Source organism: Pseudomonas sp. GM84, assembly GCF_000282535.1.
Lineage (GTDB): Bacteria > Pseudomonadota > Gammaproteobacteria > Pseudomonadales > Pseudomonadaceae > Aquipseudomonas.
In genome coordinates, this window is record NZ_AKJC01000092.1 from 1 (window position 1) to 55,867 (window position 55,867).

Annotated in this window: 55 protein-coding genes and 2 pseudogenes (1 of these 57 cut by a window edge); 26 read left to right on the forward strand and 31 right to left on the reverse strand. The window is 63.4% G+C overall.

Going from position 1 to position 55,867, the window contains the following annotated elements; translation table 11 throughout:
* Positions 1-89: 89 nt before the first annotated feature.
* Together PMI38_RS07660 and PMI38_RS07665 are read right to left on the reverse strand one after the other, a co-directional pair.
* A complete protein-coding gene (locus PMI38_RS07660) occupies positions 90-1,355 on the reverse strand; it encodes a CynX/NimT family MFS transporter (RefSeq protein ID WP_008092421.1) in 1,266 nt (421 codons plus the stop codon).
* Positions 1,356-1,368: 13 nt separating this feature from the next.
* The gene (locus PMI38_RS07665; protein WP_008092423.1) at positions 1,369-2,019 is read right to left on the reverse strand and encodes a FadR/GntR family transcriptional regulator; all 651 of its coding nucleotides are present in this window, start codon (positions 2,017-2,019) and stop codon (positions 1,369-1,371) included.
* 140 nt (positions 2,020-2,159) lie between these two features.
* Here PMI38_RS07665 and PMI38_RS07670 point away from each other — a divergent pair.
* Positions 2,160-3,107 (forward strand): annotated as a pseudogene (locus tag PMI38_RS07670) (alkaline phosphatase family protein); the annotation flags it as partial.
* A 71-nt stretch (positions 3,108-3,178) separates the two neighbouring features.
* Here PMI38_RS07670 and hisC read toward each other — a convergent pair.
* The 11 genes from hisC to PMI38_RS27065 all read right to left on the reverse strand — a co-directional run bounded on the left by hisC (position 3,179) and on the right by PMI38_RS27065 (position 11,417).
* Positions 3,179-4,225: a histidinol-phosphate transaminase gene (hisC, locus tag PMI38_RS07675; RefSeq protein WP_008092428.1), complete on the reverse strand. Its 1,047-nt coding sequence runs from the start codon at positions 4,223-4,225 to the stop codon at positions 3,179-3,181.
* Between the two features lie 2 nt (positions 4,226-4,227).
* Positions 4,228-5,553, reverse strand: coding sequence for a histidinol dehydrogenase (gene hisD / locus PMI38_RS07680; RefSeq protein WP_008092429.1), 1,326 nt, complete (start codon positions 5,551-5,553; stop codon positions 4,228-4,230).
* A gap of 126 nt (positions 5,554-5,679) precedes the next feature.
* Positions 5,680-6,315 (reverse strand): ATP phosphoribosyltransferase, encoded by a 636-nt coding sequence (gene hisG, locus PMI38_RS07685; RefSeq protein ID WP_008092430.1) that lies wholly within the window; start codon positions 6,313-6,315, stop codon positions 5,680-5,682.
* 170 nt (positions 6,316-6,485) lie between these two features.
* Entirely contained in the window at positions 6,486-7,751 is a 1,266-nt protein-coding gene (gene murA / locus PMI38_RS07690; RefSeq protein WP_008092432.1) for a UDP-N-acetylglucosamine 1-carboxyvinyltransferase, read from the reverse strand.
* Between the two features lie 23 nt (positions 7,752-7,774).
* A complete protein-coding gene (locus PMI38_RS07695) occupies positions 7,775-8,014 on the reverse strand; it encodes a BolA family protein (RefSeq protein ID WP_003255121.1) in 240 nt (79 codons plus the stop codon).
* Between the two features lie 119 nt (positions 8,015-8,133).
* Positions 8,134-8,436, reverse strand: coding sequence for an STAS domain-containing protein (locus tag PMI38_RS07700; protein ID WP_008092454.1), 303 nt, complete (start codon positions 8,434-8,436; stop codon positions 8,134-8,136).
* Positions 8,433-9,080, reverse strand: coding sequence for an MlaC/ttg2D family ABC transporter substrate-binding protein (locus PMI38_RS07705; RefSeq protein ID WP_008092455.1), 648 nt, complete (start codon positions 9,078-9,080; stop codon positions 8,433-8,435). Before PMI38_RS07705 ends, PMI38_RS07700 begins: the two co-directional genes overlap by 4 nt.
* A 9-nt stretch (positions 9,081-9,089) precedes the next feature.
* A complete protein-coding gene (mlaD, locus tag PMI38_RS07710; RefSeq protein ID WP_008092458.1) occupies positions 9,090-9,575 on the reverse strand; it encodes an outer membrane lipid asymmetry maintenance protein MlaD in 486 nt (161 codons plus the stop codon).
* On the reverse strand, positions 9,575-10,372 hold the full coding sequence (gene mlaE, locus PMI38_RS07715) for a lipid asymmetry maintenance ABC transporter permease subunit MlaE (protein WP_008092460.1): 798 nt from the start codon (positions 10,370-10,372) through the stop codon (positions 9,575-9,577). The genes mlaD and mlaE overlap by 1 nt, the downstream gene beginning before the upstream one ends.
* A complete protein-coding gene (locus PMI38_RS07720) occupies positions 10,372-11,181 on the reverse strand; it encodes an ATP-binding cassette domain-containing protein (RefSeq protein WP_008092462.1) in 810 nt (269 codons plus the stop codon). Before PMI38_RS07720 ends, mlaE begins: the two co-directional genes overlap by 1 nt.
* Positions 11,182-11,273: 92 nt before the next feature.
* The gene (locus tag PMI38_RS27065; protein WP_157214857.1) at positions 11,274-11,417 is read right to left on the reverse strand and encodes a hypothetical protein; all 144 of its coding nucleotides are present in this window, start codon (positions 11,415-11,417) and stop codon (positions 11,274-11,276) included.
* A gap of 11 nt (positions 11,418-11,428) precedes the next feature.
* Here PMI38_RS27065 and PMI38_RS07725 point away from each other — a divergent pair, with 11 nt between their 5' ends.
* The 10 genes from PMI38_RS07725 (at position 11,429) to PMI38_RS07770 (ending at position 18,441) form a co-directional block, all read left to right on the forward strand.
* Entirely contained in the window at positions 11,429-12,403 is a 975-nt protein-coding gene (locus PMI38_RS07725; RefSeq protein WP_008092464.1) for a KpsF/GutQ family sugar-phosphate isomerase, read from the forward strand.
* 13 nt (positions 12,404-12,416) lie between these two features.
* A complete protein-coding gene (locus tag PMI38_RS07730) occupies positions 12,417-12,941 on the forward strand; it encodes a KdsC family phosphatase (RefSeq protein WP_008092466.1) in 525 nt (174 codons plus the stop codon).
* Positions 12,942-12,949: 8 nt separating this feature from the next.
* Positions 12,950-13,522 carry an LPS export ABC transporter periplasmic protein LptC gene (gene lptC, locus PMI38_RS07735; RefSeq protein ID WP_008092468.1) on the forward strand — a complete coding sequence of 191 codons (573 nt, stop codon included), beginning with the start codon at positions 12,950-12,952 and terminating at the stop codon, positions 13,520-13,522.
* A complete protein-coding gene (gene lptA, locus PMI38_RS07740) occupies positions 13,509-14,033 on the forward strand; it encodes a lipopolysaccharide transport periplasmic protein LptA (RefSeq protein WP_008092470.1) in 525 nt (174 codons plus the stop codon). Before lptC ends, lptA begins: the two co-directional genes overlap by 14 nt.
* Positions 14,034-14,759 (forward strand): LPS export ABC transporter ATP-binding protein, encoded by a 726-nt coding sequence (lptB, locus tag PMI38_RS07745; protein ID WP_008092472.1) that lies wholly within the window; start codon positions 14,034-14,036, stop codon positions 14,757-14,759.
* A 174-nt stretch (positions 14,760-14,933) separates the two neighbouring features.
* Positions 14,934-16,427 carry an RNA polymerase factor sigma-54 gene (locus PMI38_RS07750; protein WP_043273222.1) on the forward strand — a complete coding sequence of 498 codons (1,494 nt, stop codon included), beginning with the start codon at positions 14,934-14,936 and terminating at the stop codon, positions 16,425-16,427.
* Positions 16,428-16,505: 78 nt separating this feature from the next.
* The gene (gene hpf, locus PMI38_RS07755; RefSeq protein WP_003255135.1) at positions 16,506-16,814 is read left to right on the forward strand and encodes a ribosome hibernation-promoting factor, HPF/YfiA family; all 309 of its coding nucleotides are present in this window, start codon (positions 16,506-16,508) and stop codon (positions 16,812-16,814) included.
* A gap of 12 nt (positions 16,815-16,826) precedes the next feature.
* On the forward strand, positions 16,827-17,291 hold the full coding sequence (ptsN, locus tag PMI38_RS07760) for a PTS IIA-like nitrogen regulatory protein PtsN (protein WP_008092481.1): 465 nt from the start codon (positions 16,827-16,829) through the stop codon (positions 17,289-17,291).
* 2 nt (positions 17,292-17,293) lie between these two features.
* Complete coding sequence (gene rapZ / locus PMI38_RS07765) at positions 17,294-18,148, forward strand: RNase adapter RapZ (protein WP_008092483.1); 855 nt, start codon at positions 17,294-17,296, stop codon at positions 18,146-18,148.
* A gap of 20 nt (positions 18,149-18,168) precedes the next feature.
* Complete coding sequence (locus tag PMI38_RS07770; protein WP_008092485.1) at positions 18,169-18,441, forward strand: HPr family phosphocarrier protein; 273 nt, start codon at positions 18,169-18,171, stop codon at positions 18,439-18,441.
* Between the two features lie 148 nt (positions 18,442-18,589).
* On the opposite strand, the gene PMI38_RS07775 is transcribed toward PMI38_RS07770, so the two are convergent.
* The 6 genes from PMI38_RS07775 to pmbA all read right to left on the reverse strand — a co-directional run bounded on the left by PMI38_RS07775 (position 18,590) and on the right by pmbA (position 23,956).
* A complete protein-coding gene (locus tag PMI38_RS07775) occupies positions 18,590-19,483 on the reverse strand; it encodes a ZIP family metal transporter (protein WP_008092487.1) in 894 nt (297 codons plus the stop codon).
* 11 nt (positions 19,484-19,494) lie between these two features.
* Complete coding sequence (locus PMI38_RS07780; RefSeq protein WP_008092490.1) at positions 19,495-20,106, reverse strand: superoxide dismutase; 612 nt, start codon at positions 20,104-20,106, stop codon at positions 19,495-19,497.
* A gap of 1 nt (position 20,107) precedes the next feature.
* The gene (locus PMI38_RS07785; RefSeq protein ID WP_008092492.1) at positions 20,108-20,569 is read right to left on the reverse strand and encodes a hypothetical protein; all 462 of its coding nucleotides are present in this window, start codon (positions 20,567-20,569) and stop codon (positions 20,108-20,110) included.
* Between the two features lie 27 nt (positions 20,570-20,596).
* Entirely contained in the window at positions 20,597-21,973 is a 1,377-nt protein-coding gene (locus PMI38_RS07790; RefSeq protein ID WP_008092494.1) for a class II fumarate hydratase, read from the reverse strand.
* Positions 21,966-22,367: a hypothetical protein gene (locus PMI38_RS07795; protein ID WP_008092496.1), complete on the reverse strand. Its 402-nt coding sequence runs from the start codon at positions 22,365-22,367 to the stop codon at positions 21,966-21,968. The genes PMI38_RS07790 and PMI38_RS07795 overlap by 8 nt, the downstream gene beginning before the upstream one ends.
* Before the next feature lie 242 nt (positions 22,368-22,609).
* A complete protein-coding gene (pmbA, locus tag PMI38_RS07800; RefSeq protein ID WP_008092498.1) occupies positions 22,610-23,956 on the reverse strand; it encodes a metalloprotease PmbA in 1,347 nt (448 codons plus the stop codon).
* 108 nt (positions 23,957-24,064) lie between these two features.
* Between pmbA and yjgA the strand changes: the two genes are divergently transcribed.
* Positions 24,065-24,586, forward strand: a complete 522-nt coding sequence (gene yjgA, locus PMI38_RS07805) for a ribosome biogenesis factor YjgA (RefSeq protein WP_008092499.1) — start codon at positions 24,065-24,067, stop codon at positions 24,584-24,586.
* A gap of 41 nt (positions 24,587-24,627) precedes the next feature.
* Here yjgA and tldD read toward each other — a convergent pair whose 3' ends face one another.
* The 8 genes and pseudogenes from tldD to mreB all read right to left on the reverse strand — a co-directional run bounded on the left by tldD (position 24,628) and on the right by mreB (position 35,709).
* Entirely contained in the window at positions 24,628-26,067 is a 1,440-nt protein-coding gene (tldD, locus tag PMI38_RS07810) for a metalloprotease TldD (RefSeq protein WP_008092500.1), read from the reverse strand.
* 2 nt (positions 26,068-26,069) lie between these two features.
* The gene (locus tag PMI38_RS07815; protein ID WP_008092501.1) at positions 26,070-26,921 is read right to left on the reverse strand and encodes a carbon-nitrogen hydrolase family protein; all 852 of its coding nucleotides are present in this window, start codon (positions 26,919-26,921) and stop codon (positions 26,070-26,072) included.
* A gap of 14 nt (positions 26,922-26,935) precedes the next feature.
* Positions 26,936-30,751: a YhdP family protein gene (locus PMI38_RS07820; protein ID WP_043273224.1), complete on the reverse strand. Its 3,816-nt coding sequence runs from the start codon at positions 30,749-30,751 to the stop codon at positions 26,936-26,938.
* An 82-nt stretch (positions 30,752-30,833) separates the two neighbouring features.
* The gene (gene rng / locus PMI38_RS07825) at positions 30,834-32,291 is read right to left on the reverse strand and encodes a ribonuclease G (protein WP_008092503.1); all 1,458 of its coding nucleotides are present in this window, start codon (positions 32,289-32,291) and stop codon (positions 30,834-30,836) included.
* Positions 32,292-32,345: 54 nt separating this feature from the next.
* A pseudogene (locus PMI38_RS07830) lies at positions 32,346-32,956 on the reverse strand (Maf family protein).
* Positions 32,957-32,989: 33 nt separating this feature from the next.
* On the reverse strand, positions 32,990-33,478 hold the full coding sequence (mreD, locus tag PMI38_RS07835) for a rod shape-determining protein MreD (RefSeq protein ID WP_008092508.1): 489 nt from the start codon (positions 33,476-33,478) through the stop codon (positions 32,990-32,992).
* Positions 33,478-34,509 carry a rod shape-determining protein MreC gene (mreC, locus tag PMI38_RS07840; protein WP_081502516.1) on the reverse strand — a complete coding sequence of 344 codons (1,032 nt, stop codon included), beginning with the start codon at positions 34,507-34,509 and terminating at the stop codon, positions 33,478-33,480. The genes mreD and mreC overlap by 1 nt, the downstream gene beginning before the upstream one ends.
* Positions 34,510-34,671: 162 nt before the next feature.
* On the reverse strand, positions 34,672-35,709 hold the full coding sequence (gene mreB, locus PMI38_RS07845) for a rod shape-determining protein MreB (protein WP_003255163.1): 1,038 nt from the start codon (positions 35,707-35,709) through the stop codon (positions 34,672-34,674).
* A 204-nt stretch (positions 35,710-35,913) separates the two neighbouring features.
* Between mreB and gatC the strand changes: the two genes are divergently transcribed.
* The 6 genes from gatC (at position 35,914) to PMI38_RS07875 (ending at position 41,127) form a co-directional block, all read left to right on the forward strand.
* A complete protein-coding gene (gatC, locus tag PMI38_RS07850) occupies positions 35,914-36,201 on the forward strand; it encodes an Asp-tRNA(Asn)/Glu-tRNA(Gln) amidotransferase subunit GatC (RefSeq protein WP_008092515.1) in 288 nt (95 codons plus the stop codon).
* Positions 36,202-36,216: 15 nt separating this feature from the next.
* Positions 36,217-37,668 carry an Asp-tRNA(Asn)/Glu-tRNA(Gln) amidotransferase subunit GatA gene (gene gatA, locus PMI38_RS07855; RefSeq protein ID WP_008092517.1) on the forward strand — a complete coding sequence of 484 codons (1,452 nt, stop codon included), beginning with the start codon at positions 36,217-36,219 and terminating at the stop codon, positions 37,666-37,668.
* Between the two features lie 11 nt (positions 37,669-37,679).
* Positions 37,680-39,125, forward strand: a complete 1,446-nt coding sequence (gatB, locus tag PMI38_RS07860) for an Asp-tRNA(Asn)/Glu-tRNA(Gln) amidotransferase subunit GatB (RefSeq protein ID WP_008092518.1) — start codon at positions 37,680-37,682, stop codon at positions 39,123-39,125.
* Positions 39,126-39,256: 131 nt separating this feature from the next.
* Positions 39,257-39,631 carry a septal ring lytic transglycosylase RlpA family protein gene (locus tag PMI38_RS07865; protein ID WP_008092519.1) on the forward strand — a complete coding sequence of 125 codons (375 nt, stop codon included), beginning with the start codon at positions 39,257-39,259 and terminating at the stop codon, positions 39,629-39,631.
* Between the two features lie 61 nt (positions 39,632-39,692).
* Positions 39,693-40,736: a calcium/sodium antiporter gene (locus PMI38_RS07870; RefSeq protein WP_050548577.1), complete on the forward strand. Its 1,044-nt coding sequence runs from the start codon at positions 39,693-39,695 to the stop codon at positions 40,734-40,736.
* 10 nt (positions 40,737-40,746) lie between these two features.
* Positions 40,747-41,127: a carboxymuconolactone decarboxylase family protein gene (locus PMI38_RS07875; protein WP_008092523.1), complete on the forward strand. Its 381-nt coding sequence runs from the start codon at positions 40,747-40,749 to the stop codon at positions 41,125-41,127.
* Here the strand turns inward: PMI38_RS07875 and PMI38_RS07880 are convergent.
* From PMI38_RS07880 to PMI38_RS07895, 4 genes are all read right to left on the reverse strand, one after another.
* Complete coding sequence (locus tag PMI38_RS07880) at positions 41,082-42,443, reverse strand: amino acid permease (protein ID WP_008092525.1); 1,362 nt, start codon at positions 42,441-42,443, stop codon at positions 41,082-41,084. The genes PMI38_RS07875 and PMI38_RS07880 overlap by 46 nt on opposite strands.
* A gap of 55 nt (positions 42,444-42,498) precedes the next feature.
* Positions 42,499-43,440 (reverse strand): AEC family transporter, encoded by a 942-nt coding sequence (locus PMI38_RS07885; protein WP_008092527.1) that lies wholly within the window; start codon positions 43,438-43,440, stop codon positions 42,499-42,501.
* 209 nt (positions 43,441-43,649) lie between these two features.
* Positions 43,650-44,210 carry a response regulator transcription factor gene (locus PMI38_RS07890; RefSeq protein ID WP_008092529.1) on the reverse strand — a complete coding sequence of 187 codons (561 nt, stop codon included), beginning with the start codon at positions 44,208-44,210 and terminating at the stop codon, positions 43,650-43,652.
* The gene (locus tag PMI38_RS07895) at positions 44,210-45,466 is read right to left on the reverse strand and encodes an ATP-binding protein (protein WP_008092531.1); all 1,257 of its coding nucleotides are present in this window, start codon (positions 45,464-45,466) and stop codon (positions 44,210-44,212) included. The genes PMI38_RS07890 and PMI38_RS07895 overlap by 1 nt, the downstream gene beginning before the upstream one ends.
* A gap of 202 nt (positions 45,467-45,668) precedes the next feature.
* On the opposite strand from PMI38_RS07895, the gene PMI38_RS07900 reads away from it, so the two are divergent.
* From PMI38_RS07900 to PMI38_RS07935, 8 genes are all read left to right on the forward strand, one after another.
* The gene (locus PMI38_RS07900) at positions 45,669-46,385 is read left to right on the forward strand and encodes an SIMPL domain-containing protein (protein WP_008092533.1); all 717 of its coding nucleotides are present in this window, start codon (positions 45,669-45,671) and stop codon (positions 46,383-46,385) included.
* 385 nt (positions 46,386-46,770) lie between these two features.
* A complete protein-coding gene (locus PMI38_RS07905; protein WP_008092535.1) occupies positions 46,771-48,396 on the forward strand; it encodes an ABC transporter substrate-binding protein in 1,626 nt (541 codons plus the stop codon).
* 126 nt (positions 48,397-48,522) lie between these two features.
* Positions 48,523-50,115: an ABC transporter substrate-binding protein gene (locus PMI38_RS07910; protein WP_008092537.1), complete on the forward strand. Its 1,593-nt coding sequence runs from the start codon at positions 48,523-48,525 to the stop codon at positions 50,113-50,115.
* A 234-nt stretch (positions 50,116-50,349) separates the two neighbouring features.
* Entirely contained in the window at positions 50,350-51,729 is a 1,380-nt protein-coding gene (locus tag PMI38_RS07915) for an OprD family porin (protein WP_008092538.1), read from the forward strand.
* 73 nt (positions 51,730-51,802) lie between these two features.
* Positions 51,803-53,398 carry an ABC transporter substrate-binding protein gene (locus PMI38_RS07920; RefSeq protein ID WP_008092540.1) on the forward strand — a complete coding sequence of 532 codons (1,596 nt, stop codon included), beginning with the start codon at positions 51,803-51,805 and terminating at the stop codon, positions 53,396-53,398.
* A 76-nt stretch (positions 53,399-53,474) separates the two neighbouring features.
* Positions 53,475-54,485 (forward strand): ABC transporter permease subunit, encoded by a 1,011-nt coding sequence (locus tag PMI38_RS07925; protein ID WP_008092542.1) that lies wholly within the window; start codon positions 53,475-53,477, stop codon positions 54,483-54,485.
* Positions 54,486-54,495: 10 nt separating this feature from the next.
* On the forward strand, positions 54,496-55,422 hold the full coding sequence (locus PMI38_RS07930; protein WP_008092544.1) for an ABC transporter permease subunit: 927 nt from the start codon (positions 54,496-54,498) through the stop codon (positions 55,420-55,422).
* A 10-nt stretch (positions 55,423-55,432) separates the two neighbouring features.
* On the forward strand, positions 55,433-55,867 hold the beginning of the coding sequence (locus PMI38_RS07935) for an ABC transporter ATP-binding protein (RefSeq protein WP_008092546.1). 534 nt of this gene lie beyond the right edge of the window; 435 of the gene's 969 nt are visible here — the first part of the coding sequence; it begins with the start codon at positions 55,433-55,435; its stop codon lies beyond the right edge, outside the window.

Sequence of the window (55,867 nt, forward strand, 5' to 3'; positions counted from 1 at the left end):
AAGCCGGCTCCCACAGGGACACCACCGGTCTTGAGACCTGCGCTGTACCTGTGGTGCCGGCGATAGGGCCGCAAATGCCCAAATCATCCTCAGAGTTTTTCGCAAGTCACCTGCACATGCAGCGCCCGCCCAGCCCCAAGCCCGAACACGATGGCCCCCACCCCCAGCACAGCGAAAATCCACCCCACCGCGTCCCAGCCGCCGGTCAAGTCATGCACCAGCCCCACCGCGAACGGCCCCATGGACGCCAGCGTATAGCCCACCCCTTGAGCCATGCTCGACAGGTTCGCCGCCACATGGGCGTCCTTCGAACGCAACACGATCAGCGTCAAAGCCAGGGCGAAGGTCCCGCCCTGCCCCAACCCCAGCAGTACCGCCCAGCCCCAGAGCCCTTCGATGGGTGCATACAGGCAACCGAACAGGCCCGCCAGGGTGACCAGCATCACGATCACGATAGCCAGACGCTGGTCCTTGCCCCGCGTCGCCAGCCACGGCGCACTCAGCGAGCTGATCAGCTGCACGATCACCGAGCCGGACAGCACCAGCCCGGCCTCGGTCGGGTTCAGGCCGCGGCCGATGAGGATCGATGGCAACCAGCCAAAGACGATATAGGCCAATGACGACTGCAAGCCCATGTACAGGGTGACTTGCCAGGCCAGCGGATCACGCCACAGCCCGCGCACCCGATAGGCCACCTTGTGCAGGCCATGGCCCTGGCGCGCCTGAGGCAGCCAGACCAGCATCGCCAGCAGCGCCGGTAGCATCCAGAAACCCAGGCCAAGTGCCCAGCTGTCGTCGAAATGCGTGCTCAGCGGCACCGTGGCGCCAGCGGCCATGGCCGCGCCCAGGCACAGGGCCATGGTATAGACCCCGGTCAAGGTCCCGGCATGCTGCGGGAAATCGCGCTTGACGATACCCGGCAACAACACGCCGATGATGCCGATGCTGGCACCAGCCATCAGGCTACCCACGAACACCCCGACCGCACCCAGCGCACTGCGCACCAGGATGCCCAGGGCCAGGGTCAACAAGATGCCGAGGATCACCCGCTCGCTGCCAAAGCGCCGCGCCAGGACCGGCGCCAGCGGTGCGAACAGCCCCAGGCAGAGCACCGGCAGGGTTGTCAGCAGGCCGGCTTGCGAAGCGCTCAAGCCCAAGCCCTCGGACACCTGGCCGAGAACAGGCGCCATGCTCGACAGCGCTGGACGCAGGTTCAGTGCCACCAGCACCAGCCCCAGCAGCAATAGCCAGGGCCGGCGCAGCACAACAGCCTGTTGCTGCACTTGCTCATCGTCGGCTTCGGCATCGATCAGCAGTTCATCGAGCTCTCGCTCGCGGGTCATTGGTTCAGCCATGGCCTTCTCGTGGTCAGGATTCTATGAGCGTGCGGCTCAGGCGCTTGGCCAGCTCCGCATCGCGTTGTTCGATGGCGGCGAGGATCTGCCCATGCAGGTCGAAAGTCGCCTGGCAGCGTGGCACGGTGGCCATGTTGCGCTGCAGCGCCGCGCTCACGACGCCCGAGAAATACCGGTACAGCTCGCTCAGCGCCGGGTTGTGCGCGGCATCGATCAAGCGCTGGTGAAACACCAGATCGCAGCTGACATAGGCATTGACGTCGCCATGAAAGTGCCCCGCGCTGGCCTGCAGGGCTTCGCGCAAGCCTCGCAAGTCCTCGTCGGTGCGTCGCAGCGCCGCCAGGCCAATGGCTTCGCTTTCCAGAATGTGCCGGGTTTCCCGCGCCTGCTCGGGCGTACAGCGGGACATGGCCAGCACGGCTTGCAACGGGTCCTGGCAGGTACGCAGGTAACTGCCGTCACCCTGACGGATTTCCACCAGGCCGCTGAATGCCAACACGCGCATGGCTTCGCGCACGGTATTGCGGCTGATGCCCATTTCAACCGCCAGCACAGGCTCGGTCGGCAATCGCTCGCCTACTTGCCAGTCACCCTGAAGGATGCGTTCGCGCATGCGTTCGACGGCCAGTTCGACCAAGGAACGCCGGGGCAATTCGCTGCTCATGATACTCAACCAATCATCCGATGAATTCGAGAAGCTTACTGAAACACTCTAGAGACTTCAATGCAACTGGCATTTCCATCAGTTGCGGCTGCTACGTTTTGTTGTAACCCTCGCGGCTAAAGATTCAGGGAGACATCGCCATGCAGATGACCAGCTTGCTGTTGGTGGCTTGCCTATTGCTCGCAGCTTGCGGTGCGGAGCCGGCGGCCAAGCACCCCAAGACGCTGCTGATCGGTATCGATGGCGTTCAGCTTCAACAATACGAAGCACTGGGTAACGACACTCAGCTCAAGCGGCGCCTGCATTACACCCTGGCCTATACCGGCGGCATCACTGGGCAAGCCAGTGAGCAGGCGACGCTCAGCGGCCCCGGCTGGATGACCTTGCTCACCGGCGTTTGGGCGAACAAGCATGGCGTCACCGCCAACAACGAGTCACAGCGACTCAACCCTGCATATCCCAGCCTGTTCAAACGGCTGCGCCAGGCGCTGCCCAATGCCTATCTGGCCAGCGTGGTGAACTGGTCACCCATCAATACGGCATTCTTGCTTGAGGATGCCCGGGACAACGATGTGCGCGAAAGCGGTTTGAGCGATGAACAGGTGACCGTGCGGGCACTGCAAATCCTCGACAGCCAAGCGGCGGACTTTACCTTCATCCATCTCGATGAACCCGATCAGGTTGGCCACAGCAGCGGCTTCGGCGCGGGTTATCAATTCGCCCTGCGCGAGGCTGACGACCGGCTTGGGCGCCTGCTGGACAAGGTCGAGGCACGTGCCTACAAGCAGCCCCAGGAAGATTGGCTGGTGATCGTCAGCACAGACCATGGTCGCGACTACCGCGGCAAAGACCATGGCGGCGCCACGGAGCAGGAAAAGACCGTATTCATTGCCAGCAACAAGGCACTGAACGCTGGGTTGAGCCCTCCCCGCAAAGGGGAAGACAACCCAGGTTTCAACGGTCTGTACCGGCATGCCGCGCAAACGTCGGTTGCACCGACCGTGCTGCGCCATATGGGGATTGAGTTGCTGCCTGAATGGGAACTCGACGGCACGCCGATAGTGGATGAAACCAGCGCACACAACGCAGGTTTGAAGGTGAACGGCAGCGCCGGAATCAGCCACTGAGCATCGGGGCCGCCGAGCGGCCCCGATGACAATCAGGCCAACGCGTCGATCAACGCCTGGTTCATTTCCGGCGTTCCGATGGTGATGCGCAGGAACTGGGCAATGCGCTGCTGCTTGAAGTGGCGCACGATCACCCCCTGTTCACGCAGGCGCGCAGCCAACTGCGCCGCATCCTGCTGCGGATGACGGGCGAAGATGAAGTTGGCGGCCGACGGCAGCACCTCGAAGCCCTTGGCCGTCAGCTGCTCGACGAGCACCTCGCGGCTCTCGATCACCTGGCGGCAAGTCGATTCGAAATAGGCCTGGTCTTCGAAGGCCGCAGCGGCGCCAACGATCGCCATACGGTCCAGCGGGTAGGAGTTGAAGCTGTTCTTGATCCGCTCCAGCGCCTCGATCAGGTCTGGGTGGCCGACCGCCAGGCCAACGCGCAAACCGGCCAGCGAACGCGATTTCGACAGGGTCTGGGTAACCAGCAGGTTGTCGTAGCGCCCTACCAGGCTGATGGCCGTCTCGCCGCCAAAGTCGATGTAGGCTTCGTCCACCACCACCACCGAGTCACGGTTGGCCTGCAGCATCTGCTCGATCGCCTGCAACGGCAACAGGCAACCTGTCGGCGCGTTGGGGTTGGGGAAGATGATGCCGGCGTTGGGCTTGCTGTAGTCCTGCACACGGATCTGAAACTGCTCGTCCAGCGGCACCTGTTCGAACGGGATGCCGTACAGGCCACAGTACACCGGGTAGAAGCTGTAGCTGACATCCGGGAACAGCAGCGGGCCGCCGTGCTGGAACAGGCCGTGGAAGATGTGCGCCAGCACCTCGTCCGAACCGTTGCCGACGAAAACCTGCGCGGGCGTTACATCGTAGTACTCGGCCACTGCCTGCTTGAGCCGGTCGCTGTTCGGGTCCGGGTACAGGCGCAGGTTGTCGTTGAGTTCGCCACGCATGGCTTCCAGCGCCTTGGGCGACGGGCCATAGGGGTTCTCGTTGGTGTTCAGCTTGACCAGCCGGGCCAGCTTGGGCTGCTCGCCCGGTACGTAAGGCACCAGGTCCTTGACGAAGGGGCTCCAGAATCGACTCATGCTCAGTTCCCCTTGTCTTGGGTCAGGATACGGTATTCGGCGCTACGGGCGTGGGCAGTCAGCGATTCGCCGCGAGCCAGTACCGAAGCGGTGTGGCCCAGCTCGGATGCGCCCTGCTCGGAGCAGAAGATGATCGACGAACGCTTCTGGAAGTCGTAGACGCCCAGCGGCGACGAGAAACGCGCAGTGCCGGACGTCGGCAGCACGTGGTTGGGGCCGGCGCAGTAGTCGCCCAGCGCTTCGCTGGTGTGGCGGCCCATGAAGATCGCGCCGGCATGGCGGATCTGCGGCAGCCAGGCCTGCGGGTCGGCAACCGACAGCTCCAGGTGCTCGGGAGCGATACGGTTCGCCACCTCGATGGCCTGCTGCATGTCGCGTACCTGAATCAGCGCACCGCGGCCGTTGACGGATTTCTCGATGATCTCGGCGCGCTCCATGGTCGGCAGCAACTTGTCGATGCTGGCGGCAACGCGGTCGAGGAATGCAGCATCAGGGCTGACCAGAATGGCCTGGGCATCTTCATCGTGCTCGGCCTGGGAGAACAGGTCCATGGCGATCCAGTCCGGGTCGGTCTGGCCATCGCACACCACGAGGATTTCCGAAGGGCCGGCGATCATGTCGATACCGACCTGGCCGAACACATGGCGCTTGGCGGTGGCCACGTAGATGTTGCCCGGGCCGACGATCTTGTCCACCTGCGGTACGCTTTCGGTGCCGTAGGCCAGCGCCGCCACTGCCTGGGCACCACCGACGGTGAACACGCGGTCGACACCGGCGATGCAGGCTGCGGCCAGCACCAGCTCGTTGATCTCGCCACGCGGGGTCGGCACCACCATCACCACTTCGGTGACGCCAGCGACCTTGGCCGGAATGGCGTTCATCAGCACCGACGACGGGTACGACGCCTTGCCGCCCGGTACGTACAGGCCGGCACGGTCCAACGGGGTGACTTTCTGGCCCAGCACAGTGCCGTCGGCCTCGGTGTACTGCCAGGAGTCCTGCTTCTGCCGCTCGTGGTACATACGCACACGGTCAGCAGCCTTCTCCAGCGCTTCACGCTGGGTTGGCGTTATTCGAGTCAGGGCCAGTTCCAGGCGCGCGCGACCCAGGATCAGGTCGTCGATGGATTTCGCATCGACACCATCGAAACGCTGGGTGAACTCCACCAGCGCCGCATCGCCACGCTCGCGCACGGCCTTGATGATGTCGAGCACGCGCTGGTTGACCGCGTCATCGGACACACTTTCCCAGCTCAGCAGATGATCCAGATGTCGGGCGAAATCCGGATCAGCAGCGTTGAGACGGGCAATTGCAGTGGACACGGTCATGGCGAGGGCCTCGATTATTAGCGAATGCTCAGGCGCCCTAAGCTACCAGTCCATCCGCGCGGGCACCCGAGAAAAATGGCTATGACGCGGATAGACGGGCGCGACAGCGAAGGCCGCGCGCAGAAGTCAGCCGCGGTGTCGCGATTCGACCGCTTTACGCAGGGTGTCGATCAGGCTCTGGATGCGGGCGTGCTGCATCTTCATGGAGGCCTTGTTGACCACCAGGCGCGAGCTGATCGTGGCGATCATGTCCTGGGGCTCCAGGCCGTTGGCGCGCAGGGTGTTGCCGGTGTCGACCACGTCGATGATCTTGTCGGCGAGGTTGATCAGCGGTGCCAGCTCCATCGAGCCGTAGAGCTTGATGATGTCGACCTGGCGGCCCTGCTCGGCATAGTAACGCTTGGCTACGTTGACGAACTTGGTGGCCACGCGCAGGCGACCCTTGGGCTCCGGTGCACCGACCACGCCAGCGGTCATCAGTTTGCAGCGGGCGATCTGCAGGTCCAGCGGCTCGTACAAGCCCTGGCCGCCGTACTCCATCAGCACGTCCTTGCCCGCCACACCGAGGTCGGCGGCGCCATGCTCGACATAGGTCGGCACATCGGTGGCGCGCACGATCAGCAGGCGCACGTCTTCCTGCGTGGTGGGGATGATCAGCTTGCGGCTCTTGTCCGGATTCTCGGTCGGCACGATACCGGCCTCGGCCAGCAACGGCAGGGTATCGTCGAGGATGCGGCCTTTGGAAAGCGCGATGGTCAACATTGGAACGTCGGTCCTTAAGCGGCTACTGCCAGCCGGGCCTGAGCCCGGCCGCATTCAATTCGTGGTGGGAGCGGGCTTGCCCCGCGAACACCGGCAAAGCCGGTGCCATGCGCAGCGGTGGATGCTTCGCGGGGCAAGCCCGCTCCCACACCCTGCTCCCAGGCAGATGACTAGCCCGGTACGCGACGGATCTTCGCGCCCAGCATCTGCAGTTTTTCTTCGATGCACTCGTAGCCACGGTCGATGTGGTAGATGCGATCGATGAGGGTGTCGCCTTCGGCGACCAGCGCCGACAGCACCAGGCTGGCGGAAGCACGCAGGTCGGTGGCCATCACCGGAGCGCCCTTGAGCGTCGGTACACCCGTAACGATGGCGGTGTTGCCCTCGACCTGGATCTGCGCGCCCATGCGGTGCATTTCGTACACGTGCATGAAACGGTTCTCGAAGATCGTCTCGATGACCGCACCGGTGCCTTCGGCAATGGCGTTGAGCGAAATGAACTGCGCCTGCATGTCGGTCGGGAACGCCGGGTATGGAGCGGTACGCAGGTTGACGGCTTTCGGCCGCTTGCCATGCATGTCCAGCTCGATCCAGTCTTCACCGGTGGTGATGTCGGCACCCGCTTCCTTGAGCTTCTCCAGCACCGCCTCGAGGATGGTCGGATCAGTGTCCTTGACCTTGACGCGACCACCGGTCACGGCAGCGGCAACCAGGTAGGTACCGGTCTCGATACGGTCAGGCATGACGCGGTAGTTGGCCGAGTCCAGGCGCTCGACGCCATCGATGGTGATGGTGTCGGTGCCAGCGCCCTGAACCTTGCCGCCCATGGCGTTGATGAAGTTGGCCAGGTCGACCACTTCCGGCTCGCGCGCGGCGTTTTGCAGGACGCTGCGGCCCTTGGCCAGGGCAGCGGCCATCATGATGTTCTCGGTACCGGTCACGCTGACGGTATCGAAGAAGAAGTGCGCGCCACGCAGGCCGCCTTCAGGCGCCTCGGCCTTGATATAGCCGCCTTCCACTTCGATCTTCGCACCCATGGCCTCAAGGCCGCGGATGTGCAGGTCGACTGGACGCGAACCGATGGCGCAGCCACCCGGCAGGGCAACTTCGGCCTTGCCGAAGCGCGCGACCATGGGGCCAAGCACCAGGATCGAGGCGCGCATGGTCTTGACCAGCTCGTAAGGCGCGACCAGGGTCTTGATGGTGCGCGGATCGATCTCCACTGCCAGCTTTTCGTCGATCACAGGCTCGATGCCCATACGCCCGAACAGCTCGATCATGGTGGTGATGTCATGCAGGTGTGGCAGGTTGCCCACGGTGACCGGGCCATCGGCCAGCAGGGTCGCCGCCAGAATCGGCAGGGCCGCGTTCTTCGCGCCCGAAATGCGGATCTCGCCATCGAGGCGAGCACCGCCAGTAATAATCAGTTTGTCCATTGGAGTCTCGCCGCCAAGTTGGCTCAGGTGCGCTCAGCCCAGGCTGCGCTGCTGAAAAATTTCATGGTTACCGCATGGATGCTGCCATTGGCGATCCAGGGATTCAGGTGAGCATAGATCGCCTGCTGGCGCTTGACCGGGCTCAGGCCAGCCAACTCGTCGCTGATCACGTTCAACTGAAAGTTGCAGCCTTCGCCTTCAACTTCGACCCGGGATCCCGGCAATTTCTCTTCAAGGAAGCTCTTAACTTCTACGGCCTGCATGCTCAACCTCAATCGGCGCCCGATGCGCACGGGTCGGCCATCATACAAAAAAGCCCCTCGCCTGCGAAGCCCACTGAGTGAGCGCGCTGACCGAGGGGCCTTCCATCAGTGACGAGCCATCAGCTCGCCAGTACTTCATCGAGGTCATAGACCTCGGCAATTTCCCGCATGTCTTCAGGCATGCCGCGTACTTCGCAAGCCTTGCCAGCAGCCTGGGCGTCACGCATGAACGCCAGCAGCAACGACAGGCCGACGCTGGACGACTTCTCGACCGACGAACAGTCAAGCACCAGCTGCGTCTCGCGGGCTGCGGCGATCAGCGCCTTGCCCTGCTTGCGCAAGGCCGGGCCGCTGCGGTAGTCCAGCACGCCGGCCAGGCGCAGCACGCCCGGCTCGACCATGCTCACGCCGGCCTCGCTCATTTCACTTCCTTGTCAGGAGAGGTTTCGGCGGCTTGCTTGGCCTTGGCCACTTCGCCGGCCCAGCCGTCGATGGTCTTGTCCAGGTTGTTGCCGTTGCGCTGCATGGCGTCGGCGAATTGGTCACGGAACAGCTTGCCGACGTTGATACCGTTGACGATGACGTTACGGACCTTCCACTCGCCGCCGAGGTTCTCGAGGGTGTATTGCACCGGGTACACGGCACCGTTGTTGCCGGTGACCTTCATGCCGACGCTGGCGCGCTTGCCGTCATCAGCCTTGGCCGGATCGACGACGATGCCCTGGTTGTTGTACTCGAGCAGGGCGTTGCCATAGAACTGCATCAGGCTGCGTTTGAAGTTTTCCTGGAAGCGCTGCAACTGCTCAGGGGTGGCCTTGCGCGAGTACTTGACGGTCATGATGCTCTTGGAAATGCCATCGGCATCGACCACCGGGCCCAGGATGCGATTGAGCGCATCGTAGAACGCCTGCGGGTTGCTCTTGTACTGCTCCTTGTTGGCCTTGAGATCGCCCAGCAGTTCATTGGTAGTGCTCTGCACCACCTCATGGGGCGTTTGCGCTGCCAGGGTCAGCAGAGGGAAAGCTGCCAGCAGGACCAGCAAGCCACGTCGCAAGATCGAAATCATGGAAACTCCTTAATTAGCCGGTTGCGCTTCTTTCGGTTCCTTGCCAACGGAGTTGAGCAGGAACTTGCCAATCAGATCTTCCAGCACCAGGGCCGACTGGGTGTCATGGATGGTTGCACCTTCCTTGAGCACTTCTTCTTCGCCGCCGACGCTGATGCCGATGTATTTTTCGCCAAGCAAACCGGCGGTCAGGATCGAGGCAGTGGAGTCGGTCGGCAGGTTGTCGACCGTTTTGTCCAGCTGCAGCGTCACCCGACCGGTGTAGGAATCACGGTCCAGATCGATGGCGGTGACCTTGCCGATCGTCACGCCGGCCATGGTCACTTTAGCTCTGACCGTCAAACCGGCGATATTGTCGAAGTACGCATAAACTTTATAGGTATCGCTGCTCGGGCTGGCCGACAGCCCGCTGACACGCAGGGCCAGCAGCAGCAACGCCAGGATCCCGGCCAGCAGGAACAGGCCGACACCGATTTCCAGGGTGCGGTTTTGCATCAGAAATCTCCAAACATCAAGGCGGTCAGAATAAAGTCCAGACCCAGTACTGCCAATGAGGCATAGACCACGGTCTTGGTGGTGGCACGGCTGATCCCTTCTGAGGTGGGCTCACAGTCGTACCCCTGGAATACGGCGATCCAGGTCGTGACGAAGGCGAACACCAGGCTCTTGGCCAGCCCGTTGAGCACGTCGTCGGTAAAGGAAACACTGTTCTGCATGTTGGCCCAGAACGAGCCTTCGTAGACGCCCAGCCAGTCCACCGCGACCCACGAACCACCCCAGATGCCAACCACGCTGAAGATCAGCGCCAGCAACGGCAAGGAAATGAAGCCGGCCCACAAGCGCGGTGCGACGATGTACTTGAGCGGGTCGACGCCGATCATCTCAAGGCTCGACAGCTGCTCGGTGGACTTCATGTTGCCGATCTCGGCCGTCAGTGCCGAACCTGCCCGGCCGGCGAACAGCAGCGCGGTGACCACTGGCCCCAGTTCGCGCAGCAGGGTCAGGGCGACCATCTGCCCGACCGCCTGCTCGGAACCGTATTTGGTGAGGATACTGTAGCCCTGCAGGGCCAGCACCATACCGATGAACACACCGGACACGACCACGATCGCCAGCGACAGCACGCCCACCGAATACAACTGCTTGGTCAGCAGCTGGAAACCGCCGCCGATGCCGCCACGGCCGACCAGCGCATGGAACAGGAACAGGCAGGAGCGCCCGAGCACCGCCAGCACATCGATGGCCGAGCGGCCCAGCAGGCGAATTCGTTCCAGTAAGGATTTTCTACGCATCAACGCGCCCCCAGCAGATCGGCGCGGTAGTCTGGCGCAGGAAAATGGAACGGCACCGGGCCATCCGGATCGCCTTTCATGAACTGGCGAATGCGTGGATTATCCGACCCCATCAGCTCATCAGGGGTCCCTTGGCCCAGCACCTGCCCATCACCGACCACGTAGATGTAGTCGGCAATGCTGGCAGTTTCGGCCAGGTCATGGGACACCACGATACTGGTAATTCCCAGGGCATCGTTGAGCAGGCGGATCAGGCGCACCAGCACCCCCATCGCGATCGGATCCTGGCCGACGAACGGTTCGTCGTACATGAGGATCTGTGGATCGAGCGCAATTGCCCTGGCCAGTGCCACCCGGCGCTTCATCCCACCGGACAATTCGTCGGGCATCAGGTCGATGGCACCGCGCAGGCCCACGGCCTGCAGCTTCATCAGGACGATGTCACGGATCATCTCGTCCGACAGCTGCGTATGCACACGCAACGGGAAGGCGACGTTCTCGAACACATCGAGGTCAGTGAACAGCGCGCCGCTCTGGAACAGCACACCCATCTGTTTGCGCGCGTCGAACAGGTCGCTGCGTGACAGGCTCGGCAGGTTCTGCCCGGCCACCCACACTTCGCCGCTTGCCGGGCGCAGTTGCGCGCCCATCAGGCGCAGCAGCGTGGTCTTGCCGCAACCCGACGGCCCCATGATGCCCGTGACCTTGCCACGCGGGATGCGTATGTCGACATTGCTGAAAATGCTGCGCGAACCGCGCTTGAAGGTGACACCCTTCAACTCGACCGCGTAGGCGCTATCCACACTCATCTAGACTCCTTGCTAGTGCAGCCTCGTCCTAATGGACGCCGGCCCCCATCAGGAAGGCACACGCGCCCCCTGGCAGGCCGAATAGCGGCGAACTATAGCACCGCTGACAGGGCGGCCCCAAGGCCATGGAACGAGTCGTTCAGGCCAATGACAGCTTTGCCGACATTTCCGATGGCAATCGAAAGGATGAGGCTTTCTTCCATTGCGGCTATAATCGCCGCCTTTTCATCAGGCATCGTTTTTCAACATGAGCCAATCCAGCGAGTTGATCCAATCCGCACAGCGAACACTGCGCCTTGAACTCGAGGCCGTAGAAGGCCTGATGGCCCGTATCGACGCCAACTTCGTCAAGGCTTGCGAACTGATCCTGACGAGCAAGGGCCGCGTCGTGGTGGTCGGCATGGGCAAGTCTGGGCATATCGGCAACAAGATCGCCGCGACCCTGGCCAGCACCGGGACACCCGCATTCTTCGTGCACCCGGCCGAAGCCAGCCATGGCGACATGGGCATGATCACTCGCGACGATGTCATTCTCGCCCTTTCCAACTCGGGCAGTACTGCCGAGATCGTCACCCTGTTGCCGTTGATCAAGCGCCTGGGCATCCAGCTGATCAGCCTGACCGGCAATCCGGATTCGCCTTTGGCCCAGGCCGCCGAGGTCAACCTCGACGCCCGTGTCGCCCAGGAGGCCTGCCCGCTGAACCTGGCGCCCACCTCGTCCACCACCGCGGCACTGGTGCTGGGCGACGCGCTGGCCATCGCGCTGCTCGAAGCGCGCGGCTTCACTGCCGAGGACTTCGCCTTCTCGCACCCAGGCGGAGCCTTGGGCCGACGCCTGTTGCTCAAGGTCGAGAACGTCATGCACGCGGGCGACGAGCTGCCACAAGTGCAACGCGGCACGCTGCTCAAGGACGCGCTCCTGGAAATGTCCCGCAAGGGCCTGGGCATGACCGTGATCCTGGAACCGGATGGCAAGCTGGCCGGGATCTTCACCGACGGCGACTTGCGCCGCAGCCTGGATCGCAGCATCGACGTTCACACCACCTTGATCGACCAGGTGATGACCGTGCACGGCAAGACCGCACGCGCCGAAATGCTCGCGGCCGAGGCGCTCAAGATCATGGAAGACAACAAGATCAACGCCCTGGTAGTCGTCGACAAGGACGACCGTCCTACCGGCGCCCTGAACATGCACGACCTGCTGCGCGCAGGCGTGATGTAAAGGAGAACCCGCAATGACCCAGGATCTGCTGCAACGCGGCAAAGCCATCAAGCTCGCCGTATTCGATGTCGACGGCGTGCTCACCGACGGACGGCTGTACTTTCTCGAGGACGGCAGCGAGTTCAAGACCTTCAATACCCTCGATGGCCACGGCATCAAGATGCTCATGGCCGCGGGCGTAACCACGGCCATCATCAGCGGACGCAAGACCCCGGTCGTCGAGCGTCGAGCGAAAAACCTCGGCATCCCGCACCTGTTCCAGGGCCGCGAGGACAAATTGGTAGTGCTCGACGGCCTGCTCGCCGAACTGGGCCTAAGCTATGAACAGGTTGCCTATCTGGGCGATGACCTGCCAGACCTGCCGGTGATTCGCCGGGTGGGCCTGGGCATGGCGGTGGCCAATGCCGCGCCATTCGTTCGCCAGCACGCCCACGGCGTGACCCAGGCGCGCGGCGGCGAAGGTGCCGCCCGCGAGTTCTGCGAACTGATCATGCAGGCCCAGGGCACCCTGGACGCTGCCAATGCCAATTACCTTTAAGGCCGAACATGCTCAGCAAGAAAGCCCGCAATATTGTGCTGCTCGCGCTGATCGCTGCCCTGCTGGTGGCGATCGGGTACTGGAATGTCAGCCCTGAAAGCTTCCTCGACAAGCCCGTGGCGCAAGTTGATGAAAGCGCCATCGACTATTACGCGATCAACGCCCACAGCCTGCAGTTTCTTCCCGATGGCAAGCTGCAATACGAGATGACCGCCGACAAAGTCGAACACCTCAAGGCCAGCGAAGTCACACTGGTGACCACGCCCGACCTGCACATGTACCGGGGCACCGAGTACCCGTGGCACGTGCAGAGCGTTCGCGCCGAGGTCAATCCCGACGGCAGCGAAGTCGAACTGATCGACAAGGTGCGTGTCGCACGCACTGACGAAAAACAGCGCGAAACCATCATTACCAGCTCGCGCATGACCGTATTCCCACAGAAGCAATATGCGCAGACCGAGCAAGCCGTTAGAATCGACGGCGCCGGTGGTACGACCACGGGCAAGGGAATGAAAGCGTATTTGAAAGAAGGCAGGATGGACCTGCTCTCTAACGTAAGAGGACAGTATGAGGCTCGTTAAAACCCTCCCCCTTTTGCTCAGCCTGAGCGCAGCACTGGGAAGCGCGAGCGCCTTCGCCCTGCCGACCGACCGTGACCAGCCTATCCGCATCCAGGCCGACAACGCGCACCTGGACGACAAGCAAGGCGTGGCCACCTACACCGGTGACGTGATCATCACCCAAGGCTCGATGATGATCAAAGGCAACACCGTGACCATGACCCGCGCCGCCAACGGCGACATCGACGTGGTGACCTCGGTGGGCAACCTGGCCTACTTCGAGCAACAGCAGAGCACCGCCAAGCCTGACAAGATGAAGGGCTGGGCCGTGACCATCCAGTACCAGGCACAGAAAGACACGGTGATCCTCACCGACCGTGCCAAGGTCGAGAACGAAGGCAACACCACCGAAGGCGAGAAGATCGTCTACAACACCAAGTCCCAGGTTGCGACCGCCGGTCGCGGTGGCAACGTGACTCAACCACGTCAGCGCATCGACATGGTGATCCAGCCGAAGAAGAAGGCCGAGTAAATGGCAACCCTCAAAGCCCAGCACCTGGCCAAGAGCTACAAGAGCCGGCAAGTCGTGCGCGACGTCAGCCTGTCGATCGACAGCGGGCAGATCGTCGGTCTGCTCGGCCCCAACGGCGCCGGCAAGACCACCTGCTTCTACATGATCGTCGGCCTGGTCCAGGCCGATCAGGGCCGGGTTCTGATCGACAATCTCGATGTCAGCCACCAGCCGATGCACGGCCGTGCCCGCGCCGGTATCGGCTATCTGCCGCAGGAAGCTTCGATCTTCCGCAAACTGTCGGTGGCCGACAACATCATGGCGATCCTCGAAACGCGCAAGGACATCGACCGTGACGGCCGGCGCAAGGAGCTGGAAAGCCTGCTGCAGGAGTTCCATATCAGCCATATCCGCGACAACCTCGGCATGAGCCTGTCCGGCGGTGAACGCCGCCGCGTCGAGATTGCCCGCGCGCTGGCGACCGCACCGAAGTTCATCCTGCTGGACGAACCCTTTGCCGGCGTCGACCCGATTTCCGTTGGCGACATCAAGCAGATCATCTACCACCTCAAGGCCAAGGGCATCGGTGTACTGATCACCGACCACAACGTCCGCGAGACCCTGGACATCTGTGAAACCGCCTACATCGTCAACGATGGCCAACTGATCGCCGAGGGCGATGCCGAGACCATCCTGGCCAACGACCTGGTCAAGGAAGTTTACCTGGGTCACGAGTTCCGACTCTGAGCCCAGATGTGCCTGGAGCACTGGCAAACCGCTCCTGACGGGGCTTAAGTTGTTACAGCGCTCTAGGCAAACGCTACAATTTAAGGCATAAAACTTGCTTGAATTAGGCGCTCCGGCGCCCTCATGTAGTGGATGGCGCATGCGCGCCGGCGAACAAGGTATTTAGCCCCAGCCATGAAACCATCGCTCGTCCTAAAAATGGGCCAGCAACTGACGATGACTCCTCAGTTGCAACAGGCCATCCGCCTACTCCAGCTTTCCACCCTGGACCTGCAGCAGGAAATCCAGGAAGCGCTGGAGTCCAATCCGATGCTCGAACGCCAGGAAGACGGCGAAGACTTCGACAACAGCGACCCGATGGCGGACAACGCCGAAAACAAGCCGGTCGCCGAAGTCCAGGACAACAGCTTCCAGGAAAGCACCAGCAGTGCCGAAAGCCTGGAGGACGGTGAGTGGAACGAGCGAATCCCCAACGAGCTTCCGGTCGATACCGCCTGGGAAGACATCTACCAGACCAGCGCCAGCAGCCTGCCGAGCAACGATGACGACGAGTGGGACTTCACCACCCGCACATCGGCCGGCGAGAGCCTGCAGAGCCACCTGCTGTGGCAACTGAACCTGGCACCGATGTCCGATACCGATCGCCTGATCGCCGTCACCCTGATCGACAGCATCAACGGCCAGGGCTACCTGGAAGACACGCTCGAAGAGATTTGCGCAGGCTTCGACCCGGAACTGGATATCGAGCTCGACGAGATCGAAGCCGTGCTGCACCGCATCCAGCAGTTCGAACCTGCCGGCGTCGGCGCCCGCTGCCTCGGCGAATGCCTGCTGCTGCAGCTGCGCCAACTACCCTCCAGCACACCCTGGATGAGCGAAGCCCAGCGCCTGGTCAGCGACTTCATCGACCTGCTCGGCAGCCGCGACTACAGCCAGCTGATGCGCCGCATGAAGCTCAAGGAAGACGAGCTGCGTCAGGTGATCGAGCTGGTGCAGAGCCTCAACCCGCGCCCTGGTTCGCAGATCGAGTCCAGCGAACCTGAATACGTGGTGCCCGATGTGATCGTGCGCAAGGACAGCGAGCGCTGGCTGGTCGAGCTGAACCAGGAAGCGATCCCGCGCCTGCGGGTCAACCCGCAGTATGCCGGCTTCGTCCGCCGCGCCGACACCAGCGCCGACAACACCTTCATGCGCAACCAGCTTCAGGAGGCACGCTGGTTCATCAAGAGCCTGCAGAGCCGCAATGAAACACTGATGAAGGTCGCCACCCAGATCGTCGAGCACCAGCGTGGCTTCCTCGACCACGGTGACGAAGCGATGAAGCCGCTGGTACTGCACGATATCGCCGAAGCGGTAGGCATGCACGAGTCGACCATTTCGCGGGTCACCACGCAGAAATACATGCACACGCCCCGCGGCATCTACGAACTGAAATACTTTTTCTCCAGCCACGTCAGCACCGCCGAAGGCGGAGAATGCTCGTCCACGGCGATCCGCGCGATCATCAAGAAACTGGTTGCGGCGGAAAATCAGAAAAAGCCATTGAGTGACAGCAAGATCGCTGGTTTACTGGAGGCACAAGGCATCCAGGTAGCCCGTCGCACCGTCGCCAAGTACCGCGAGTCCCTCGGCATCGCACCGTCGAGCGAGCGCAAGCGACTGATGTAGCCCCTGGGTGTGCCACAGCGTTTGTGGGGCAGGTGCAATACCTGCCTCTTTATGCACGGGCAACAAAGGAGAAGCTGTATGCAAGTCAATATCAGTGGACAGCATGTAGAAGTCACCCAGCCGCTACGCGATTACGTGCTGGAAAAGCTCGCCAGGGTGGAGAGTCACTTCGACAAGATCACCAACGTGCAGGTCATCATGAAAGTCGAGAAGCTGCAGCAGAAGGTCGAAGCGACCCTGCAGATTCCCGGCGGCGAAGTGGTTGCCAACGCAGAACACGAAGACATGTATGCAGCGATCGACGCCTTGGCCGACAAGCTCGACCGCCAACTGAAAAAACACAAGGAAAAACAGCAAAGCTTGCTGCAAGGTGCAGCCGCCCGCTGATCCCCCTCATCCATGATCCGACTTGAAACCATCCTGACCCCCGGCCGTTCCCTGGTGAACGTGCCGGGCGGCAGCAAGAAGCGCGCCCTTGAAAAGGTCGCCAACCTGATTGCCGAACAAGTACCCGAGCTGGAGATGCAAGACGTCTTCGAAAAGCTGATCGCGCGGGAAAAACTCGGCTCCACTGGCTTCGGCAATGGAATCGCCATTCCCCACTGCCGGCTTGAAGGGTGTTCTTCACCCGTCAGCGCCCTGCTGCACCTGGATGCTCCGATCGACTATGACGCCATCGATGGCGCGCCGGTCGATCTGTTGTTCGTACTGCTGGTGCCGGAGGCTGCTACTGATGCCCATCTGGAACTGCTGCGCCAGATCGCCAGCATGCTCGACCGCAAGGAAGTTCGCGAGCGCCTGCGTGCCGCCCACAGCAGCGAGGCCCTGTTCCAGGTTGTCCTGGACGCACAGAACGAGCACTGAACATGCGCCTGATCATCGTCAGCGGCCGGTCCGGCTCCGGCAAGAGTACCGCCCTCGATGTGCTGGAAGACAACGGCTTTTACGTCATCGACAACCTGCCGGCCGGCTTGCTGCCGCAACTGGCGGAGAATGCGTTGATCAACACCGAGCTGCTGCAACCGAAAGTGGCCGTCTCGATCGATGCGCGCAACCTGCCCAGCCATCTGTCACGCTTCCCCGAGCTGCTTGCCGAAGCCCGCGGCCGCCATATCCAGTGTGATGTGCTGTTTCTCGATGCCGACGAAGAGACGCTGCTCAAGCGCTTCTCCGAAACACGCCGGCGCCACCCGTTGACCAACGCCGACCGCTCGCTGGCCGAGGCGATCCGCGTGGAAAGCGAGCTGCTGGGACCGATCTCCGATCTTGCCGACCTGAAGATCGACACCACCAGCCTCAACCTCTATCAACTGCGCGACACGATCAAGCTGCGCCTGCTCAATCAACCCGAGCCAGGCACCGCTTTCCTGGTCGAGTCGTTCGGTTTCAAGCGCGGCATGCCGGTCGATGCCGACCTGGTGTTCGATGTACGCTGCCTGCCGAACCCGTACTGGAAGCCCGAGCTGCGCGAGCACTCCGGCCTCGAACAGCCGGTCATCGACTACCTCGCCGCTCAGCCGGACGTCGAGGAAATGTTCAACGACATTTCCAGCTACCTGCTCAAATGGCTGCCACGCTTCGCTGCCAGCAACCGCGCTTATGTCACCATCGCCATTGGCTGCACTGGCGGTCACCACCGTTCGGTCTATATCACCGAACGCCTTGGCAAGTTGCTGCAGCAGTCTCTGAAAAACGTCCAGGTCCGCCACCGCGACCTCTAGCCCACAGGATCCGCCCCACGATGCCCGCCCGCGAAATCACCATCATCAACAAGCTGGGGCTGCATGCCCGGGCGGCAGCCAAGTTCGTTGGCGTGGCCGGGCGCTTCCCTTGCCAGGTGCGGGTGGGGCGTGCGCCAGACAAGCTGGTGGACGGCAAGAGCATCATGGCCGTGATGATGCTGGCGGCGGGCAAAGGCACCCAGGTGCACCTGCATACCGAAGGGGAGCAGGACAACGAAGCGCTGGAAGCGCTGGTGGCGTTGATCAACAACTATTTCGACGAAGGCGAGTAACTCGCTCGCATCCTGGCTGACTGCTCTGGCTCTATCGCCGGCAAGCCGGCTCCCACAGGTTCAGCGCGACCTTCAAGCTTTGCGCAATTCCTGTGGGAGCCGGCTTGTCGTGGCGACGAACCGCGTCGATAGGGCCAGTAGATCCAATTCAAGACATCGCCGTATCCATCACCATCATCAGGCAGAAGCCGATGCACAGCCCCAGGCTGGCCAGCCGGTGATGCCCATTGCTGCGTGACTCGGGGATGATCTCCTGGGTCACCACCAACAGCATCGCCCCCGCTGCACAAGCCAGGCCAAGCGGCAGCAGCAACTCGGCGACATTCACCAGCCAGGCACACAGCACCGCCGCCAACGGCTCCACCAGGCCAGACGCGGCCCCGATCAAAAACGCCTTGAACCGCGGCATGCCCGCCCCCGCCAGCACCAGCGCAATCACCAGTCCCTCGGGCACATCCTGCAAGGCAATGCCCATCGCCAGACTGTCGGCATCGGCCATGCCACCACCGGCCGATACGCCGATGGCCATGCCTTCGGGAATGTTGTGGGCAATGATGGCGATCACGAACAGCCAGATCCGCGCCGCAATCACGGGTTGCCGATCGTTACCGACCAGCGCCTCGGGCGATGCACCCGACACCTTCAAATCGACGGCGAACAGGCACAACGCCCCGAACAGCAAGCCGAAGCTGATCAAGCCACCAGCGCCCCATGGGCTGAAACCGATTGACCGGGCAGCATCGAGCCCCGGAATGATCAAGGAAAACGCGGTGGCCGCCAGCATCACGCCGGCACCGAAACCCAACAAGGTATCGGCCAGGGCCACCGGCATGTTGCGAATCACCAACACCGGTACCGCACCCAGCGCCGTACCCAGCGCACACAGTGCGCCGCCCTCGAGGGCGCGCAGCATGCGCGGCTCCAGGTCCAGCCAGGCAATACCCCGCGCCACCAGCAGGGCCGTGCCGACCAATAGCAGCAGCGTGCCTATTGCCAACCGGAACAGGCGCACACTACCGACAGACATCACCTCCGAGCGCATACCGGATCGACTCACTTCAGGGTTTCGAGGTAACGACGTTCCACTTCCGCCCAATCGATGACGTTGTAGAAGGCCCCGATGTATTCCGGGCGACGGTTCTGATACTTCAGGTAGTAGGCATGCTCCCAGACATCAAGGCCAAGAATCGGCGTATTACCGTGCATCAAGGGGCTGTCCTGGTTGCCGCTGCTTTCCACCACCAGCGAGTTTTGCGGCGTGACGCTCAGCCAGGCCCAACCACTGCCGAACCGAGTCAGGGCGGCCTTGGTGAAGGCATCCTTGAACGCTTCAAAACCACCCAGCTCGGCCTCGATGGCCTTGGCCAGCTGCCCCTGCGGCTGGCCGCCACCCTGCGGTGACATGATGGTCCAGAACAGCGAATGGTTGGCATGGCCGCCACCATGGTTGATCACCGCGCCTTGCAGCTTTTCCGGCAATTGCTTGACCGCACCGACCAGCTTCTCCACCGGCCACTCGGCCCATTCGGTCCCTTCGACGGCCGCGTTCAGGCCGTTGACGTAGGTCTGGTGATGCTTGGTGTGGTGGATCTCCATGGTCTGGGTATCGATGTGCGGTTCCAGCGCGTTGTAGGCATAGGGCAACGCAGGCAAGGTATAGGGCATGTCAATGGATTCCGTAGACGGGGGTTCGGGGGGCCGCTTCACCCCGGGAGGCCAGTTCGCTGGCCCCCGGGGCTTGGCGGTTGAGCAAGCGCTCGGTACGCGGGTACTGGCCGTACTCGGCAATGAAACCGAGCAACTCGGTGTAGGTGCGCCCGCTGTGGCGCAACGCCGCATCACGCAGCGCCTGCGACAGACGCGGCTCCTGGCTGGCCTGCAGCAAACGCTGATGCGCGGCGCACAGGTAGTCGGCGCTTTCATGCGGCTGGTTCAGGCGCAGGTGCAGGTCGGCCAGGTTGTGGTGGGCGATGACGAAGGCCGCCACCGCTTCGTCGACGTCATGCCAGCGCTCGAACAGCACCTGAGCCAAGGCCAGGGCTTGCAGGTAATGTTCCCGGGCGTCCACCAGCTCGCCCTGTTCGAACAGGCGGTTGGCAGCTTGCGTGGTGCGTTTCCAGTGCTGCATGACGTATCTCCTGGGCGCTGACGCGGGTCAGATGCCGCCAGCGGTGAGTTTTTCCGGGTTCAGCAGCGCTTCGAGCTGGTCGCGGGACAGGTCGGTGTGCTCCAGCGCCACGTCGATGATCGGACGGCCCTGCTGGTAGGCGGTCTTGGCGATCTCGGCGGCCTTGAGGTAACCAATGATCGGGTTCAGTGCAGTGACCAGGATCGGGTTGCGCGCCAGGGCTTCCTTGAGCTTGCCCTCGTTGACCTTGAAGCTGGCGATGGCCTTGTCGGCCAGCAGTCGGCTGGCATTGGCCATCAGCTCGATGCTCTCCAGCAGGTTGCGGGCGATGACCGGCAGCATCACGTTGAGCTCGAAGTTGCCCGACTGGCCGGCGATCGCGATGGTCGCGTCGTTGCCGATCACCTGGGCGGCAACCATGGCAGTGGCCTCCGGGATCACCGGGTTGACCTTGCCCGGCATGATCGAAGAGCCCGGCTGCAAGCCTTGCAGTTCGATTTCGCCGAGGCCGGCCAGCGGGCCGGAGTTCATCCAGCGCAAGTCGTTGGCGATTTTCATCAGTGCCACGGCGGTGGTCTTGAGCTGGCCGGACAACGCCACGGCAGTGTCCTGTGAGCCGATCAGGGCGAACAGGTTCTGGCCGGGGGTGAACTCGACCTGGGTCAATGCGCTGAGCTGACGCGCGAAGCCGGCAGCGAATTGCGGGTGGGCGTTGATGCCGGTGCCTACGGCGGTGCCACCCTGGGCCAGGGCCTGCAGGCTCGGCAGCGTGGCTTCGAGGTGCGACTTGGCGCCGTTGATCTGCGCTGCCCAACCATCGAGGACCTGGCTCATGCGCACCGGCATCGCATCCATCAGATGGGTGCGGCCGGTTTTCACGTACTGATGCACCTGCGCCGACTTGCTTTCAATCACCTGCACCAGATGGCGTAGCGCCGGCAGCAATTGCTCATGCAGGGCCAGCGCGGCACTGACGTGAATGGTGGTGGGGATGATGTCGTTGCTGCTCTGCCCACAGTTGACGTGGTCGTTGGCGTTTACCGGCTCGCCGAGTACGCGGCTTGCCAGCGTGGCAATCACCTCGTTGGCGTTCATGTTGGAACTGGTGCCGGAGCCGGTCTGGAACACATCCACCGGAAAGTGCTGGATGAAGCCTTCCGCCAACAGCTGCTCGACTGCCTTGACGATAGCCTGGCCCTGCCCTGCCGAGATCTGCTCCAGTTCGATGTTTGCCTTGACTGCCGCAGACTTGGCCAGCAGCAAGGCGCGAATGAACTGGGCTGGCATGCGCTGCCCGCTGATCGGGAAGTTGTCGACCGCGCGCTGGGTCTGGGCGCCGTACAGGGCCTGGGCCGGCACCTGCAGTTCGCCCATGCTGTCACGCTCGATACGGGTATCACTCATCATCAAATCCTTGCATCAGTTCATCGGGAGAAATCGACGGCAGCAACCGGCAATTGGCCAGTTGCAGTGCATAGGGCTGCCAGCGCTGGTTCTGTTCGCGACGATCGAGATTGCGCAGGTCGAGCAATGGGCGCCAGGCCTGGTCGAGGCACAGGCAGCGCCAATGCCACGGCAGCATGCGGTCGCTGGCGGTATCCAGGAGCAGGCGCAAAGAGGTCAACGCCACTGTCCATGGCGAGGTTTCGGTGCAGCACACCAGATAGCGGCCTTCGGCCAGGTAGTGCTCGATCAGGCGTGGCTCGTCGGGTTCGAGCGCACAGCGGATGCGCCGGCTGAGCCAGCGCCAGTTTTCCAGGTAGGGCAGTTCGCGCAGGACGGGTTTCATGAACATCATCGCCGGGGTTACTGGATAATGATATTCATTATTAAGTGATAAATAGAATCACTTCAAGTGAATGCGACGAAAGTAAAAACCCGGCGCGGGGGCCGGGTTCTGGGAATCAGCTTGCGTTTGCTGCGCTGTACCGGCCTCTTCGCGGGACAAGCCCGCTCCCACAGGCTCTCCGCAGCCCTAAGCTGCAGTGAAACCCTGTGGGAGCGGGCTTGTCCCGCGAAGAGGCCGGTACAGGCGAAGAATCAGCTGCCGGCGACCGTCATCCGCTCGATCAGCACCGACCCTGTGTGAATATTGCTGCGGGTCTCAAGATCGCTACCAATGGCGACAATTTGCTGGAACATGTCCTTCATGTTGCCGGCAATGGTCACTTCCTGAACGGCATGCTGGATCTCGCCATTCTCCACCCAGAAGCCCGCCGCACCACGGGAGTAGTCCCCGGTCACCATGTTCAGGCCATGGCCCATCAACTCGGTCACCAGCAGACCACGCCCCATGCGGCGGATCAGCGCCGCCTGGTCTTCCACACCATGGGTGACATAAAGGTTGTGCACACCGCCGGCATTCGCCGTGCTCGGCAGCCCCAGCTTGCGCCCGGAATAGGTGCCCAGCAGGTAGGACACCAGCTCGCCTTTGTCGACGAACGGCTTGGCATAGGTTGCCAGGCCATCGCCATCGAACGCAGCGCTGCCCAGCGCTCGAGGAATATGCGGACGTTCATCGAGGGTCAGCCAGCTGGGGAACAGGCGTTGCCCCATGGCGCCGTCGAGGAACGACGACTTGCGGTACAGGTTGCCGCCGGAAATGGCCGACAGGAAGCTGCCGAACAGGCCACCGGCCAGCTCGGCGGAAAACAGCACCGGCACCTCGCAGGTGGGTACCGGGCGTGCACCGAGGCGGCTGGCGGCGCGTTGCGCGGCGCGCAGGCCGATGCTGCGTGGGTCGGCCAGCAGGTTGCCCTGGCGATTCACGTCGTACCAGTAGTCCCGCTGCATCTGCCCATCGCCCTCGGCGATCATCACGCAGCTCAGGCTGTGCCGGGTGGAGGCATAACCGCCGATGAAACCATGGCTGTTGCCGTATACCCGGCAGCCTTGGTGGGTGTTCAAGGTCGTGCCATCGGCATTGAGAATACGCGGATCGGCGTCGAACGCCGCTGCCTCGCAGGTCAATGCCATTTCAATCGCCTGCTCCGGCTCGATATCCCAGTCATGGTAAAGGTCGAGGTCGGGAATCTCGCGGGCCATCAGCGCGGCATCGGCCAGGCCAGAGCATTCATCCTCCGACGTATGCTTGGCAATGGCGAGGGCGGCAGCAACGGTTTCGCGGATCGCATCCGGGCCACTGGCCGAGGTGCTGGCCGAGCCCTTGCGCTGACCGACATAGAGGGTGATACCAAAGCCCTGGTCGCGATTGAACTCGACCGTCTCGACTTCACGCTGGCGCACCGTGGTGGACAGGCCCTGCTCCAGCGACACCGCCACCTCACAGGCGCTGGCACCTTGCCGGCGCGCCTCGGCGATGATCGCTTCGACCTGCTCCTGCAACGCTGGCAGGTCCTTGGGGCCTACGCTCTGGACTGCACTCATGGTTTTCTCCACTCAAATTCTGCGTTCGGCGAGGGTCATTCTACGACCGGGCCGGACAAGCGGCCCCCGACTGGTTATCATGGCGGCGATTTCTAGCGGACTGCCACCATGGTTGATTCATACGACGACGCCTTCGACGGCGAAAAAAGCAAAACCCAGATCAAGCGCGAGCTGCATGCGCTGGTCGAACTCGGCGAGCGCCTGACCACGGTCAAGGCCGATACCCTGGCGCGCCTGCCGCTGACCGACGAGTTGCGCAAGGCCTTGGCCGAAGCCTGCAAGCACACCGCCCATGGCGCGCGCAAACGCCACATGTCGTTCGTCGGCAAGCTGATGCGCGACCAGGACCTGGACGCGATCCACGCGGTGCTCGACCAGATCGACAGCTCCAGCCGCCAGTACAACGAGCGCTTCCACGGTCTGGAGCGCTGGCGCGACCGCCTGATCGACGGCAACGACGAAGACCTCGAGCGCTTCGTCAACGAGTACCCCGACACCGACCGCCAGCAACTGCGTTCGCTGATTCGCCATGCCCAGCACGAAAAAGCGCGGAACAAACCGCCCGCTGCTGCCCGCAAGGTGTTCAAGTACATCCGCGACCTCGACGAAATTCAGCGCGGCCTGCGCTGAAGACAGTCGCCTGGGGCTGCCATGCAGCCCCAGTGCAGCCATCACGCGCCGGTACCACCGACGGTGATCGCATCCAACTTCAAGGTCGGCTGTCCAACCCCTACCGGTACCGACTGCCCATCCTTGCCACACGTGCCCACACCACTGTCCAGCGCCAGGTCGTTGCCGACCATCGATACCCGGCTCATGGCTTCAGGGCCGTTGCCGATCAACGTCGCGCCTTTGACCGGAGCGGTGATCTTGCCGTCCTCGATCAAGTACGCTTCGCTGGTGGAAAACACGAACTTGCCGCTGGTGATGTCCACCTGACCACCCCCGAGGTTGGCGCAGTAGATGCCTTTCTTCACCGAAGCGATGATTTCCTGCGGGTCGCTTTCACCCGCGCGCATATAGGTGTTGGTCATGCGCGGCATCGGCAGGTGTGCATAGGATTCGCGGCGACCGTTGCCGGTCACGGCCATGCCCATCAGGCGGGCATTGAGCTTGTCTTGCATATAGCCCTTGAGAATGCCGTTCTCGATCAGCGTGGTGCATTCGGTCGGGGTACCTTCATCGTCCACGCTGAGTGAGCCGCGGCGGCCTGCGAGGGTGCCATCGTCGACGATGGTGCACAGGCTCGATGCCACCTTCTCGCCCAGCCGGCCACTGAACGCCGAGCTGCCCTTGCGGTTGAAGTCGCCTTCCAGGCCATGGCCGACCGCCTCGTGCAGCAACACCCCGGACCAGCCGGGACCGAGCACGACCGGCAAGGTGCCCGCCGGAGCCGGGATCGCTTCCAGGTTCACCAACGCCTGGCGCAACGCTTCGCGGGCATAGCCCATGACCTTTTCTTCGGTGAAGAAACGGTAGTCGGTACGCCCGCCGCCGCCCTGTCCACCACGCTCGCGGCGGCCATTCTGTTCGACGATGACGCTGACGTTGAAGCGCACCAGCGGCCGCACATCGGCGGCCAGGCTACCATCGGCGGCAGCCACCAGAATGCGCTCCCAGACCCCTGCCATGCTCACGGTGACCTGCTGAATACGCGGGTCCAGCGCACGGGTGGCGGCATCGACGCGCTTGAGCAGCTCGACCTTCTCGGCACGGCTGAGCACATCCAGCGGGTTATCGGGCGCATACAAGGCCGCCACGTCCTGGCTGCGGAAGGCCTGCACCGTGCCATTCTGGCCGGCCCGGGAAATCGAACGCGCAGCGCGCGCCGCCGAGGTCAGCGCTTCGAGGTTGATCGCGTTGCTGTAGGCAAAGCCGGTCTTCTCGCCAGACTGGGCGCGCACGCCCACGCCTTGGTCGAGGTTGAAGCTGCCTTCCTTGACGATGCCGTCTTCCAGCGCCCAGGTTTCCGAGATCTGGCCCTGGAAGTACAGGTCGGCGGCGTCGATGCCTGGGCCGGCCAACTCGCCCAGCACAGCTTGCAGGCTGTCCAGGGTCAGTCCGCCTGGGGCCAGGAGCTGCTCGCTGACGGTGGATAACATCTGGCTCATAGTCACTCCGAGGTGTGCGCAGGCCGCAAGGCGCCCTGCGAGAAAAAGCGCCGGTGTGAAACCACCGGCATGCGCGCCCGTATGGACGCTTGTTCATCAGTGTCGCGCGTGGCCAGCAGAACCGCTTCGCCATGCGCCTGTTCGGCGACGATCCGCCCCCATGGATCGATGATCGCCGCATGTCCGTGGGTTTCCCGCGGGCCTGGATGGGTACCGCCCTGGGCAGCCGCCAACAGGTAGCACTGGGTTTCGATGGCCCGGGCACGAATCAGCACTTCCCAGTGCGCTGCCCCTGTGACCGCGGTGAACGCGGCAGGTGCCGTAATCAGTTCCGCACCGGCGTCGCGCAAGGCGCTGTATAGCTCGGGAAAGCGCAAGTCATAGCAGACACTGAGCCCCACGCGCCCCACCGGGGTATCGGCTACCACCACCTGGGCGCCATGGGCATAGTCGTCGGACTCGCGGTAGCGGCCACGGTTATCGGCCACATCGACGTCGAACAAATGCAGCTTGTCATAGCGCGCCACCACCTCCCCGTGTTCGTCGATCAGCAACGAGCAGGCGTGGGCCTTGGCTTCGGGACGATCTGCGGGCGGCAGCGGCAAAGTGCCGGCGACTATCCATAATCCGAGGTCGCGGGCGGTGCGTTTCAACCAGGGCAGGATCGGCCCCTCGCCCACCGCCTCGGCCAGGCCGATGGCGGCGGCGTCCTTGCACCCCATGGCCGCAAAGTTCTCAGGCAGCACCGCCAGGCGTGCGCCGCCGAAGGCAGCCTGTTCAAGCAGAGCGCCCGCCCGCTGCAGGTTGGCCAGCACATCGTCCTGGCTGACCATCTGGATTACCGCTGCCTTCATGGGCACTCCCAAGACTACTTGTTGAAGGGTTTCACAAAGGTGATTCTAGGCTCTTTCCACGGCCCCTCGACGCGATAATGCACACTGGCAAAACGCGACACCCGGTCACCTATCAGGCGATCGACGAGGAACAGGGCCCCGCCCACCGCCGGCGCGCCAACGATCAACGCCGCCAATGGCAGGTTGTTGGTTACCGGCAACGTCACTTGCAGCTTGGCGTCGATCCGGTCACGGACCATATCCAGGGTGCCATCGAGCTCGAAGTTGCTCGATGGACCGGTCACGGTGATCGGCTCGCGGGTCACATAGACCCCGTCGCTGGCCACCAGCAGGCCCTTGACCCGGTCGTAGGCCAGGCCCTTGTCGAACAGGTCGGAGAAGTCCAGGCGCAGGCGCCGGCCGATCGAGTTGAAGTTGAGCAGGCCAAATACGCGCAGGGCCTGCGCACTGCCCTCCACCTCGACGAACTGGCCGCTGCGCAAGGCCGCATCCATGCTGCCCGAGAAGCGCTTGAGGCCTACCCAGGCCGGTGAACCCGGCCAGCGGCCATCCACGTCCAGGCGAAAATCGCGGCTGGTCACAGTGGGGGCGAAGCCCCAGGCCTTGAGTATGTCGGCCAGGTTCTTGCCATCCAGGCGGCCCTTGTACCAGCTGCTAGTCGCGCCGGGATTGCCCTCCCAGCCGCCGCTGCCGTCGACGTGCAGCCCCTTGAAGTCCAGTTCGATATCCTGCGCGGCCACGCCGCGCGCGGTCGGCCGCAGTTTCAGCGCCGCATTGCCATACAGGTCGTCGCCGCGGTACAGCTTGTCGATGGTCAGGTCCAGCGCCGGGACTTTGCGGGGGTCGAATGTCGCCAGCGGGTCAGGGCCTTCCTCGGGCTGGGCCGGGGTCACCTCGGCGGCAGGCAGGCGCAAGGTCTGCAACCGTACGTTCATCGCTGCGGCCTTGGCATCCGGCAGACGGGCGTTACCGATCACTTCCTTGCTGTCCAGGCGCAGGTTCCAGGCCGGACCACTGCGTGCCAGGCGCACCACCGCCTGGTTCAGGTCCATGCCGAAGGCTTTCAACTGACCGATGCTGAGGTCGACGCTCTGCAGGTTCTGCCGGGCATTGCCACCCGGGTCATTACCGGCCAGGCGCGACATCTGCTCCTGCCAGGGCGCCAGGTCCAGCTTTTCCAGGCGCCCGCGTACCCGCAGGCCCTCGCCGGCGGGCAGCTGCGCATCGCCAGTTCCCAGCAGCAGCTCGCCACGGCCCTGGCCCTGCTTGTCGGCCGGTGCGGCATAGGTGAAGCGGGCCACATCGGTGTACGCAACGTCGAAGCGCCGCTCCGCCCCTTGCAGGTTCATGCTGAAACGGGTGTCGCGGGTATCCTGCGCGGCCTTGCCGAACGGTGCCGGCAGGTCGATGGCCAGGCCCTTGAGTGACGAGCTCACGCTCAAGCTGTTGTCACGACTGCCCAGGTTGACCTGCAACTGGTACGGCAGGTCGCCCGAGGCAGGCAACGCCTGCTTGAACTGCAACCAATCGGTCAGGGCCTTGAGCGATGCCTGGCCCTTGGCGTTGATGCGTGTCTGCATCTGCCCGGCCTGCCCCTCGGCGGTGATCTGCGCGGTAACCGGCTTGCCAAACGCCTGCAGGGCGATGTTCTTGCCGCTCAGCCCTTTGTCGAAATCGAAGCTGAAATCCCCCTTCAGGCGGCTCAGGTCCAAGCTCGGTGGCGCAACCTTGAGACGGGCATTGTTAGTGGCGAAGTCCACTTGTACTTTCGGCCGCTGGCCATGAGCCAGGGGAATGTCGAGCTTGACCTTGCCCTTGAGCGGCCCTTCGCCCTCCCAACCGGCGAAGATCTCACCCGTACCGATCGGCGCCTCCTTGAGAATTTTCAAGCCATCGCCGAGCGTGCCGTCGAAATCACCGTCCAGGAACAGGTGGCTGTGCTGATTGCCGTCGACATGGGGAATATCGACACTGATATCAGTGACCTTGGTGTCCAGCAGCAGACCCTTGCTGGCCTTGATGCGCACGCCGCTGTCTTCGATCAGCACGTCGCCATCGACGTGCTGTACCTGGGGCCAGCCAGGCTGGAAGTCCAGCGCCGCGTCACGCACTTTGAAGAACAGGCTGATGCTGCGTGCCTCCGGCGTCGCGCCATGGTTGAGCGAGCCCTGGTACTGGAAATAGCCCTGGTCCACATTGCCTTTGACGATGGCGCTGCGCAGCCAGTCGTCGAGGGCCGGGCTGAGCACCTCCGGCAGGTACTTGGCGGTGTAGCGACCGTCGCCTTCGGTCAGGCCGACGCGCAGGTCCATGTAGCTCTCGGCGCCTTCGGTGAACAGCAGGCGAATCAGGAAATCGCCGGCGATCCTGCCCTCTTCGCCCAGGACCTTGAGGTAGGGGGCGATCAGGGTAAAGCCGTCTTTGTCGAGGGCGTAGGTCAACCGGGCATTGGCTTTCTGGTAGTGCCAGGGTTTGGCGAAGATCGGGTACAGATGCAGCATGAACGCGTCGGTATCCAAGCGCAGTTCACCGTGCCCCAGGTCGCCGCTGATACTGCCGCTGACATTGCCTGCGGCAGGTGCGCCGTGATAGGCATCGAAGCCGACCTTCTCCAGGTTGGCGGCGAATTGCAGCCGCTGGTCGCCTTCAGCCTTGGGCCGCACCTCCAGCCGCACGTTGCGCACCGCACCGGTAACCTTCAACCCATCGACCACGGCCCTGAGTTTTTCCGGCAGCGGCGCCAGTGCGTCGATCAGCGGGGTCAGCGGGGTCAGGTCCAGGCGGTCTGCCTGCAGCTGCCAGCTTTCACCCGCAGGATCTTGGCCAGGCCGCTGACGCAGTTGCAGGTGCGTTTCCCAGCGGGTTTTGCCGATGTTGGCAGCCAGGGAATTGACCACCACATCGAAACCCTGATCCTGACGCTGGAACCAGGCCGACAGTGCCAGGTTATCCAGGGTGACAGCCTTGCGCTCGGCGTAGGCGCCGCGCAACTGGGGGGCATTGAGGCGAACCACGGCCTGCTGCAGCTGCCCTTTGCTCCAGTCGACCCAGAATTCGCCACCGGCGCGCAGTGCTTCTGCGTGCCACTGGCCCATCAGGCGAGGTGGCAGCCAGTTCGCCCAGTCGCTTTGCGGCAGGCTCAGGTATGCCTCGACCTGGCCATCGCGCCAGGCCTTGGCCGTTGCTCGGCTGCGCAGGTTGACCGCCAGCGGCTGCCCATCGGGCAAGGTCGCGCGCAGGTCGAGGGCCTGGCGCGAGGCGCCGGCTTGCAGGCCGAGGCTCACGTAGGTGAGGGTCAGCGGGTCTCGTTGCCAGGGATGCAGGGTGACCTGGCTGTCGAACACATCGATACGCCCCAGTTGGCGCAGGCGCTGCAGCACCTCGGCCGGGTCCACAGGCGCGTCGTCTTTTTTCGGCAGGCCTTCGAGGGCCCAGGCGCCCTGCTCGTTCTCGCGCAGGATCAATTGCAGGCCACCGAGCTGGATATGCGCCAGGCGCAACTCGCGCGAGGTCAGGCTGGCCCACATGTCGGGCACCAGCTTCACCTCATCGAGGCGCAAGGCCGAGGCGCCCTCGCCCACCTGCAGGTCCCGCACACGCAGCACCGGCGCCAGGCCACTCCAGCGACCTTCCAGGGCACCCACATGCACGGGCATGCCCAACGCCTGCTCGGCTTTGCTTTCAACGTCGGCACGGTACTCCGCCACCAGCGGTACCAGCTCGCGACCGAGGCTGACATACAACGCCACCAACACGGCCAACAGGGCGCAGATGCCCAGGCCCCAGCGGGTCAAGGCAACAAGAACGCGGGTCAGACGTCCCATGGCCATGGCCCTCCGGTTGGTTTATCCATGATGGCCGCTGGCGCCGCTTTTGCCAGCCCGGCCATCACGTGGTGTGCATCAGAAGGCCTCAGAGCAGCACCACATCGTATTGTTCCTGCGAGTACATCGACTCGACCTGGAAGCGGATGGTCCGGCCGATGAAGGCTTCCAGTTCTGCCACATTACCGGATTCTTCGTCGAGCAGACGGTCGACCACCTTCTGGTTGGCCAGTACCCGGTAGCCTTCGGCCTGATAGGCGCGGGCTTCACGGAGAATCTCGCGGAAGATTTCGTAACAGATGGTTTCAGGCGTCTTCAGCTTGCCACGGCCCTGGCAGGCGACGCAGGGCTCGCACAGGACCTGTTCGAGGCTTTCACGGGTGCGCTTGCGGGTCATCTGCACCAAACCCAGCTCGGTGATGCCGATGATGTTGGTCTTGGCGTGATCGCGCTCGAGCTGCTTCTCCAGGGTACGTAGCACCTGGCGCTGGTGCTCTTCGTCTTCCATGTCGATGAAGTCGATGATGATGATCCCGCCGATGTTGCGCAGGCGCAGCTGCCGGGCAATGGCGGTGGCCGCTTCGAGGTTGGTCTTGAAGATGGTCTCTTCGAGGTTGCGGTGGCCGACGAAGGCACCGGTGTTGACGTCGATGGTGGTCATCGCCTCAGCCGGATCGACCACCAGGTAGCCACCCGACTTGAGCGGCACCTTGCGCTCCAGTGCGCGCTGGATTTCGTCCTCGACCCCATACAAGTCAAAAATCGGGCGCTCGCCAGGGTAATGTTCCAGACGATCGGCAATCTCCGGCATCAATTCGCCGACGAACTGCGTGGTTTTCTGGAACGTCTCCCGCGAATCGATGCGAATCTTCTCGATCTTCGGGTTGACCAGGTCGCGCAGGGTGCGCAAGGCAAGGCCGAGGTCTTCGTAGATGACCGTGGGCGCGCCGCAGGTCTGGATCTGGCTGCCGATCTGCTCCCACAGGCGGCGCAGGTAGCGGATGTCCTGCAGGATTTCTTCGGCGCGCGCCCCCTCGGCGGCGGTACGCAGGATGAAACCGCCGGCGTCCTTGATGTTCTCGTTGTTCATGCAGTCGCTGACCACCTGCTTGAGGCGATCACGCTCGGCTTCGTCTTCGATCTTCAGGGAAATGCCGACATGGCTGCTGCGCGGCATGTACACCAGGTAGCGTGAGGGTATCGACAGCTGGGTGGTCAGGCGCGCGCCCTTGGTACCGATCGGGTCCTTGGTCACCTGAACCACGAGGGCCTGGCCTTCATGTACCAGGGCAGTGATGGTCTCCACCGCCGAGCCTTCGCGCTGGGAAATTTCCGAGGCATGGATGAACGCCGCGCGCTCCAGGCCGATGTCGACGAACGCCGCCTGCATCCCCGGCAACACGCGTACAACCTTGCCTTTGTAGATATTGCCGACGATGCCGCGGCGCAGGGTGCGCTCCACATGCACTTCCTGCAGCACCCCGTTTTCCACCACCGCCACACGTGACTCCATCGGGGTGATGTTGATCAGGATCTCTTCACTCATGGCAGGCTCTCGTCAAAGGTCTTCGGTAATGATGGATCGCACGTGCCAGGCTGGCTACCGCTGGTTTGTTACCTCTGGCAAAGCGCCGGTACCTGCCAGCAGGCGATACCGAATTGGGCGAGCATGTCGGCCGTTTCACTCAAGGGCAGCCCGACCACTGCCGAGTAGCTGCCCTCAAGCCCGGTCACGAACACCGCGCCCAGGCCCTGGATGGCATAGCCCCCGGCCTTGTCCGCCGGTTCGCCGCTGGTCCAGTATCGTTGTGCTTCTGCTGTGCTGATCGGGCGAAAACGCACGTTGCTGCTGACACACAGGCTCAGACTGCGCGAACCATCGCTCAGTGCTACCGCGGTCAGTACCTGATGCTCACGGCCCGCCAGCTCGGCCAGCATGGCCAAGGCATGTTCGCGGTTTTCCGGTTTGCCGAGAATACGACCATCGAGCACCACGGCCGTGTCCGCCCCAAGCACCACGGCCGGGCCGGCCAGGTTGGCGAGTCCGGCTTCGGCCTTGGCCAGGGCCAGGCGCTCGACGTAGGCCTCGGCGCTTTCGCCAGGCAGCGGGGTTTCATCGATCGGGGCAGTGGTGACCGTGAACGGCACGCCAATCTGGGTCAGCAGTTCACGCCGACGGGGGGAGCCGGAGGCCAGGTAAAGTGGGTTCATGCAGACATCTCCCTGTCAGTCGCGGCAGCGCCGTCAGTTGATATGCAAGCGCCGGCGCAAGTCGCGCAGGGCAAAACTGATCCATGGCCAGAGCAAGGCGCTGATCACCGCCGACCAGACCAGTGCCAGGGTCGGCAAGCGGTTGCCGGTGAGCGCGCTGAGCCACAGCTGGATGAGCTGGGCGATACCGAAGATCACCAGAATCACCAGGCACTGCTGCCACATCGGGAACATGCGCAAGCGCTGCTGCAGGGACAGCACCAGGAAGGTGATCAGGGTGAGGATCAGGGCGTTCTGCCCGAGCAGGGTGCCGTACAGCACATCCTCGGCCAGCCCCAGCACGAAGGCGGTGGTCATGCCGACCTTGTTCGGCACCATGAGCGTCCAGAACGACACCAACAGCGCCAGCCACATGGGCCGGAACACTTCGAGGAACTGGGGCATGGGCGAAACGCTGAGCAGCAGGCCGATGGCGAACGTCAGCCAGATGACCCAACCGTGGTTACGGCGCGACTTGGCCATCATTGCCTCCGAGGATGAGCCGGCGCTGCGGGCGCCGGGGCTGGGCTGGCGGGGACGGCTGCCGGAGCCGGCGCCGCCGCGGCGGGGGCCGGAGCGCTGGCAGGCGCGGCCTGCTCGCCATTGGCGGCAGGTGGGGTCAGGCTCGTCGCGCCCTTGCGGTCAGCTTCTTCCTGGGCGATCGCGGCGTCGGTGGCGCGCTGCTCCGGCGTGCGTCGGTCGCTGAACACCAGCAGCATGTAGCGGCTGCGGTTGAGCGCGGCGGTTGGGATGGCGCGAACGATGGCGAAGGGCTGGCCGGAGTCGTGGATCACTTCGTTGACCGTGGCCACCGGGTAGCCGGCCGGGAAGCGCTGGCCCATGCCGGAGCTCACCAGCAGGTCGCCTTCCTTGATGTCGGCCGTGTCGGCCACGTGACGCAACTCCAGGCGCTCCGGGTTGCCGGTGCCGCTGGCGATGGCGCGCAGGCCGTTGCGGTTGACCTGCACCGGAATGCTGTGAGTAGTGTCGGTGAGCAGCAGCACGCGCGAGGTGTACGGCATCAGCTCGACCACCTGGCCCATCAGGCCGCGGGCATCGAGCACCGGCTGGCCGAGGAACACGCCATCGCGCTCGCCTTTGTTGATCAGGATACGGTGGGTGAACGGGTTGGGATCGACCCCGATGAGTTCGGCCACTTCAACCTTTTCATTGACCAGCGCCGAGGAGTTGAGCAGCTCGCGCAGGCGCACGTTCTGCTCGGTCAGGGCCGCCAGCTTCTGCAGGCGCCCCTGCAGCAGCAGGGCCTCGGTCTTGAGCTTTTCGTTTTCCGCGATCAGTTCGGTACGGCTGCCGAACTGGCCGGCCACACCTTGCCACATGCGCTGTGGCAGGTCGGTGATCCAGTACGACTCCATCAGCACCAGCCCCATCTGGCTGCGCACCGGCTTGAGCACGTCAAAACGCGCATCCACCACCATCAGCGCGACCGACAGCACCACCAATACCAGCAGGCGAACGCCCAGCGAAGGGCCCTTGGAGAAAAGCGGTTTAATGGGCCGTTCCTCGTGGACGACTCAGGAGGTCATTGGACATGGAAAAACGCACCAGCCTGGTTGCGGGTTGACGGAAACGACGCCCGGAAGGACGCCAGCCCAGCGCATACAGGTAGCACTGCGCGTGCTACCTGTAAACCGGGTACTCGAAAGCTGCGGATATCACTCGCTCGAGAGCAGGTCCATCGCGTGCTTGTCCATCATTTCCAGGGCGCGACCACCGCCACGGGCGACACAGGTCAGCGGGTCTTCGGCGACGATCACCGGCAGGCCGGTTTCCTGGGCCAGCAGTTTGTCCAGGTCACGCAGCAGCGCACCACCACCGGTCAGCACCAGGCCGCGCTCGGCGATGTCGGAAGCCAGTTCCGGCGGCGACTGCTCGAGGGCGCTCTTGACCGCCTGAACGATGGTCGCCAGCGATTCCTGCAGGGCTTCCAGCACTTCGTTGGAGTTCAGGGTGAAGGCGCGTGGGACGCCCTCGGCCAGGTTACGGCCACGCACGTCGACTTCGCGCACTTCGCCGCCCGGGTAGGCGGTGCCGATTTCCTGCTTGATGCGCTCGGCGGTGGATTCGCCGATCAGGCTGCCGTAGTTGCGGCGCACGTAGGTGACAATGGCTTCGTCGAAGCGGTCGCCGCCGACACGCACGGACTCGGCGTAGACCACGCCGTTCAGGGAGATCAGCGCGATTTCGGTGGTACCACCGCCGATATCGACGACCATCGAGCCACGTGCCTCTTCGACCGGCAGACCGGCACCGATGGCAGCGGCCATCGGTTCTTCGATCAGGAACACTTCACGGGCACCGGCACCCAGGGCCGACTCGCGAATCGCGCGGCGCTCAACCTGGGTCGACTTGCACGGCACGCAGATCAGCACGCGAGGGCTGGGCTGCAGGAAGCTGTTCTCGTGAACCTTGTTGATGAAGTACTGCAACATTTTTTCACAAACGCTGAAGTCGGCGATGACGCCGTCCTTCATCGGACGAATGGCAGCAATGTTGCCAGGCGTGCGGCCCAGCATCCGTTTGGCCTCGGTACCGACAGCGACGACGCTTTTCTGATTGCCATGGGTACGGATGGCAACAACCGAGGGCTCATTCAGGACGATACCGCGCTCACGCACGTAAATAAGGGTGTTGGCAGTACCCAGGTCGATGGACAGATCGCTGGAAAACATGCCACGCAGTTTCTTGAACATGGGAAAGTGACCCTGGGGAAAGCGTGGGTAAAAAAGTGCGGCAAACTCTAACAATGGCGGGGATTTTGGGCAAGGAGCCAATATGTTAAATTGGTCGTTTTTCCGAGCATGCCAGCCGATGATCGCGGCTGTATGACCGCCAGAAAGCTGACATGTTCCTCATCACGGACCCTTTTCCGTTCTTTGTTTCCCCTGGAGATTCCCATGGCGCTTGAACGCTGCGACGTGGAAAAGATCGCCCATCTGGCCCGCCTGGGCCTGCATGAAGGCGAACTGCCACGCATTACCGACGCCCTGAACAGCATTCTCGGCCTGGTCGACCAGATGCAAGCGGTCGACACCACCGGCATCGAGCCCCTGGCCCACCCCCTGGAGGCCAGCCAGCGCCTGCGCCCGGACCAGGTCACCGAAAGCAACCAGCGCGACGCCTACCAGGCTATCGCACCCTCGACCGAAAGCGGTCTGTACCTGGTTCCCAAAGTCATCGAGTAAGGGATAGAGCCTGCCATGCATCAATTGACCCTGGCCGAGATCGCCCGCGGACTCGCCGACAAGTCGTTTTCTTCCGAAGAGCTGACCGGCGCCCTGCTGGCGCGTATCAAGCAGCTCGACCCGCAACTCAACAGCTTCATCAGCGTCACCGAGGAGCTGGCCCTGGGCCAGGCCCGTGCCGCCGACGCCCGTCGCGCCGCTGGCGAGACCGGCACGCTGCTGGGTGCACCCATCGCCCACAAGGACCTGTTCTGCACCAACGGCGTACGCACCAGCTGCGGCTCGAAGATGCTCGACAACTTCAAGGCGCCGTATGACGCCACCGTGGTCGCCAAGCTGGCCGAAGCCGGCATGGTCACCCTGGGCAAGACCAACATGGACGAGTTCGCCATGGGCTCGGCCAACGAGTCCAGCCACTACGGCGCGGTGAAGAACCCGTGGAACCTGGAGCACGTGCCCGGCGGCTCGTCCGGCGGCTCTGCCGCGGCCGTGGCTGCGCGCCTGCTGCCGGTCACCACCGGCACCGACACCGGCGGCTCGATCCGCCAGCCGGCTGCCCTGACCAACCTCACCGGCCTGAAACCGACGTACGGTCGTGTTTCGCGCTGGGGCATGATCGCCTACGCCTCCAGTCTCGACCAGGGCGGCCCACTGGCCCGCACTGCCGAAGACTGCGCCCTGCTGCTGCAAGGCATGGCCGGCTTCGATGCCAAGGACTCCACCAGCATCGACGAACCGGTGCCGGACTACAGCGCCAACCTCAATGCCTCGCTGCAGGGCCTGCGCATCGGCCTGCCGAAGGAGTACTTCGGTGCCGGCCTCGACCCGCGCATCGCCGAACTGGTACAGGCCAGCGTCAAGGAGCTGGAAAAGCTCGGCGCGGTGGTCAAGGAAATCAGCCTGCCGAACATGCAGCACGCCATTCCGGCGTACTACGTGATCGCGCCCGCCGAAGCCTCGTCCAACCTGTCGCGCTTCGACGGCGTGCGCTTCGGCTACCGCTGCGAAGAGCCGAAAGACCTCACCGACCTGTACAAGCGCTCCCGTGGCGAAGGCTTCGGCGCCGAAGTGCAGCGACGCATCATGGTCGGCACCTACGCCCTGTCGGCTGGCTACTATGATGCCTACTACGTCAAGGCACAGCAGATTCGCCGCCTGATCAAGAACGACTTCATGGCCGCCTTCGAAGGCGTCGACCTGATCCTCGGCCCGACCACGCCGAACCCGGCCTGGAAGCTCGGCGCCAAGAGCAGCGACCCGGTCGCCGCCTACCTTGAAGACGTCTACACCATCACCGCCAACCTGGCGGGCCTGCCGGGCCTGTCGATGCCAGCCGGCTTCGTCGATGGCCTGCCGGTCGGCGTGCAGCTGCTGGCCCCGTACTTCCAGGAAGGCCGCCTGCTCAACGTCGCGCACCGTTACCAGCAAGTCACCGACTGGCACACCCGCGCCCCTAACGGCTTCTGAGGAATTCACACATGCAATGGGAAGTTGTGATCGGGCTGGAGATTCATACCCAGCTGGCCACCCAGTCGAAGATCTTCTCCGGCAGCGCCACCACCTTCGGTTCCGAGCCGAACACCCAGGCCAGCCTGGTTGACCTGGGGATGCCCGGCGTATTGCCGGTGCTGAACCAGGAAGCCGTGCGCATGGCCTGCATGTTCGGCCTGGCGATCGATGCCGAGATCGGCAAGCGCAACGTGTTCGCGCGCAAGAACTACTTCTACCCGGACCTGCCCAAGGGCTACCAGATCAGCCAGATGGACCTGCCGATCGTCGGCAAGGGCCACCTGGACATCGCCCTGGAAGACGGCACCATCAAGCGCATCGGCGTGACCCGTGCGCACCTGGAAGAAGACGCCGGCAAGAGCCTGCACGAAGACTTCAGCGGTTCCACCGGTATCGACCTGAACCGTGCCGGCACGCCGCTGCTGGAAATCGTCTCCGAACCGGACATGCGCAGCGCCAAGGAAGCCGTGGCCTACGTCAAGGCGATCCATGCCCTGGTGCGCTACCTGGGCATCTGTGACGGCAACATGGCCGAAGGCTCGCTGCGTTGCGACTGCAACGTCTCGATCCGGCCAAAAGGCCAGACCGAGTTCGGCACCCGCTGCGAGATCAAGAACGTCAACTCGTTCCGCTTCATCGAGCGCGCCATCAACAGCGAGATCCAGCGCCAGATCGACCTGATCGAGGACGGCGGCAAGGTCATTCAGGAAACCCGCCTGTACGACCCGAACAAGGACGAGACCCGCTCGATGCGCAGCAAGGAGGAAGCCAACGACTACCGTTACTTCCCCGACCCGGACCTGCTACCGGTGGTCATCGAGGACAGCTTCCTGGAGACCATCCGCGCCGGCTTGCCGGAGCTGCCGCCGCAGAAGGTCGAGCGCTTCCAGAGCCAGTACGGTCTGTCGGCCTACGACGCCAACGTGCTGGCCTCCAGCCGTGAACAGGCAGACTACTTCGAGCAGGTGGTGAAGATTGGCGGCGACGCCAAGCTGGCCGCCAACTGGGTCATGGTCGAGCTGGGCAGCTTGCTGAACAAGCTGGGCATCGAGATCGACCAGTCGCCGGTCAGCGCCGAGCAGCTCGGTGGCATGTTGCTGCGCATCCGCGACAACACCATCAGCGGCAAGATCGCCAAGACCGTATTCGAGGCCATGGCCGCCGGTGAAGGCGATGCCGACAGCATCATCGAAAGCAAAGGCCTGAAGCAGGTCACCGACACCGGTGCGATCGACAAGATGCTCGACGAGATGCTCGCCGCCAACGCCGAGCAGGTCGAACAGTACCGTGCGGCCGACGAGGCCAAGCGCGGCAAGATGTTCGGCTTCTTCGTCGGCCAGGCGATGAAGGCCTCCAAAGGCAAGGCCAACCCGGGGCAAGTGAACCAATTGCTCAAGGCCAAGCTCGAAGGGTGAGCTGAAAAGGCGGCGAGGGCTTTACCCTCGATCGCCGGCAAGCCAGCTCCCACAGGTAATGCGCCTGTGGGAGCCGGCTTGCCGGCGATGGGCCGCACAGCGGCCCCAACAGCAGCACCGGAGCATCCGACTTGCTAAAACGATCCCTCGCCTCGCTGGCCCTCTTTTCCCTCCTGGCCGGCTGCGCCAGCCATGACGTCGATCCCAGCGGTTACGACAAGACCGGCACCGCCTCGTATTACGGTTCTCGCCACCACGGCAAACGCACCGCCAGCGGCGAAGCCTTCAATCAGAACGGCCTCACCGCCGCCCACCGCTCCCTGCCCTTCGGCAGCCGGGTGCTGGTCACCAACCTCGCCAACAAACGCAGCGTGGTCGTCCGCATCAACGACCGCGGCCCCCACACCCGTGGCCGATTGATTGACCTGTCACGGGCTGCGGCAGAAAAAATCGGCATGGTCCGTAGCGGAACGGCGCGCGTCCGGGTACAAGGTCTGAGCGACTGACGCCACTGGAGCCCCGACCATTTTCGACCTGGCCACCCTCCCCACCTTCAGCCTCCTGCAACTGGGCACTGCCCTGCTGTTGCTGGTGGCCGGCGCCGAGCTGATGGTGCGCGCGGCCCTGCGCCTGGCCTTGCGCCTGCATGTGCGCCCACTGATCATCGGCCTTAGCCTGGTGGCGTTCGGCAGCACCGCACCGCAGCTGACCGTGAGCCTGCAGGCCGCCTACCAGGGCGCGCCCGACGTGGCCGTGGGCAGCGTGGTAGGCAGCAATATCTTCAATGTGCTGGTCATCCTTGGCCTGGCGGCCCTGATCATTCCCCTGCGGGTATCCCGCCAGCTGGTGCGCCTGGACATTCCGCTGATGATCCTCGCCAGCGGCCTGGTGTACGCGCTGGCCAGCAACGGCCACCTGGGCCGACTGGAAGGCCTGCTGATGCTGCTTGGTCTGGCGGGCTACCTGGCCATGCTCTGGCACCAGTCGCGCCACTATGCCCGCACTTATCCCGCACCGCGCCCGCTCGCCAGCAGTAACGCCCGCTTCTGGTCAGGCACCTTGCTGCAGGTGCTGTTCGGCCTCACCCTGCTGAGCCTGGCAGGTCATTTGCTGCTGGAGGCCGCCGTCGAGGTGGCGACCGACCTGGGCTTGTCCGAGCGCATCATCGGCCTGACCGTGGTGGCGGTGTGCACTTCCCTCCCCGAACTCGCCGCAGCACTGATCGCTGCGCTGCGTGGCGAGCGGGAAATTGCCGTGGGCACGGTCATCGGCAGCAACCTGTTCAACCTGTTGGCAGTACTGGGCATGACCGCGCTGATCACCCCCGAGCCGCTGACCATCTCACCCAACGCGCTGGATTTCGACCTGCCGGTGATGCTTGGCGTCGCCGTCCTGAGCCTGCCGGTGTTCTACTCCGGCTACCGGATCACCCGCGCCGAAGGGCTGGTGTTCCTGTGCCTGTACCTGGCCTACGGCCTGCACGTGGTGGCATTCACCACCGGCATGCCCCTGGCCGGCCGCCTGGAGCGGTTGATGCTGTTCTATGTCCTGCCAGTGCTCGGCGTGGTGTTGCTGTTCACCACGGTTCGCGCCTGGCGCCGCCAACACTAAGGAAAACAACATGGCTGAAAGCAAGACCGGCGAACAGATTCGCCGCCAGGTAATGGGGGATGCGTTCGTCGACCGCGCCCTGGGCAACGCCACCGACTTCACTCAACCGCTGCAGGACTTCGTCAACCAACACGCCTGGGGCAGTGTCTGGGCGCGTGACGGCCTGCCGCTGAAAACCCGCAGCCTGATTACCCTGGCTACGCTGACGGCGCTCAAGTGCCCGCAGGAGCTCAAGGGGCATGTGCGCGGGGCATTGAACAATGGCTGTACGGTGGAGGAGATTCGCGAGGCGCTGCTGCATTGCGCGGTGTATGCGGGGGTGCCGGCGATGAGGCCAGTGCAGGCTCAGCCCTTGGCCTGCCGGGCCTTCTTCAGGCGGAACGCCACATAAAGCACGGCAATCCACGCCGGAATCAGCATCACCGAAATGCGAATCGGCGGTGTCAGGTACATCACCACCAGAATCAGCACGATGAACGCCAGGCACAGGTAATTGGAGAACGGGTGCCACAAGCTGCGATAGAACGGCGTAATACCTGCCGCCAGCTTGGCCGTGCGGAACTTCAGGTGAGTGATGCTGATGCTCGCCCAGTTGATCACCAGCGCCGACACCGCCAACGCCATCAGCAGGCCGAACGCCTCACCCGGCATCAGGTAGTTGATCAGCACGCACATGCCCGTGGCGAATGCCGATACCCCCAGCGCGGTCAACGGCACACCGCTGCGGCTGACCTTGAGCAGCTGGCGCGGCGCATCGCCCTGGCTGGCCAGGCCGAACAGCATGCGGCTGTTGGCGTAGACGCAGCTGTTGTAGACCGACAGCGCGGCGGTCAGCACCACGATATTGAGGATGGTCGCCACCAGGTCGCTGTCCAGTTCGTGGAAGATCATCACGAACGGGCTGCCGCCCTGCACCACTTTCTGCCACGGGTACAGCGACAGCAGTACCGCCAGGGCACCGATGTAGAAGATCAGGATGCGGTACACCACCTGGTTGGTGGCCTTGGGAATGCTGTGGCGTGGGTTGTCCGCCTCGGCCGCGGTGATGCCCACCAACTCCAGGCCGCCAAAGGAGAACATGATCACCGCCAGGGCCATCACCAGTCCGGTGACGCCATTGGGGAAGAACCCGCCGTATTGCCACAGGTTGGCCACACTGGCATCCGGGCCACCGTGGCCACTGCCCAGCAACCAGGCACCGAAGCCGATCATGCTGACGATGGCCACCACCTTGACCAGGGCGAACCAGAACTCCATTTCGCCGTAGACCTTCACCTGGGTCAGGTTGATGAGGTTGATCACCACGAAGAAGATCGCCGCCGTCGCCCAGGTCGGGAACTCCGGCCACCAGTACTGCACATAGATGCCCACGGCGGTGAGTTCGGCCATGCCGACCAGCACGTATACCACCCAGTAGTTCCAGCCCGAAACGAAGCCTGCGAACTCGCTCCAGTACTGGTGGGCGAAGTGGCTGAAACTGCCGGCCACCGGCTCTTCGACCACCATTTCGCCAAGCTGGCGCATGATCAGGAAGGCCATCAGGCCGGCAATGGCGTAGCCCAGCAAAACGGAGGGACCGGCCAGCTGGATGGTCTGGGCGATGCCCAGGAACAACCCGGTGCCAATGGCCCCACCCAGCGCGATCAGCTGGATATGGCGGTTCTTCAGCCCGCGCTGCAAGCGCTCGGGCGTGCTCTGGTCTTGCATGAAGTGTCCTTTAGCTCAGTGAGGCAGTGTTTTTGTGTTGTTTGCAGTCAAGGATCTAGATCCATCCGCCCCACTGCAAGATGAAAATCCCAATATTGGTGGTGATCGCCGCCATTAGCGTAGTAATCACGATGATCGAAGCGGCCAGCTCGTGATTGCCGTTGGCGGCACGCGCCATGACATAGCTGGCCGCAGCCGTCGGGCTGCCGATGTACAGGAACAGGATACCCAACTCGGCCCCGCGAAAGCCGCAGAGCCAGGCACCCAAGGTACCGACCAGCGGCAGCCAGACCATCTTCACCAGGCTGGCATCGATGGCCAGCTTGCCGCAATCGCGCAGCGCCGCCAGCGACAGGGTGCCGCCAATGCAGATCAGCGCCAGGGGCAGGGTCATCTGCGCCAGGTAGTCGCCCGAGGTGAGCAACCAGTTGGGCAGCGGCACCTGGCCGTAGGCCATGGGCGTTGCCACCAGCACGCTGATGATCAGCGGGTTGCTGAGGATGCTCTTGCAGATGCTCCACGGGTCGGACTTGAGGTCGGGGCTGTACACCGCCAGCACCACGGCCGACAGCGAGTTGTACATGAGGATCACCAGGCCGGCGAGCACCGCGCCCAGCGAGATGCCGTAGTCGCCATACAGGCTGGCGGCCAGGGCCAGGCCGATCACGCCGTTGTTGCCGCGAAACGCCCCTTGGGTGTAGATGCCACGGTCGGCCACCGGACTGCGCCAGATGGCCATGCCCCAGGCCGCGGCGAAACCGACCAGGGTGGCGGCGATGAAATAGAGGAGGACGCCAGGTTTGACGGCGGTGGCCAGGTCGGCGTGGTAGATGCCGAGGAACAGCAGCGCCGGCATGCACACGTTGAACACCAGCTGCGAGGCGACCCGGTTGAAGTTGTCGTCGATCAGGTGGATGCGTTTGAGCAGCACGCCCATGAACAGCATGGCGAAGACGGGCGCCGTGATGTTCAGCGTCTGGATGAGAAGGGCGAGCATGCGCAAGCGATCCTGGGAGGGTTGCCGTTAGGCGGCTAATGATACGTCAACGGCTGCGAGTTGCGGGGATCAGGATGCGATAAAGGAAAGTGTCTGACAGTACCGGCCCTTTCGCGGGACAAGCCCGCTCCCACAGGTACAGCGTCGCTCGCCTGAACAGCGCTGTACCTGTGGGAGCGGGCTTGTCCCGCGAAGAAGCCGACGCCGATTCAGCGCCGAACCGGTCGCTTCTGCAGCTTGCGCTGCAAGGTGCGCCGGTGCATGCCCAGCGCCCGCGCAGTGGCGGAAATATTGCCCTCGTGCTCGTTCAGCACGCGCTGAATGTGCTCCCACTGCAGGCGGTCCACCGACATCGGGTTTTCCGGCACCAGGGAGTCCAGGTCGGTGTGCTCCGACAGCAACGCCGCCAGTACATCATCGGCGTCCGCCGGCTTGCACAGGTAGTTGCAGGCACCGCGCTTGACCGCTTCGACCGCGGTGGCAATGCTCGAATAACCGGTCAGGATCACCACGCGCATTTCCGGGTCCAGCTCCAGCAGCTTGGGCAGCAGCACAAGGCCCGAGTCGCCTTCCATCTTCAGGTCCAGCGTGGCGTAGTCCGGCAGGTCCTGCTGGGCCAGGATCAGCCCCTCCTCGGCGGAGCTCGCCGTGCTCACGCGGAAACCGCGACGGCTCATGGCCCGGGCCATGACCCGGGTGAAGGTGGCATCGTCATCCACCAGCAGCAGGTGCGGCAGCTCTTCGCTTTCGACCTGGTTTTCTTCGCTCATCATTCATCTCCTCGCTTGCCATGGGGCAGGCGCAATTCGGTCAGGGTGCCACCCTGTTCATGACTATAGAGTTTCACCGAACCGCCCGCACGGGTCACGCTGGCCTTGCTCAAGAACAGGCCCAGGCCGAAGCCTTTGCCCTTGGTGGTAATGAAGGGTTTGCCGATCGCTTCGGCAATGGCCGGCGGTACGCCCGGGCCATGGTCACGGATGCTGATGACGATGTCGTGGGCATCCCAGTCCAGCTGCACTTGCAGGTCATCGGGGCAGGCATCGGCGGCATTGTTCAGCAGGTTGAGCAGCGCCTGGGTCAAGTCGGGCGGCGGCGTCAGGCGCGGCACCTGGCCGTCGCGCAGGCGCTGGAAGCGGTAGCTGGCCTCCGGGCGCATCAGGTGCCAGCGGTCGAGCGACTCATCGAGCCAGGCGGTGACGTCCTGCTCGACCACCGCCAGGCGGCGATTGGCCTCGGCGGCGCGCACCAGCTGCTGCAGGGTTTCCTTGCACAGCTTGACCTGGTCCTGAAGGATCTGCAGGTCTTCCTGCAACAGCGGGTCTTTATGGTCCTGGCGCATTTCGTTGAGCAGCACGCTCATGGTCGCCAGCGGCGTCCCCAGCTCATGGGCAGCACCGGCGGCCTGGGTCGCCACGGCCAGCAGCTGTTCATCGCGCAGGCTTTCTTCGCGCCGCTCGGAACGCAATTGCTCCTGACGGCGCAACTCCTCGGCCATGCGCGCGGCGAAGAAGGTGATGACCGCAGCCGCCAGGGCGATGCTCAGCCACATGCCGTAGACCTGCATCTTGTCCCGCGCCATCGGCAGCCCTTCGAGCGGATAGAACTGCACCAGCAACAGGCTGTAGGCGGTCAGCGCGATGCCCGAGAGAATCAGCGAATACAGCCACGGCAAGGTCACCGCGGCAATCGCCAGCGGCACCAGGTAGTAGGACACGAACGGGTTGGTCGACCCGCCGGAGTAATAAAGCAAGGCACTGTGGATCAACAGATCGCAGGCCAGCTGCAGGGCGTATTCGAGTTCGGTGACCGGCAGCGACAGGCGCAGGCGCAGCGCCGTGAAGGCACACAGCAAGGACGACAGCGCCAGGGTTGCGGCCAGCGAGAGCCACGGCAGCGGCAGCAGTTCGGTCCAGTAGGCCACGCCCACGGAGCCAGCCTGAGCGGCGAGGACCAGAACGCGAATGACGGTCAGGCGCCAGAGATTCTGGCGTGTAGCGGAAAGCGGTTGTGCGGCGGCGAGCATGAGCTCTCCTGATGAGTGCTCCAGAAAAATCGGCTGGAGTATACCGAAGCCAGGCCCTTCACTGCAGTGATGCGGCAAACCGCCACACTTTGACACAGGTTCATGATGGCACTTTTGAACCCACTACACTGGATTCGGTCTGATCGGCCATGCGTGGAATGGATGGCCAGACCCCACGCCTTTTGATGCCAAGGAGTAACCCATGCAAATCCCACGTCGCAGCGCGGCTCTGATCCTGTCTTGCGGCATGCTCGCCAGCCTGCCCGCGCTGGCAGCCGATGAGCCACGCTTCAACCAGGTATCGCTGCGCGCCGAAGTCAGCAAGGAAGTGCCGCGCGACCTGATGGTCGTGACCCTGTACAGCGAAGCGCAGGACAGCGACCCCGGCAAGCTCGCCAAGCAGATCACCGAGACCATGAACAAGGCCGTGCAGCAGGCGCGCCAGGTCAAGGATGTGAAGATCAGCCAGGGCAGCCGCAACAGCTACCCGATCTATGACAGCAAGGGCCAGAAGATCACCGGCTGGCGCGAGCGCGCCGAGTTGCGCCTTGAAGCTGCCGACTTCCCGGCCTTGTCCCAGCTCACCGCCGAGCTGCTGCAGGACCTGAAAATGGGCGGCATGGACTTCTCCATTGCACCCGCCACGCGCAAGGCCAGCGAAGATGCGCTGCTCAAGGATGCGGTCGACGCTTTCAAGGCCCGTGCCCAGTTGGCCACCGAGGCCCTGGGTGGCAAAGGCTATAAAGTGGTCAGCCTGAACCTCAACAGCAGCGGCTATCCCCGTCCGTACCTGCGCAGTGCACCGATGGCGATGAAGGCCATGGGCGCCGATGAAGCGGCGCCTGCGCCGGATATCGAAGCGGGCACCAGCGAAGTCAGCATGAATGCCGATGGGCAGATCGAAGTGCTGATGCCTTAAGCGACGACAAGGGGCCCTGTGGGAGCGGGCTTGCCCCGCGAAGAAAGCGACGCGGTGAATGGCACCGGCGTTGCCGGTGTTCGCGGGGCAAGCCCGCTCCCACATGCACTCGCGCACAGCTGTTACAGACTTTTCCTACGCACTATTTAAGTGCGCCCTACAAAATCCCCCGCTTCGAAATATTCTGCAAAAAGCCATCATTTTGCCCGCGCAAACGTTCAACTTCATCGAAATTTATACGAATGCGACATCCATGTACGCTCGTACTACTTTTCTGACGCCAACTATCCTTCTGGTGGTTGCATTGGGAATATCCCCTGCATAAGTATCCGCAGGTCGGCTCACGAGGCCACCTCAAACCAAAAATGACAACAATGAGGCCACCATGCTCAAACACGCAGTCATTCCGTTCCTGCTCGGTGCAGGCTTGCTAGCCGGCGCACCGCTAGCCCATGCCGCATCCAACCTGGTGTTCTGCTCCGAAGGCAGCCCGGCGGGCTTCGACCCGGGGCAGTACACCACCGGAACCGACTTCGACGCCTCGGCCGAGACCGTGTTCAACCGCCTGACCCAGTTCGAACGGGGCGGCACCGCCGTCATCCCGGGCCTGGCGACCAAGTGGGACGTGTCCGACGACGGCAAGACCTACACCTTCCACCTGCGCGAAGGCGTGAAGTTCCACACCACCGACTACTTCAAGCCCAGCCGCGAATTCAACGCCGACGACGTGCTGTTCACCTTCGACCGCATGCTCGACAAGAACCACCCGTTCCGTAAGGCCTACCCCACCGAATTCCCCTACTTCACCGACATGGGCATGGACAAGAACATCGCCAAGGTGGAGAAGCTCGACGAGCACACGGTGAAGTTCACCCTCAACGAAGTGGACGCCGCGTTCATCCAGAACCTGGCGATGAGCTTCGCCTCGATCCAGTCGGCCGAGTACGCCGACCAGCTGCTCAAGGGCGGCAAGGCCGCCGACATCAACCAGAAGCCGATCGGCACCGGCCCATTCGTCTTCAGCAAGTACCAGAAGGACGCGCAGATCCGCTTCAAGGGCAACAAGGACTACTGGAAGCCCGAAGACGTGAAGATCGACAACCTGATCTTCGCCATCACCACCGATGCCTCGGTGCGCATGCAGAAGCTGAAGAAGAACGAGTGCCAGGTCACCCTGTTCCCGCGACCGGCCGACATCGAGCCGCTCAAGGCCGACAAGAACCTGCAGATGCCGCAGCAGGCCGGCTTCAACCTCGGCTACATCGCCTACAACGTGATGGACAAGATCAAGGGCAGCAACGAGCCCAACCCGATGGCCAAGCTGGAAGTGCGCCAGGCACTGGACATGGCCGTCGACAAGAAGAAGATCATCGAGTCGGTGTACCAGGGCGCCGGCCAGCTCGCCGTCAATGGCATGCCGCCGACCCAGTGGTCCTACGACGACAGCATCAAGGACGCCGCCTACGACCCGGAAAAGGCCAAGCAGCTGCTCCAGCAGGCCGGCATCAAGGAAGGCACCGAGATCACCCTGTGGGCCATGCCCGTGCAACGCCCGTACAACCCCAACGCCAAGCTGATGGCCGAGATGCTGCAATCGGACTGGGCCAAGATCGGCATCAAGGCCAAGATCGTCAGCTACGAGTGGGGCGAGTACATCAAGCGCTCCAAAGGCGGTGAACAGGGCGCCATGCTGATCGGCTGGAGCGGTGACAACGGTGACCCGGACAACTGGCTGGGCACCCTGTACGGTTGCGATGCCGTTGACGGCAACAACTTCTCCAAGTGGTGCTACAAGCCCTACGACGACCTGATCAAGCAGGCCAAGGCCACCTCCGACCAGGCCAAGCGCACCGAGCTGTACCAGAAGGCGCAGCACATCCTCAAAGAGCAGGTGCCGATCACCCCGATCGCCCACTCCACCGTGTACCAGCCCATGAGCACCAAGGTGAAGGACTTCAAGATCAGTCCGTTCGCATTGAACGCGTTCTACGGCGTCAGCGTGGACAAGTAGCACCGAGCCACCCTCACCCATTCCCGTAAACCACACCCACCCCGACGCTACCCGCGTCGGGGATGGGCCCCTGTTGCCGCCATTCGTACCCCGAGGCGGCGAAAACAGACGGAGAAGGACCTGCACATGCGCCACATCACACTGCTTTCCAGCCTGCTCGGCCTCGGCCTCATGGGCCAGGCCCCTGCCCTGCTGGCCAACAACCTGGTGTTCTGCTCCGAGGGCAGCCCGGCTGGCTTCGACACGGCCCAGTACACCAGCGCCACCGACAACGACGCAGCCGAACCGATCTACAACCGCCTGGTGGAATTCGAGCGCGGCGGCACCGCCGTGCACCCCGCGCTGGCAACCAAGTGGGAGGTGACCGACGACGGCCTGCGCTACACCTTCCACCTGCGCCAAGGCGTGAAGTTCCACGCCAGCAAAGCCTTCACTCCGAGCCGTGACTTCAACGCCGACGACGTGCTGTTCACCTTCAACCGCATGCTCGACAAAGCCCACCCGTTCCGTCAGGCCTACCCCGCCGAGTTTCCCTACTTCGTCAGCATGGGCCTGGACAAGAACATTGCCGCCGTCGAAAAGACCGACCCGCTGACCGTGGTGTTCACCCTCAACAAGGTCGACGCCGCCTTCGTGCAGAACCTGGCCATGAGTTTCGCCTCGATCCTGTCTGCCGAGTACGCCGAACAACTGCTGGCCAGCGGCCGGCCCAGCGATATCAACCAGCAACCGATTGGCACCGGTCCCTTCGTGTTCCAGCGCTACCAGAAGGACTCGCAGATCCGCTTCAAGGGCAACAAGGACTACTGGGCGCCCGACGAGGTGAAGATCGACAACCTGGTGTTCTCGATCAATACCGACCCTTCGGTACGCATCCAGAAGCTGCGCCGCAACGAGTGCCAGGTCACCCTGCACCCGCGTCCGGCCGACCTGCCGGCGCTGCGCGCCGACAGCAAGCTGCAGGTGCTGCAGCAACCGGGCTTCAACCTCGGCTACATCGCCTACAACACCCAGCACCCGCCGTTCGACCGCCTGGAGGTGCGCCAGGCCATGGACATGGCGGTGAACAAGCAGGCGATTCTGCAGGCGGTGTACCAGGACTCCGGGCAGTTGGCGGTCAATGCCATGCCGCCGACCCAGTGGTCCTACGACGACAGCCTCAAGGACGCCCCCTTCGACCCGGAAAAAGCCAAACAGCTGCTCGAACAAGCCGGGGTCAAGCCAGGCACTGAGGTCACCCTGTGGGCCATGCCCGTGCAGCGCCCCTACAACCCCAACGCCAAGCTGATGGCCGAGATGCTCCAGGCCGACTGGAACAAGCTTGGCTTCAAGGTGCGGATCGTCAGCTACGAGTGGGGCGAATACCTCAAGCGCATGAAAAGCGGCGAGCACGACATCGCGCTGATTGGCTGGACGGGTGACAACGGCGACCCGGACAACTGGCTGGGCACGCTCTACAACTGCGACGCCATTGGCAGCAACAACTACTCGCTGTGGTGCGACCCACAGTACGACAGCCTGGTCAAGCAGGCCAAGCAAGTCACCGACCCGGCCCAGCGCACCGCCCTGTACCAGCAGGCCCAGCAGCGCCTCAAGCAACAGGTGCCGATCACCCCGGTGGCGCATTCCACGGTGAACCAGCCGATCAGCGTCAAGGTGGCCGATTTCAAGGTGAGCCCCTTTGGCCGCAATGACTTTTCCGGTGTGAGTGTTGATTAGGTTCTGACCCGTTCCGGCCTCTTCGCGGGACAAGCCCGCTCCCACAGGTAATGCAGACACCTTGAGCGGGAGGAGTACCTGTGGGAGCGGGCTTGCCCCGCGAAGAGGCCAGCACAACCAACACACCTCCCCCGATTTGCCCGGCGATCCCGTGGCAACCCTGGCAACACCGCAGCAAACACCCGGCCCACAAGGCCAGGCAATAACTACAAAAACAGAAAGGGAGCTTTAACCTTGAGACTTTTCACTCTCACCGCACTGGCCTTGGCCATCAGCACCTATTGCGCCACGGCCCAGGCCGACACCCAAAGCCAGGACTACGTCCCGTTCAGCCTCAAAGCCGCCAGCGAGCAAGAACAGGCCAACGGCTTCATCGACGGCCAGAGCCTGTCCGGCAGCACCCGCAACTGGTACGCCCGCGAACGCGCCACCCGCGCGCCGCTGTGGAAGTACTACAAGAGCGACGGCACCCGCCACGACACCCACAGCCGCGACAACTGGGTGCAGGGCACCATCCTCAACTACAGCTCGGGCTTTACCCAGGGCACCGTGGGCTTTGCCGTGGAAGCCGCCGGCTACAACGCCATCGCCCTGGAACAAGGCCGCGCCGCCGTGGCCGGGCCGAACAACCGCACACTGACCCACAGCGACGGCGACCCCATCGGCCAGTGGAGCAAGATGGGCCTGGCCAACGTCAAGACGCGGGTATCCAACACCACCCTGACCGTGGGCCGCCAATCGGTGGACACACCGATGATCGCCTACATCGGCAACCGTGCCCTGCCGTCGAGCTTCCAGGGTGCGTTCCTGCACAGCGCCGAATTCGACAACCTGTCATTCGACCTGGGCACCTTCGACCGCGTCTCGCCGCGTACCGAACAAAGCCTGAGCAAGTTCCGCAGCGAATACAGCGCCACTGGCGTGGAAACCGACCGCGCCAGCACGACCGGGATCAACTACCAGCCGTTCAAGAGCCTGACCACCAGTCTCTATGCCAGCAAGGTCGACGACTTCTGGAACCAGTACTACTTCGGCGCCAATCACGTACTGGGCGACAGCGCGGTACTGAGCCTGAGCACCGGTCTGAACTACTACAAGACCGTGGACGAAGGCAGCAAGAAGATGGGCGAGATCGACAACGACACCTACAGCCTCTCGCTCGGCCTGACCCACCAGGCGCACACCCTCACGGCCTCGTGGCAGCAGGTCAACGGCAACGAATACTTCGACTACCTGCACGAAACCAATGGCATCTACCTGGCCAACTCGCTGCTGTCGGACTTCAACGGCCCCAACGAGAAATCCGTGCAGCTTTCCTATGTGCTGAACATGGCGCCCTACGGCGTGCCGGGCCTCAAGTTCAACCTGTACAACGCCCGTGGCTGGGGCATCGACGGCACCCACTACCGTGGCACGGCCTATGACGTGAACGGCCTCGATGGCGAGAACCACTACGAGTGGGGCATCGGCACCAGCTACGCGGTGCAGAGCGGGCCGCTGAAGGACACCAGCATCCGCGCCACCTACACCGCGCACCGCGCCAGCAAGGCCCAGGGCGATGGCAGCCTGGACGAACTGCGCATCGTCACCACCATTCCGTTCAACATCCTCTGACCGTTGACGCCACGGCCCGCTTCGAACCGGGCCGTGGCGGCTACGCTGGAATCAATGCATGCAGGGAGGTTCCATGACATCGCTAGCACTGCGCGCGGCCCTGGCCGCGATCATCCTGGGCACTGCCGGGCAACTGGCGGCCAAGCCTTTGGTGGTGTGCACCGAAGCCAGCCCGGAAGGCTTCGACGTGGTCCAGTACACGACCGCGGTCACCTTCGACGCCACGGCCGAGACGGTGTTCAACCGCCTGGTCGATTTCAGGCCGGGCACCACCGACATCCAGCCGGCCCTGGCCGAACGCTGGGACATCTCGCCTGACGGCCTGACCTACACCTTCCACCTGCGCCAAGGTGTGAAGTTCCACACCACCGACTACTTCACGCCAACCCGCGATTTCAACGCCGACGATGTGCTGTGGAGCCTGAACCGTCAGCTCGACCCGAACCACCCGTGGCACGCCAAGACCAGCGTCGGCTACCCGTATTTCGAGAGCATGGCCTTCAAGGACCTGCTCAAGTCGGTGGAAAAGACCGACGAGCACACCGTGGTCATCACCCTCACTCGCCCGGAAGCGCCCTTCCTGCGGGACATGGCCATGGGCTTCACCTCGATCTACTCCGCCGAATATGGCGACCAGCTGCTCAAGGCCGGCACCACTGGCGAGCTCAACAGCAAGCCGATCGGCACCGGTCCGTTCATCTTCCAGCGCTACAACAAGGACGCCCAGGTGCGCTACAAGCCCAACCCGGACTACTTCCGTGGCAAGCCGCCAAGCGATGCCCTGATCTTCGCCATCGCCACCGACAGCAACGTACGCCTGCAGAAACTGCGCGCCAACGAATGCCAGGTGGCGCTGTACCCCAAGCCGGACGACGTACCGTCGATGAAGGCCGACCCCAGGCTCAAGGTGGCCGAGATCGAAGCCCTGGTCACCGGCTATATCGCCATGAACACCGAGCACAAGTACCTGAGCGACGTGCGCGTGCGCAAGGCCATCAACATGGCCTTCGACCGTCAGACCCACGTCGACCAGCTGTTCGGCAAGGGCAACGCGCTGGTTGGCGTGAACCCGTATCCGCCGACCATGATCGGCTACAACAGCGACAACCAGAACCCGCCCCGCGACCTGGCCAAGGCGCGCGAACTGCTCAAGGAAGCTGGCGTGCCGGAAGGTACGGTGATCACCCTGTTCACCCGCAACGGCGGTGGCGCGACCAACCCCAACCCGCGCCTGTCCGCCGAAATGCTCCAGGCCGACCTGAAGCAGATCGGCCTGAAGCTGGATATCCGCGTGATGGAGTGGGCCGAGATGCTGCGCCGAGCCAAGAAAGGCGAGGCCGACCTGGTGTCCACCGGCTGGGCCGGCGACAACGGCGACCCGGACAACTTCCTCAGTCCCCTGCTCAGCTGCGATGCCGCCAAGACCGGCGAGAACTACGCCCGCTGGTGCAACTCGAAATTCCAGGAACTGATCACCCGCGCCCGCGAAGTGATCGACAACGACGAACGCGCAAGGCTCTATGCCGAGGCATTGAAGGTGTACGATGACGATCAGCCCTGGATCAGCATGGCCCATCCGAAGATGTTCACCGCCATGCGTGCAAACGTGGAGGGTTACGTGATCAACCCTCTGACCAACAACAACTTCGCCACCACCAAGGTGAAGTAGAACAACAACGATCGCCGGCAACCCACACGGGCACCGGCGGCACTGCCGTACAACGGCCGATGAGGTAACCCCGACAATGTTGAGTTTTATTGCCCGGCGCCTGGGCTTGCTGATTCCGACTTTCTTCGGCATCACCTTGCTGACCTTCGCGCTCATACGCCTGATCCCCGGCGACCCGGTGGAAGTGATGATGGGCGAGCGCAGGGTCGACCCCGAAATGCATGCCCAGGCCATGGAGCGCCTGGGCCTGAACAAGCCACTGCCGGTCCAGTACCTGGACTACGTCGGCAAGCTGGCCCAGGGTGACCTGGGCGAGTCCCTGCGCACCCGCGAGAGCGTGTGGACCGAGTTCCTCACGCTGTTCCCGGCCACCCTGGAGCTGTCGTTCGCGGCCTTGCTGTTCGCCGGTACCGTCGGCCTGCTGGCCGGGGTGATCGCCGCGCTCAAGCGCGGCTCGCTGTTCGACCACGGGGTCATGGGCATATCGCTGGCCGGCTATTCCATGCCGATCTTCTGGTGGGGCCTGATCCTGATCATGTTCTTCTCGGTCAGCCTCGGCTGGACGCCCGTCTCCGGGCGCATCGACCTGCTCTACGACATCGAGCCGAAAACCGGCTTCATGCTCATCGACACCTTGCTCAGCGACGAAGAAGGTGCGTTCAAGGATGCGGTGATGCACCTGATCCTGCCGGCCATCGTGCTGGGCACCATCCCCCTGGCGGTGATCGCCCGCATGACCCGCTCGTCGATGCTCGAAGTGCTGCGCGAGGACTACATCCGTACCGCGCGTGCCAAGGGCCTGTCGCCGGCCCGCGTGGTGTTCGTGCACGGCCTGCGCAACGCGCTGATCCCGGTGCTGACCGTGTTCGGCCTGCAGGTCGGCACCCTGCTTGCCGGGGCCGTGCTCACCGAAACCATCTTTTCCTGGCCGGGCGTCGGCAAGTGGCTGATCGAAGCCATCGGTGCCCGTGACTACCCCGTGGTCCAGAACGGCATCCTGTTGATCGCCTGCCTGGTGATCCTGGTCAACTTCGTCGTGGATATCCTCTACGGCCTGGCCAACCCACGCATCCGTCATCAGCGCTGAGGCCCTCGTCATGACTAGCCCGATTCCGAAATCCGTCACACCGGCCAGCCCGGTGGACCAGAGCCTGCTCTACCCTTCGCCGTACAAAGAGTTCTGGCATGCCTTCTCGCGCAACAAGGGCGCGGTGATGGGCCTGGCCTTCATGTGCCTGGTGGTGTTCTGCGCACTGTTTGCGCCGTGGGTCGCCCCGCACGACCCGAGCGAGCAGTACCGCGACTTCCTGCTCACGCCACCGGTGTGGCTCGAAGGCGGTACCTGGCAATTCATCCTCGGCACCGACGAGCTGGGCCGCGACCTGCTCTCGCGGTTGATCCAGGGTGCCCGACTGTCCTTGCTGATCGGCCTGTCGTCGGTGGTGATGTCGCTGATTCCCGGCATCCTGCTGGGCCTTCTGGCCGGCTTCTTCCCGCACCTTCTCGGCCCGTCGATCATGCGCCTGATGGACGTGATGCTGGCCCTGCCGTCGCTGCTGCTGGCAGTGGCAATCGTCGCCATCCTCGGCCCAGGCCTGATCAACACGGTGATCGCCATCGCCATCGTCTCCTTGCCTTCCTACGTGCGCCTGACCCGCGCCGCAGTGATGGGTGAACTCAACCGCGACTACGTCACCGCCGCGCGCCTGGCCGGTGCCGGCCTGCCGCGGCTGATGTTCGTCACCGTGCTGCCCAACTGCATGGCACCTTTGATCGTGCAGGCCACCTTGAGTTTCTCCTCGGCCATCCTCGACGCCGCTGCGCTGGGCTTCCTAGGCCTGGGCGTGCAACCGCCGACCCCGGAATGGGGCACCATGCTGGCGTCGGCGCGTGACTACATCGAGCGCGCCTGGTGGGTGGTGAGCCTGCCCGGCCTGACGATTCTGCTCAGTGTCCTGGCAATCAACCTGATGGGCGACGGCCTGCGCGATGCGCTGGACCCGAAACTCAAGAACGCCGCCTGAGGAGAGCGCCATGTCACTGTTGCAGATCAACAACCTGAACGTGCGCTTCGGCGACGCCAATGCCGTGCCTGTGGTGGACGGCCTGGACCTGGCGGTGGACGCCGGCGAGATCCTGGCCATCGTCGGCGAGTCCGGCTCGGGCAAGTCGGTGACCATGATGGCCCTGATGGGCCTGATCGACGCCCCTGGGCGAATCACCGCCGATACCCTCAGCTTCGACGGCACCGACATGCTCAAGCTCAGCGGTCGCCAGCGGCGCAAGGTGGTGGGCAAGGACATCGCCATGGTCTTCCAGGACCCGATGACCGCGCTCAACCCCAGCTACACCGTGGGTTTCCAGATCGAGGAGGTACTGCGCCAGCACCTGGGCCTGAAGGGCAAGGCCGCTCGCCAGCGCGCCCTGGAGCTGCTGAAAAAAGTCGAAATCCCGGCCGCCGAAAGCCGC

What these genes read in the sequence shown, in the direction of transcription:
- PMI38_RS07660 (WP_008092421.1), bottom strand. Translation starts at nt 1,355, where the DNA reads ATGGCTGAACCAATGACCCGCGAGCGAGAGCTCGATGAACTGCTGATC.
- PMI38_RS07665 (WP_008092423.1), bottom strand. Translation starts at nt 2,019, where the DNA reads ATGAGCAGCGAATTGCCCCGGCGTTCCTTGGTCGAACTGGCCGTCGAA.
- hisC (WP_008092428.1), bottom strand. Translation starts at nt 4,225, where the DNA reads ATGAGTCGATTCTGGAGCCCCTTCGTCAAGGACCTGGTGCCTTACGTA.
- hisD (WP_008092429.1), bottom strand. Translation starts at nt 5,553, where the DNA reads ATGACCGTGTCCACTGCAATTGCCCGTCTCAACGCTGCTGATCCGGAT.
- hisG (WP_008092430.1), bottom strand. Translation starts at nt 6,315, where the DNA reads ATGTTGACCATCGCGCTTTCCAAAGGCCGCATCCTCGACGATACCCTG.
- murA (WP_008092432.1), bottom strand. Translation starts at nt 7,751, where the DNA reads ATGGACAAACTGATTATTACTGGCGGTGCTCGCCTCGATGGCGAGATC.
- PMI38_RS07695 (WP_003255121.1), bottom strand. Translation starts at nt 8,014, where the DNA reads ATGCAGGCCGTAGAAGTTAAGAGCTTCCTTGAAGAGAAATTGCCGGGA.
- PMI38_RS07700 (WP_008092454.1), bottom strand. Translation starts at nt 8,436, where the DNA reads ATGAGCGAGGCCGGCGTGAGCATGGTCGAGCCGGGCGTGCTGCGCCTG.
- PMI38_RS07705 (WP_008092455.1), bottom strand. Translation starts at nt 9,080, where the DNA reads ATGATTTCGATCTTGCGACGTGGCTTGCTGGTCCTGCTGGCAGCTTTC.
- mlaD (WP_008092458.1), bottom strand. Translation starts at nt 9,575, where the DNA reads ATGCAAAACCGCACCCTGGAAATCGGTGTCGGCCTGTTCCTGCTGGCC.
- mlaE (WP_008092460.1), bottom strand. Translation starts at nt 10,372, where the DNA reads ATGCGTAGAAAATCCTTACTGGAACGAATTCGCCTGCTGGGCCGCTCG.
- PMI38_RS07720 (WP_008092462.1), bottom strand. Translation starts at nt 11,181, where the DNA reads ATGAGTGTGGATAGCGCCTACGCGGTCGAGTTGAAGGGTGTCACCTTC.
- PMI38_RS27065 (WP_157214857.1), bottom strand. Translation starts at nt 11,417, where the DNA reads ATGCCTGATGAAAAGGCGGCGATTATAGCCGCAATGGAAGAAAGCCTC.
- PMI38_RS07725 (WP_008092464.1), top strand. Translation starts at nt 11,429, where the DNA reads ATGAGCCAATCCAGCGAGTTGATCCAATCCGCACAGCGAACACTGCGC.
- PMI38_RS07730 (WP_008092466.1), top strand. Translation starts at nt 12,417, where the DNA reads ATGACCCAGGATCTGCTGCAACGCGGCAAAGCCATCAAGCTCGCCGTA.
- lptC (WP_008092468.1), top strand. Translation starts at nt 12,950, where the DNA reads ATGCTCAGCAAGAAAGCCCGCAATATTGTGCTGCTCGCGCTGATCGCT.
- lptA (WP_008092470.1), top strand. Translation starts at nt 13,509, where the DNA reads ATGAGGCTCGTTAAAACCCTCCCCCTTTTGCTCAGCCTGAGCGCAGCA.
- lptB (WP_008092472.1), top strand. Translation starts at nt 14,034, where the DNA reads ATGGCAACCCTCAAAGCCCAGCACCTGGCCAAGAGCTACAAGAGCCGG.
- PMI38_RS07750 (WP_043273222.1), top strand. Translation starts at nt 14,934, where the DNA reads ATGAAACCATCGCTCGTCCTAAAAATGGGCCAGCAACTGACGATGACT.
- hpf (WP_003255135.1), top strand. Translation starts at nt 16,506, where the DNA reads ATGCAAGTCAATATCAGTGGACAGCATGTAGAAGTCACCCAGCCGCTA.
- ptsN (WP_008092481.1), top strand. Translation starts at nt 16,827, where the DNA reads ATGATCCGACTTGAAACCATCCTGACCCCCGGCCGTTCCCTGGTGAAC.
- rapZ (WP_008092483.1), top strand. Translation starts at nt 17,294, where the DNA reads ATGCGCCTGATCATCGTCAGCGGCCGGTCCGGCTCCGGCAAGAGTACC.
- PMI38_RS07770 (WP_008092485.1), top strand. Translation starts at nt 18,169, where the DNA reads ATGCCCGCCCGCGAAATCACCATCATCAACAAGCTGGGGCTGCATGCC.
- PMI38_RS07775 (WP_008092487.1), bottom strand. Translation starts at nt 19,483, where the DNA reads ATGCGCTCGGAGGTGATGTCTGTCGGTAGTGTGCGCCTGTTCCGGTTG.
- PMI38_RS07780 (WP_008092490.1), bottom strand. Translation starts at nt 20,106, where the DNA reads ATGCCCTATACCTTGCCTGCGTTGCCCTATGCCTACAACGCGCTGGAA.
- PMI38_RS07785 (WP_008092492.1), bottom strand. Translation starts at nt 20,569, where the DNA reads ATGCAGCACTGGAAACGCACCACGCAAGCTGCCAACCGCCTGTTCGAA.
- PMI38_RS07790 (WP_008092494.1), bottom strand. Translation starts at nt 21,973, where the DNA reads ATGAGTGATACCCGTATCGAGCGTGACAGCATGGGCGAACTGCAGGTG.
- PMI38_RS07795 (WP_008092496.1), bottom strand. Translation starts at nt 22,367, where the DNA reads ATGATGTTCATGAAACCCGTCCTGCGCGAACTGCCCTACCTGGAAAAC.
- pmbA (WP_008092498.1), bottom strand. Translation starts at nt 23,956, where the DNA reads ATGAGTGCAGTCCAGAGCGTAGGCCCCAAGGACCTGCCAGCGTTGCAG.
- yjgA (WP_008092499.1), top strand. Translation starts at nt 24,065, where the DNA reads ATGGTTGATTCATACGACGACGCCTTCGACGGCGAAAAAAGCAAAACC.
- tldD (WP_008092500.1), bottom strand. Translation starts at nt 26,067, where the DNA reads ATGAGCCAGATGTTATCCACCGTCAGCGAGCAGCTCCTGGCCCCAGGC.
- PMI38_RS07815 (WP_008092501.1), bottom strand. Translation starts at nt 26,921, where the DNA reads ATGAAGGCAGCGGTAATCCAGATGGTCAGCCAGGACGATGTGCTGGCC.
- PMI38_RS07820 (WP_043273224.1), bottom strand. Translation starts at nt 30,751, where the DNA reads ATGGCCATGGGACGTCTGACCCGCGTTCTTGTTGCCTTGACCCGCTGG.
- rng (WP_008092503.1), bottom strand. Translation starts at nt 32,291, where the DNA reads ATGAGTGAAGAGATCCTGATCAACATCACCCCGATGGAGTCACGTGTG.
- mreD (WP_008092508.1), bottom strand. Translation starts at nt 33,478, where the DNA reads ATGGCCAAGTCGCGCCGTAACCACGGTTGGGTCATCTGGCTGACGTTC.
- mreB (WP_003255163.1), bottom strand. Translation starts at nt 35,709, where the DNA reads ATGTTCAAGAAACTGCGTGGCATGTTTTCCAGCGATCTGTCCATCGAC.
- gatC (WP_008092515.1), top strand. Translation starts at nt 35,914, where the DNA reads ATGGCGCTTGAACGCTGCGACGTGGAAAAGATCGCCCATCTGGCCCGC.
- gatA (WP_008092517.1), top strand. Translation starts at nt 36,217, where the DNA reads ATGCATCAATTGACCCTGGCCGAGATCGCCCGCGGACTCGCCGACAAG.
- gatB (WP_008092518.1), top strand. Translation starts at nt 37,680, where the DNA reads ATGCAATGGGAAGTTGTGATCGGGCTGGAGATTCATACCCAGCTGGCC.
- PMI38_RS07875 (WP_008092523.1), top strand. Translation starts at nt 40,747, where the DNA reads ATGGCTGAAAGCAAGACCGGCGAACAGATTCGCCGCCAGGTAATGGGG.
- PMI38_RS07880 (WP_008092525.1), bottom strand. Translation starts at nt 42,443, where the DNA reads ATGCAAGACCAGAGCACGCCCGAGCGCTTGCAGCGCGGGCTGAAGAAC.
- PMI38_RS07885 (WP_008092527.1), bottom strand. Translation starts at nt 43,440, where the DNA reads ATGCTCGCCCTTCTCATCCAGACGCTGAACATCACGGCGCCCGTCTTC.
- PMI38_RS07890 (WP_008092529.1), bottom strand. Translation starts at nt 44,210, where the DNA reads ATGAGCGAAGAAAACCAGGTCGAAAGCGAAGAGCTGCCGCACCTGCTG.
- PMI38_RS07895 (WP_008092531.1), bottom strand. Translation starts at nt 45,466, where the DNA reads ATGCTCGCCGCCGCACAACCGCTTTCCGCTACACGCCAGAATCTCTGG.
- PMI38_RS07900 (WP_008092533.1), top strand. Translation starts at nt 45,669, where the DNA reads ATGCAAATCCCACGTCGCAGCGCGGCTCTGATCCTGTCTTGCGGCATG.
- PMI38_RS07905 (WP_008092535.1), top strand. Translation starts at nt 46,771, where the DNA reads ATGCTCAAACACGCAGTCATTCCGTTCCTGCTCGGTGCAGGCTTGCTA.
- PMI38_RS07910 (WP_008092537.1), top strand. Translation starts at nt 48,523, where the DNA reads ATGCGCCACATCACACTGCTTTCCAGCCTGCTCGGCCTCGGCCTCATG.
- PMI38_RS07920 (WP_008092540.1), top strand. Translation starts at nt 51,803, where the DNA reads ATGACATCGCTAGCACTGCGCGCGGCCCTGGCCGCGATCATCCTGGGC.
- PMI38_RS07925 (WP_008092542.1), top strand. Translation starts at nt 53,475, where the DNA reads ATGTTGAGTTTTATTGCCCGGCGCCTGGGCTTGCTGATTCCGACTTTC.
- PMI38_RS07930 (WP_008092544.1), top strand. Translation starts at nt 54,496, where the DNA reads ATGACTAGCCCGATTCCGAAATCCGTCACACCGGCCAGCCCGGTGGAC.